The sequence below is a fragment of the Kitasatospora sp. NPDC047058 genome, from assembly GCF_040643935.1.
GTDB lineage: Bacteria > Actinomycetota > Actinomycetes > Streptomycetales > Streptomycetaceae > Kitasatospora.
The window spans coordinates 1-49,851 of record NZ_JBEYVJ010000020.1; the positions used below are offsets into that span (position 1 = coordinate 1).

The window sequence follows — 49,851 nt, forward strand, 5'->3', positions numbered from 1 at the left end:
CTCGGCCGCGCCTTCGCCGACGCGGCGCTGGCCGCGGGCGACCGGGTCGCGGTCCTGGCCCGCACGGCCGGCCCGCTGGAGGAGCTGGCCGCCGCCCACCCCGGCCGGGTCCTGCCCCTGACCGCGGACGTGACCGACCGGGACGCCGTGTTCGCCGCCGTCACCCGGGCCGCCGGGCACTACGGCCGGCTCGACATCGTCGTCAACAACGCGGGCGCACTGTCGATGGGCATGGTCGAGGAGTTCACCGAGGCCGAGGCCCGGGCCCAACTGGACGTCAACTTCTTCGGCGCCCTCTGGGTCAGCCAGGCGGTCATGCCCGTCCTGCGCGCACAGGGCGGCGGCCACCTCCTCCAGGTCTCCAGCATCGCCGCCCTCGCCGGCTTCCCCGGCACCGGCCTCTACAGCGCCAGCAAGTTCGCCCTGGAGGGCCTCAGCGAAGCCCTCGCCGCCGAGGCCGCCGCCTTCGGCGCGAAGGTCAGCATCATCCAGCCCGGCGGCTACTGGACCGACCTCTACACCGCCATGCACGCCACCACCCCCCTGGACGCCTACGCCCCACTGCGCGAGGAACTCGCCGCACAGTGGGCCGAAGGCTCCGTCGACAGCAGCCCCGAACTCGCCGCCCAGGCCCTCCTCCAGCTCGTCGACAGCGACGAACCCCCGCTGCGCCTGCTCCTCGGCAGCATGGTCTACGACCTCGCCTTCGACCTGGCCCGCAAGCGGATGGACACCTGGGCCGGCTGGGAGCAGGTCAGCCGCGCCGCCGAGAAGGCCGTCCCGGCACCCGCGGCCACGGCCACGGAGACGACCGCGGAGACGAGCACGGAGACCACCGGCTGACGCCGGCGCCGCCCGTTCGACCCTGTGCGGGCCTGTGCGGTCCTGTGCGGGCTTGTGCCCGCGCGGGGCCGCCGACAGACTTGACGATCGTCCGACAAAAAGCTTGATCGCCTTGAGGGGTACGGGATGTCGTCGCTGTTCCGCATGCTCGACTTGCACGAGGCCGTGGAAAAGGCCCGGCAGCGGCCGGACGGACGCCTCTTCGTCTCCGACTACAACGGCTCCCACCCCTACGTCGCCGACTACCTCGGCGACCTCGCCCACACCCCGCCCTACCGCCTCGGCGACGTCAGCCGGTATTCCGCGATCGACGAGGACCACGCGCTGCGCACCAAACTCGCGCGGCTGCACGAGAGTTACGACGGCGAGGAACGCTCCCCCGGGCAGATCGTCCCGGCCGGCGGCTCCAGCAGCCTGATCGGCACCTTCTGCACCTGGCTGCGGCTCACCGGCCACACCCGGGTCCACTACGTCCCGCCGGTGTACTACAAATTCGCCTACTTCTTCCGGAAGTTCGGCATCGAACCCGTCGCCGCCGCCGAAACCCACGCCCACCGGGGCGAGTTCACCTGGGACCTGCCCGACGAACGGACCGTCCTGCTGCTCACCGACCCCGTCTGGTACACCGGCCGGCGCGTCCCCGCCCAGGTGCTCAAGGAGCTCGCCGCATGGCAACTCGCCACCGGCTCCCTGGTGTTCGTCGACGGAACGTTCCAGTACCTGCGCTGGGACGGCAGCCGCCGCGAGGACTCCGCCACCCTGCCCGCCGACCTCACCCTGCGGATGGTCTGCCCCACCAAGTACCTGTCCATCCACGGCTACCGCTGTGCCCACCTGCTGGTGCCCGAGCGCCTCCGCGAGCCGCTCGCCGAACTGCACCTCAACCTGCACGGCGACGTCACCCTGGCCGACCGGCAGTTCGCCCACCGGGCCGCCGACCTGATGCGGGTCGAGGGCAACCACCGGCTGATCGACCATATCCGGGCCAACCACCAACGCCTCTCGGCCGGTTGCGCGCTGACCGCGCAGGCGGCGATCGAGACCGGCTACTTCCTGTTCGCCCGGCCCACCGCCCCGGCCGACCGCCTGCTCGCCCTGGACGGCCGCCACTTCGAACTGCCCGACCACCCCGGGTTCGTCCGGATCAACCTGCTCAACGAGGCGGCGCTGGACGGGCTGGAGTCACTGGCGGCCGCGTAGCGGCGGCGGTGGCGGCCCCGGACGCCCCTGCGGCGGTGGCGGCCCCGGCGGCGATGGCGTGCCGGCGGCGCCAGACCGCCGCCGAGATCCGCGCCACCAGCCGGGCCGCCGGGTCGTCCTCGTGCGCGTCCTCCCCCGAGGCCAGCGGACCGGTGTAGCAGACCGCCAGCAGGTACGGCGGGCAGTCCTCCGGGCGGACCAGCCCGACGCTGTGCCGGACGCCCGGGAACCAGCCGTTCTTGAACGCGACCCGGGTGCCCGGCGGCAGCCCGGCAGCGAGGTCCACCCGGAAGGCGTTGCGCTCCAGCAGCGCCAACAACTCCGGTTCGCCGGCCAGCGATTGCAGCAGGCGGACCAGGTCGCATGCGCTCACCCGGTTGTGCACGCCGGCGTCGCGCGCCGGGTAGTCCTCGATCCCCCGCGGGCTGGCGCTGCGGGTCGCCCCCGCCCGCCGCCAGACCTCGGCCACCGCCTCGTGCCCCACCCGGGCCAGGCAGAGGTTGGTGGCGAGGTTGGAGGAATGCGTGATCATCCGCTCGGCGAGGGTGCGCAGCGGCGCCGCGCCGCCGAGCAGCGCCCAGGGCTCCGGATCGCTGTCCCAGTCCGGGTCGTTGCCGTACTCCCCGCCGGCCGCCGAGGCGAACCGGTTGACGACGGGGATCTCCGCGTCCAGGTCCGCCCCGCTGCGGTACAGCGCCGCGAGCACCGCCACCTTCATCGTGCTCGCCGCATCGTGCAGCTCGTCACCGCGCCGGACCACCACCGGATCGCCGCCCCAGGGGGCCACCACCACAGACAGCATGCGCCCAGGGTAGGACCGGCTCCCGGGATAGCGGCTCAAGCCGGGCCGTGGGGACGGCCCCGGCGCCGCGGAACAGCTCGCTCGCGCCCCAGGCGCGACACCGGCAGGGCCTGCCCCGCCAGCGGCCGGACCTCCGCGGGGGTGGCGAGCTCCGCCAGGTAGCGCTCGCGCGGCAGGAGGGTGGCGCCGAGGGCGCGGACGTGCGGGGTGTCCCACTGGGCGTCGAGGAGGCGGCCGCCGGCGGCGGCGAAGCGGGCGGCGAGGTCGGCGACGGCGACGCGGGCCGCGTCGGGGCGGCGGTGGAACATCGAGTCGAGGCTCAGGACCGCGCCCGCGCCGACCCCGAAGACGCCCCCGATCAGCTCCTCGCCCTCCCAGACCTCGGCGCTGTGGGCCGCGCCGCTCTCGTTCAGGCTGCGCAACGCAGCGCGCAGCTCCTCGGTGAGCCACGGCGGCCGGCGGCCGTCGGCGCAGGCGTCGAGGACCCGGTCGAAGGCCAGGTCGGCGCTGGTCCACCAGGGCAGGGTGTTGCGCAGCCGCCGGGCGAGCCGGCTGCCGAGGCGGACGCCGTCGGGGGTGATCACCGGGCGCGGGTCGGGGGACCACCAGGCGAGCGCGTAGGGGTCGTCCTCGGGCGTGCCCGGGAGCAGGGCCACCTCTCCGGCGGCCACCGCCTCCTCGAACCGGGCCTCGTTGAAGGCGCTCGCGTAGTCGTCGCCGGCGGGCATCGGGAACAGCCCGCGCCGGTACGCGGCCAGCAGGACGTCCGCCGCGAGCCCGCCGCCGAACGCGGCCGGCCCGTCCCCGGGCGCCCGCGCCAGGTCGACCCGCTCGAACATCCGCCCGGCAGCGTCGCTCATCGCCGCACCACCCCCACCGGCGGCGTCAGGAAGCCCTCCACCGCCAACTGCTCCAGATAGCGGTCCAGCAGCCCGTCGTCCACCGCCGGGAGGCCGATCCCGCTGCCCATCAGCGCGTGTTCGGTGTTGGACCGGTCGAAGAGGGGGAACGTCGGCCGGAAGTACATCTCGCTGATGGAGAGGTCGGTGCCCGGGCTGCGGTCGACGAAGAGCGGGACGAAGGGGGTCATCGGGTGGGTGGGGTGGCCGGCGGCGAAGCGGACGAGGTCCTGGACCCAGGCGTCGTACGGGACTTCGTCCACCGGGTAGCCGCGGGCGCGCAGCCGGGCGGCGAGGTCGGCGAGGACGGCGGGCCGGGGCGAGGTCACGTGGTAGACCTCGCCGTTGGCCGGGGCGTGGGCGGTGATGTGGGCGACGGCCAGGCTGAACCGGTCGGCCGGGACGAAGTCGAGCAGCAGCCGGACGTCCGGGCAACTCCCGCTGTCTGCCATGTACTTGATCAGCGCGCAGATCTCGGTGCCGGTGTTCATCACGCCGGTGGAGAGGTCCCCGGTGACGTCGTTGGTACGCAGCACGGTGACCGGCAGTCCGGCGGCGGCCGCGTTGTGCAGGAGCTGTTCGGCGACCCACTTGCTCTCCACGTAGCCGACCGCGAGCTTGTCGGGGTGGGCGAGCGGCATCCGTTCGGTGACCTCGGCGACGCCGGCCGGGCCGAAGCCGGCCAGGACGGCGAGGGTGGAGAGGTAGTGCACGGGGATGCCGCGGGAGTGGCCGGCCAGCCGGACGATCTCGCGGGTGCCGTCCACGTTGGCGGCGCGCAGCTGGTGGTACGGGTAGATGAAGTTGACCTGTCCGCCGAGGTGGTGGATGGCGTCCAGGCTGCCGGCGAGCTGCTCGAACCGGTGCTGCGTGAGGCCGAGCAGCGGTTCGGTGAGGTCGCCGACCAGCGGGACGACGCGGGCGTCGGCCAGGTCGTGGCGGAGGAAGCGCTGTTGCGCGGCGCGGATGCGTTCGAGGGCGTGTTCCTCGTCGGGGGCGCGGACCAGGCAGTGGATGCGGGCGCCGGTGGTGCGCAGCAGCGTGTTCAGCAGGTGGGCGCCGCAGAAGCCGGTGGCGCCGGTGAGCAGGATGTCGGCGGGTTCGGCGCGGGAGGGGGCGGGTTGCCAGGACTGCCGGACGGGGGTGCCGAGTTCGGCTTCGGCGACCCAGTCGACCGCGGCCTCGCCGAGGCCGTTCCGGGTGGAGCGGGCGGTGCGGGTGGCGGCGGCGAAGGCGCGCAGGGTGGAGTCGCCGAGCAGGGAGCGGGTGAGGAAACGGATCCGGGTGACGTCGATGCCGAACATGATCCGGACCCGGGCCAGCATCTCCATGGCGAGCAGGGAGTTGCCGCCGAGCTCGAAGAAGTCGTCGGCCGGTCCGACCCGGTCGACGGTGAGAAGTTCGGACCAGAGGTGGGCGATGCCGGCCTCGATCGTGCTGCCGTTGCCGTCGCCGTCGCGGCGCTCGGCGCCGTCGGGGCTGTCGGGGCTGTCGGCGTCGCCTGGGCGGCCGGCACCGTCGGCAGGGTCGGCGTCGCCGGGGCGCGGCAGCTGGTCGGCGCGCGGGTGCCGGTGGCTGTCCCGGCGTTGCAGCTGCGGGGTCGTGTGCGGCAGCCGGCGCCGGTCGATCTTGCCGTGGGCGGTGAGCGGCATGCTGTCGAGCAGGACGAAGTCGGCCGGGACCATGAAGTCCGGCAGCCGGTCGGCCAGGTAGGCGCGGATCTGGGCGCGCCGGGCGTGGGCGCCGGAGCCGGCCCGGTCGGTGAGCGTGTAGTAGGCGGTGAGCACACGGTTGCCGTCGTCGCTGCCGTCGGCGGCGACGCGGGCCTGCCGGACGTCGGGGTGGGCGGCGAGCACCGATTCGACCTCGGCCGGGTCGACGCGGTAGCCGCGGACCTTCACCTGGTCGTCGAACCGTCCGAGGATCTCCAGGTGGCCGTCCGCCCGCCAGCGGCCGGCGTCACCGGTGCGGTACATGCGTTCGCCGGGCACGGGCGCGTACGGGTCGGGCAGAAACGTTTCCGCGGTGAGTCCGGGCTGCCGCCAGTAGCCCCGGGCGAGGCCGGGGCCGCCGAGGTAGATCTCGCCCTTCTCGCCGGGCCTGACCGGGGAGAGCCGCGCGTCCAGCACGTGCACCCGCACGCCCGGCAGCGGCCGCCCGATCGGCACCGGCGCCGTGCTCACCCCGCCGTGCTCGGCACCGTCGTGGACGGCGGCAGCGTCCGGAGCGGCGGCGTCCGGACCGGCAGCGGCGCTCGGACCGGCGGCACTGCCGTGAGCGGCGGCCCCGCTGTGGGCCGCCGCGCCGTGCACCGGGCATCCGTGGACGCCGCCGGCCAGCACTGCGGGCGTGACCTCGCAGAGCGTCGAGGTGACGGCCGCCTCGGTCACGCCGTACGCGTTGACCAGCCGGACGCCGGGCAGCCGCTCCAGGCAGGTGCGGCAGTCGTCGGCGTGCACGGTGTCCCCGCCGACCACCACCAGCCGCAGGCCGCCGGGGGCCGGGCCGCCCTCGGGGAGCAGCGCGAGCACGTGGTGCCAGTAGGCGGGCGTGAGGTCGGTGACGGTGAGGCCCAGTTCCTGCATCCGGTGCACCAGCTCGGTGGGCGCCCAGGTCCGCGCGCCGCCGAGGACCAGGGTGGCGCCGGCGACCAGGGTGGCGAGCACCTGTTCCAGCGCGGTGTCGAAGCCGAGCGCGGCGAGCTGCAGCACCCGGTCACGCGGAGTGAGGCCGTAGGCGTGGATGACCCGGTCGAGGGTGAACACCAGGGAGCGGTGGGTGACCGGGACGCCCTTGGGCGTGCCGGTGGTGCCGGAGGTGTAGATCAGATAGGCGAGGTCGTCCGGAGCGGCGGTGTCGGGCACGGCACCGGCGTCGCCCGCCTCCGCCTGCCCACTGCCTCCGCCTGCGTCTGCGTCTGCTTCTGCGTCTGCTTCTGCTTCTGCTTCTGCGGCCGTGTCCCTGTCCCTGTCCGCGTCCGCGGCCGTGTCCGCTTCCACGTCCAGCACGGTGACCCCCGGGAAGCGCCGGCCCGGCGCCGCCACCGCGACCTCCGCCCGGCAGTCCTCGATGAGCTGCGCCAGCCGCCGCTCCGGGTGGGACGGGTCCAGCGGAAGGAGCGCCCCGCCGGCCTTGAGCACGCCGAGCCAGGCCGTCACCAGGCCGGTCCCGCGTTCCAGGCAGACCGGCACCACCCGCTCCGGCCCGACGCCCCGGTCGCGCAGTGCGGCAGCCAGCCGGTCACTGCGCCGGTCCAGCTCGCGGTAGCTCAGCCCGCCGTCCTCGGCGAGCACCGCAGTCGCGTCCGGATCGTGCGCGGCGCGGGCCCGGAACAGCCCGTGCACGGTGTCGGCGAACCCGGCCCGGGCGCCCCCGCGCCCGGCCGCGCCGCCCTGGCCCGACGGTAAGGGCCCGAGCCCCAGCCCGCCCCAGCGCCACTCGCGCTCCACGTAGGCCCGGCAGGCCGAGCGGCCGTCCGGCCCGAAAACCGTCCGCCAACCGCTCGGAACGGTGAAGTCACCGGGCCAGATCGCATACAGACCGTCTTCGTTGCACAACACGGCGTGACGTCCGGAGTCCATTTCCGTTCGCGCGCCCTGTGCGCCCTCTGGTGCCTCGTCCACCGGCTTGACCTCGTGCTGTGGCGGCAGAATGCTGGGAGATGCGACATTTCCGACTATACGCACTCACGGCCCATTTCGAACGTCCGGCCGCAATCATCCGGACGGACGCGGCCCCTGCCCGAAGGGCGATTCCCCGCAAAGACCCGTCCTCACCCGAACTCCCCCGCCCGACCGGCGGGGTGATGTCACGGAGGAGGTAGCTTCGTTGACACGCCGGCGCCAGCGCCTGATGGTCTGTTACCTGCTGTGGATGGTGCTGTTCACCTGCATCTACTACATCAACCCCACCCAGCGGATCATCTGGTGGACGGGCATGGGCCTCGGTGGCGTCGCCGCCATCGTGGTCGGAGTCCGCCTTAACCGCCCGTCCCATGCGCTCTTCTGGTACCTGCTCGCGCTCGCCAACCTCAGTTTCACGGCCGGCGAGGTGGTCCAGGTCATCCAGCTGCAGTTCCTGCACCTGAGCAACCCCTTCCCGTCGGTCGCCGACGGCTTCTACCTCGCCGAGTACCTGCTGTACGCGGCGGGCGTGTTGGGCTTCATCCGCTGGCGGACGGCCCATCAGGACCGGGCCAGCCTGCTGGACGCGCTCATCCTCACCATGGGCCTGGCGTTGCTCGTGTGGATCTACCTGGTCCTCCCGTACGCCCGGAACCCGGACCTCACCTGGGTCCAGAAGGCCGTCTCCATCGCCTACCCCCTCGGCGACGTCGTCGTCCTCGCCCTGCTGCTGCGCCTGCTGGCGCCACGCGGCGGCGGCAGCCGCGCCCTGCAACTGCTCACCGTCGGCACGGTCGGCCTGCTGATCTCCGACATCCTGTACGGACTGATCCAGCTGCACGGCAACTGGCACATCGGCACCCCGGTCGACCTCGGCTGGGCCGCCTTCTACACCGCCTGGGGCGCGGCCGCACTGCACCCCTCGATGGTCGAGCTGACCAAACCCGTGCCCAGCCAGCAGGTCGACCTCGGCCCCGGCCGGCTGGCCCTGCTCACCCTCGCCTCCCTGGTCGCGCCGACCATCCTGATCATCGAGTCGCTGACCGGGAACACCAGCAACGCCGGCGTCATCGGCGCCTTCTCCGCCCTGATCTACCTGCTGGTCCTGGCCCGCCTGGCCGTCGTGGTCAACGCCCGGCGGCAGGCCGTCGCCCGGGAACGCGCACTGCGCGAGGCCGGCGCCTCACTGACCGCCGCGGTCACCGTCGAGGAGGTCGCCGACGCCGTCCAGGCCGCCGCCTCCACCCTGATGCCCGCCGAACCCGGTCACGTCGCCCTGCTCGCGGTCACCGAGGGCGGCGTCCTGCACGTCCGGCACGCCGAACGGGGCCCCGCCCAGCACACCCTCGGCGACGGCTCCGACTCGGACGAGGTGCTCGCCCTCGCCGCCGTCCGCGAGACCCGTTTACTCCCCGTCGAGGAGATCGGCAACGACCTCGCGGTCCGGCTCGACGGCATGCCCTCCGCGCTGCTCTGCCCGCTCACCCTGGCCGAGCGCCCCTCCGGCGACCCGCTGATCGGCGCGCTCATCGTCACCGGCACCGAGCAGGAGCTCACCAGCCTCTGGAGCTCGCTGGAGATCCTCGCCGCCCAGGCCGCGCTGGCCGTCGAACGCGTCATGCTGAGCCAGGAGGTCAACCGCCGCAACAGCGAGGCGTACTTCCGCACCCTCGTGCAGAGCGCCAGCGACGTCATCCTGATCCTCAACGCCGACGACGGCGTCCGCTACGCCTCCTCCTCCGCCGAGCGCGTCCTCGGCTACCCCGACCTGGACGGCACCCTCATCACCGACCTCGTCCCGCCCGAGGACAGCCGCGCCGTCGGCAGCGCACTCGCCCGGATGCGCGGCCTCGACGGCGGCGCCCGGCCCGGCGACGGCGGCACCCGCGACACACAACGCGAGCACTGGCGGCTGCTGCGGCACGACCGCACCCCGATCGAGGCCGAGGTCCGCTGCAACGACCTGCGCGGCGACCCCACCGTGGGCGGCCTCGTGCTCACCCTGCGCGACGTCACCGAACAGCGCCAGATGGAGCGCGAACTCACCCACCGGGCCTTCCACGACTCGCTCACCGGCCTGGCCAACCGTGTCCTCTTCCAGGACCGCGTCGGCCACGCGCTCTCCCGCGGCGAGCGCAGCGGCGCGATCACCGGGGTGCTCTTCATCGACCTGGACGACTTCAAGGTGGTCAACGACACCCAGGGCCACGCCGTCGGCGACGAGCTGCTGGTCGCCGTCTCGCTCCGGGTCTCCACCGCGCTGCGCACCTCCGACACGGCGGCCCGGCTCGGCGGCGACGAGTTCGCCGTCCTGGTCGAGGACGCGACCCGCCCGGCCGACGTCGGTGCCACCGCGGACGCCGTGCTGGCCGCGTTCACCGAACCGTTCAAGCTGAGCGCGGGCGCGGTCCGGGTCTCGGCGAGCATCGGCGTCGCGACGACCGAGGACAGCGTCGACGCGACCGAACTGCTCAGCCACGCCGACCTGGCGCTGTACTCGGCGAAGTCGGCCGGCAAGCGGCAGTGGTGCCACTACCAGCCCGCCCTGCAGGCCGGCCTGGTGGAGCGGCACGAGCTGAACGAGAACCTCGACACGGCGATCGCCGAATCCCGGTTCAAGCTGTACTACCAGCCGATCGTCGACCTGGCCACCGGCGACCTGGTCGCCTTCGAGGCCCTGGTCCGCTGGCCGCACGACCGGCGCGGCATGGTCCTCCCCGACGAGTTCATCGCCCTCGCCGAGGAGAGCGGCCAGATCGTCCCGCTCGGCGCCTGGGTGCTGGAACGCGCCGCCCAGGAGGCCGCCTCCTGGCACACCCTGACCAGCGAGGAGCGCCGGTCCGCCGGACGCCCGCCGCTGCGCGTCAACGTGAACGTCTCGGCCCGGCAGTTCCGCGACGCCGGCTTCGTCGACGTGGTCCGCGGCGCCGTGCGGTCCTCCGGCATCGACCCGGGCGCGCTCGTCCTGGAACTCACCGAATCCGTGCTGATGCGGCGCGACGAACGCGTCCACACCGACATGCGCACGCTCAGCCGGCTGGGCGTCGGCATCGCGATCGACGACTTCGGCACCGGGTACTCGTCGCTCTCGTACCTGCGGGAGTTCCCGATCTCCATCCTGAAGATCGACAAGTCCTTCATCGACGGGCTCGGGCTGTCGCAGCAGCAGTACGCCCTGGTCGAGGGCATCACGCGGATCGCCGACACCCTCGGCGTCCAGGTCATCGCCGAGGGCATCGAGAACGTCGAGCAGCGCGACCTGCTCGCCGCCATGGGCTGCCCCCTCGGCCAGGGCTACCTCTTCGCCCACCCCCTCGCCCCCGACCAGGCCCGCGCCCTCATCCGCGAAAGCGCCGGCCTCACCGACGTCCAGCACCTCGACTGACCCCCGCCCGGGGCCCGCTCGGGGCGGGGGCCCTCCGTCGATGCCGGACGGCCCCGTGAGCCGGGTGGTGCTACTTCACCGGGTGGGGGTGGCCGAGGTGGGGGAAGAACGGGAGCAGGTCGGTGTGCGGGGGGATGTGGTCGCTGGTGACCTTGCCGCCGGAGACCATGGTGAGGCGGGCGGAGGTCACGTCGTCCACCAGGGTCCGGCCGTTGGGGTAGCCGGCCGGGCGGGAACGGTCGTAGCGGAGGACGTCGGGCAGGACGAGCTTGAGGGTCTCGGTCGCCGCCTCGGTGGTGTAGTCCCCGGTGTGCTGGAGGACGGCCGTCCACGGCTCGCGGTACGTCGCCCAGTCGTCGGCGGGCTCGCCCGCGTTGTAGGACCTCCTCGGCGTTGAAGTACGCGGTGAGGGAGGGGTGGGCGCCCCGGTCGACGGAGACCAGCCGGCCGTCCTCGCGGAGGCTGACCCGGGCCCAGACCCCGATCGTCGGGTCCGGGCCGAGTTCGGCGTCCGGCACCTCCAGGGCGATGCCGAAGACGTTGGCGTCCGCCATCGCGTCCTTGCCGGTCCAGGTGAAGTCGTTGACGATCCCTTCGAGATCGGCGAAGAAGGGATCGCTGCGCAGCCCGACCGAAAGCCGGTGGCCGTTCGCCTCCACCACGTCCGGCGCGTCGCCGAACGCCACCGGGACGGCGGAGAACAGCACGTCGCCGGCGGCCTCGTGGCTACGGGCGGCCTCGCCGGTCGCACGGTGCACGGTGACGGTCTGGCCGCCGGTGTCGGCGCCGGAGAAGGTGAACGAGTAGGCGACGTCGGCCCGGTCGTCGCCGTCGCTGTCGATGTTGATCCGGTAGACCGCGTCCGGGTGGAACTCGGCGGCCTGGGTGGGGGCGTACGGGTTCACGTTCATGATGAGGACGGTCCGGCCGGGCGCGGCGGCCGCCGGGAACGCGAACAGGTCGGTGAGGTCCAGCCGGGCGTCACCGCGGGGCGAGCGGAGGTCGGGGCCGCTGAGGTGGTGGGACATGGCACTGTGGTAGCAGCACCGCCCCGACCGGCACGGGAGGACACCCGTACAGCGGGCGGCCGTCCGCCGATTGGCAGACGGCCGCCGGGAACCGTCGGACAGTAGGCTCGCGCGGACCTCGCTCAGACCTCGGCGGTCGCGGCGAAGCCGACGAACGCCTTCCACGCGGCCGGCTCGAACGCCAGCTGCGGGCCGCTCTTGTCCTTGGAGTCACGCACGTGGACGACGCCGGGTGAACTGGCGACCTCGACGCAGGCGGCGCCCTCGTTCGTGCTGTAGCTGCTCTTGAACCACGCAAGCTCGGCCGTACTCATCGTTCCACCAGCCTCTTCTCGATCAGGGCGAGTGACGCCTCAGAGCTGAGCGCCTGCGCCCTGAGACTGCCGTAACGCGTGGCCATTCTACGGACGTCCTCTGGGATCGTGATCAACCTATTGACGTGCTGCACCTCCACGTAGGCGATCTGGGAACGCCCGTTCGGCGTGAGGAGGATGAAGGAGCCTCCCATGCCCGCATGGCCGGTGCGGTCCAGCGGCAGAATCTGGAGTTCGAGGCCCCGCATCTGACCGATCTCCAGCAGGTGGCGCAACTGCTCCTCATGCACGTCACGGCCACCGACCGGCCGCAGGAGCACCCCTTCGTCAATCACCCAGCTCAGTGTCGGCAGCGGCCAGCGCTTCAAGATCTCCTGCCGGGTCATCCGAGCTGCCACCCACTGCTCGACCTGCTCCACCGACAGCCAGGGCCGTCGCATGTTATACAGCGCCCGGGCATGCGCCTCTGTCTGCAGGAGGCCAGGAATAGCGATCATGCTGTACTCGTGGATCTCGATCGCCTGGGCCTCTTCTTTCGTGAAGGCCTTCGAGAACGCCGGGTGCCGGGCACTGACGCGGACCTTTGCCTTCATCACGTCGTCAGCCACAGTCTGCAGCACGCCGGCCGCACCGAGCAGTTCGTCCGCGGCCGTCAGCAGCTCCACCCGCGGAGTCCGCTTACCGCGCTCTACGGCCCCGATCAAGTCCTCGCCGTAGCCGAGTCGGTGAGCCAAGTCACGCTGCGTGAAGCCCGCCCGCTCTCGGAAGAGCTTGATCAGCTTCCCCACCGCTGCGTAGAACTCCGCCACGCCCTCGGAGCCCTCCGCCAGCTCGCCATCCTCGAAGACGGTTCCGTCGGCACTCATCGCAGCCACCCCATCCGTACTCGCCGCGCTTTCGATCGGTTAATCCGCGCCCCGCCGACAAGAGCACCCTAGGCACCCGAACAGGCACTCTCCGTGGCCGCCGAATCCATGGTCAGGGTACTTCCGACCCTCCACGCTTTGTCCCGTGAAGACCGAAATTCCCCTCACCGATCCCCGCCGCCTCGCCATCGTGCTCGCGGCGACCCCCAGGGGCGCAGCCACCTGCCGGCGCCTCGCGAGACGCCAACTCATCGCGTGGGGGCTGGACTCCACCGCGGACGAGCCGTACCACTCCGCGCTGCTGATCGTCGCGGAGCTGGCCGCCAACGCCGTCACCCACGGCCGGGTCGCCGGGCGCCGGTTCGAACTGGGCCTCGCGCTCACCGGACCGGTCCTCCGCATCGAGGTCTCGGACTGCCGGGGCGACCGCCTCCCCGCCCTGCCCGCCGTGCCCTGCGCCGACTCCCAGTCCGGGCGCGGTCTCGTCCTCATCGACGCGCTCGCCGACCGCTGGGGTGCGCTCCCCCGTCATCCCGGCGCCAAGACCGTCTGGGCCGAACTCGACCTTCCCCTGCCCGATGCCTGCTGAGGCTCCCGACTCGGCCGCCACCGCGACCGCCTGCACCGTGCTGCCGTTCGCCCTCCTGCTCGCCCTCCTGACCTGGGCGCTCCCCCTGGCCCATCGGCCGGTGGTCTCTCCCGCTCCTGCCAGTCCGGGCGCGACCGTCAGCAGTGGGTCAGCGCCTCCGTGATGTACGGCTCGGCAGCCCGGTTACTGGACATGTAGCTGGGCGCGATCCGCGCCTTGTGCACGGCGTCCGACAGCCCCTGGTGCTTGCTGTCGGCCAGCGCGGCGGCAGCGGCCAGTTCCTCGGCCGCGGAGAGCCTGTAGAGCACCGAGTCGGCCGCGTTCCGGCCCGCCGTGTCGGAGGCGTCCGCCGGGTGCTCGGGCAGCGGGGCCCGCAGGCCGCGCATCAGGGCGCACGCGGTCCGCGCGTCGTCCGAGCCGGCCGCCTCCTTCCCCGCACTGCACGCCGAGCACGCCAGGACCAGGAGCAGTGCGACGGCGGCGATGGTGTTCCTCACGAGTCCCCCCTCGGATGCGCGGTCGCGCCCCAGGAACTCTAGGCAGCGCGGGCGAGGGCGGACAAGTGACTCCGTGAACCGGGCGCTTGACGCTCTTGGTTACCAGGCACCGACTCCCTACGATGAGTTGACGTGACGACTCATCGGGGGAACGGAGCCGGCGTGCCGGTGAAACGGTCGGGCAGTGGCCGACGCCTGGCGCCCGCACTCGCGGCCCTGGCCGCCGCGCTGGTGGCCTGCACCTCCAGCCCCTCGCCACAGCCCCCCACGGCCGGCGGCGCCGAGACGGCCTGTTCCGTCCTCGGGCGGATTCCCGACCCGTTCCCCGCCGCTCCGACGGGCAAAGGGACCAGCCCCGCGTACGACATCAACGTCCACCGCCTCAACGCCGCCCGCATGACGGCCCGCGACGGCGCGCGCACCGACCCCGGCGGCCAGCCACTCGCCGACGCCCTCGACGCCGCGTACCGGGGCCTGGTCGAGGACGCCGACCTGCCCGAGGGCCAGAAGCACCTGACCGAGGCCCGCCGGTCCTGTTGACCCCCGGGGAGCCTTGCCGACGTAGGGTGAACGACGGGATTACAGGTCACCCGGCCGGCTGCTTGCGCAGCAACTGTGCTTCGCCGCAGGTCTGGTCGGGATCCTCGACCAGACACAGGTTCATCCCGTCGTCGTCCTTCTGGACACTCGCCAGCACGGTGCAGGTGACGTTCCGGGCGTCCCCACCGGGCTTCAGCTTGATGGTCGACCCCTTGGGGTCACTGGTCCCGCGCCACCTGCGTCCGCTCACCCATCAGCAGCCACGTCCCGGCGGAAAGGGACTGGGCACATCCGTCCCGCAGCGAGACCGTCTTCGCGATGGCTTCCGAGGAGAAGGTCCCCCCTTCCGCGATGACGAGGCGAACCCCCTTCTGGTTGGCCCAGGTCCCGACGATGTCGCCTTGGGAGGCTTCAACGGACGAGCCGCCGGCCGCGCAGCCACTCGCCAACAGCCCCGCGAGCCCCAGTACGAACGCCACGCGGGAGGGCCTCAGGGACGTCCTGCCCTGCGCGCACCGTGTACGACGTACTCCCGCTTCACGTAACACCCGGCCAGCCTACGCTCGGCCGCCGGATCCCCAGATGTCGGGTCGGGAGCCGGCGGGGCCGGCAGCCGCAGCCGTCTAGGTAGGGCGCGATCATCGGGGCGGTGAAGTTCCCGGCGAGCCCGCCCTGCGTGATCTTCACCGAGCCGGCCCGGAACCGGCTCGCCTGCAACTCCTCGCTTCGCGAGAGGAGTTCGGGGATCTGCTCGGCCCCGCGCTCGCGGTCCCACCAGAGCGCCCCGACGATGCGGGCGGTCAGCGAACCGTCCCGGGCGGCGGCAAGGTAGGCTCGGACAGGTCCGGCTGACCGTTGAAGACGCCGAGGATGGCGCCCACTCGCCAGTTCCGTCCCCCGTACACGGTGTGCGCGCATCCCGGAACCCGGGGATCAGCAGCCTTCCGGTGACGTCCATCACCTCGGCCCCCGGCCACAGCCGGACTGCACGCCCGCGTCAGCGCCGGATCGCCAGTGTGGACGGGACGGTTGATGAAGACGAGGTCGGCGCAGGGCATGACGAATGCTCCCTGGAATATCAGTGATCTTGCTCCGCCCAGGTAAACACCGCCACCACCGGTCAATGAGATTGTCATAAGCGTCGACGCCGCCCGCCGCTCACCCCCTCCGCAGCGGCAAGCCGGACGCCGCCGGTAACCAGAGCTCCTGGTCGCTACCGGATCGCCCGAGCCAGATCGAACAGCTGCGGCCGTTGTCGGAGCGGGTCGCGTAGATGACGACCAGGTAGCCCGCGTCGGCTTCGTACTCGGCCTTCCACGTGCCCTGCAGTTCCAGCGTCTTCGACGTGTCCCACGTCGAACTGTCACAGGCCGCCACCGGTACCGTCGTAGGCCCGAGGTCCCCGCCTGCACGCAGTTCCACAGCCACCGCCCCGCCGACCCAGCGTCCGGCCGGGTCCGACAGTTCGCGCGCCGTGAACCAGTGCACGCAGATCACCGCCGCCACACCCCCACCCACCAGAGCCACGCCCCCGGCCGCCACACCCGCCCGGATTGACCAACGCACTGCCATCTCCCCGACCTCTCCTTCCCCCAAAGGCCACCAGCCGATCTGGCGGCTGCTCGGCACGATGCGGCGGCCCCCTGCTCCAACGCTCTCCACCGGTGCGGCCGCCTCCAGAAGCCCCGCCCCAGCGCAACCCCTCAAGCAGCCCCAGCCCGCCAGGCTCGCCACCAGGTCCATCGCCTTGTCCCCCGCCGCCTCATACCTGGCAGCCGCAACCCAGCAATGCAGCAACGGCCACCCGGCCGTCACCGCCCTGACCGGACGATGCCCTCCACAGGAAGCTCCCCACTTCATTGTTCTCTCACCAACTGAGCTCAATCACCCATCCTCATGCCCCATCCCGGCGGACTCACTGCGGCAAACATCGCATCCACCGGACGTAACCGCCGACCCCCACCGATGCGAGCCGCCCCATCCGAATCTCGGATGGGGCGGCTCCTGACACAGACCCACGGGTTCTTCGCTGCCACTGAACTACTGCCGGACGAACGGCTCGTTGGCAGCGCTGGCGCCGGTCATCTGCAGCCGCACCTCACCGTTGCGCGTGAAGTACTGGAAGTACCTTTCGCATTTCAGATCGCCGGTGACAGACGTCAGCTGCACGACCGCGCCGTGCCCGGCATCGTCCATCTTCCCGTGCCGCCAGGTACCAGTGAACTTGACCACCGTGGGCGACGACGGTCCGTTGCACGTGGCGGGGAGCAAGCTCACCTCCCCGAGAGCACCCCCGTCCAGGAATTGGATCGTTCCGGAACTCGCCCTCCAGGACCCGACGACAGGAGCGTCACCTTCCTCCTCCGCCGCTATGCACGAAGCCGCCAGCGGCAGAGCGGAGAGCAGCAGGACGCTCAGCGCATGCAGCCCTCTACGAGCCCGCACCCGACCTGACCTCACGAACTCCCTCATGTGGTAATGCCGTTCCGAAACCGCACTACTCGAAGTCACCAGGGAGGTTTCCCCGGTGAGTCCCCGCGCGGTCGGCCGGCCCTGGTGAGACCTCGAGTTGGGGGAACGTTGAGGTGGATGGCCTGTGGGGTCTCCCGACCGATCGCCGGGAGACCCCTATGACTGCGACCGATGCCTGAGCTCCTTGCCACACGCGCCCGCCTGAGTCGCCCCGAGATGGCCGACCACGACGATGTGCCAGGTAACAGCGGAACGCAGGACCGCGCCCCACCTCAGTCGACCGTGCGTGCACTGGATCCCCTGTTCCACCGCCTCACGTTACCGAGCCGTCCCATCCGAGATCTCGGATGGGACGGCTCCCGACACAGGCCCACCGGTTCCTCGCTGCAACCGGACTACTGCCGCACGAATGGTGCGCCGTCGATATCGGTCAGCTGAAGCCGCTCCTCATCGTTGTACTTGAAGTACTGGAAATACGTGTCGCACTTCAGACCATCAGTAACAGAGGCCAACTCGACGAAGGCCCCCCGTCCGGCATCCTCCACCTTCCCGGGGCGCCAGGTTCCGGTGAACTTCAACTCCGTTGGCGACGACGACCCGCGGCACGTGGCAGGGAGCAGACTCACCTCTCCCAGAGTGCCACCGTCCAAGAACTGGATCGTGCCGACACTCGACTTCCACTTCCCGACAAGCGGCGCGTCGCCCTCCTTCTGCACCGCCGCGCACGAAGCCACCAGCAGCAAAGCAGACGCCAAACAAACCGCCAGCGCACCTAGTCCTCCTCGGGCACGCACCCGACCGGTCCTCAGTGTTCCGATCACTCCACACCTCCGTTCAACGGTGTCCTACATGAAATCCTTGGGGCGGGCGAAGTCATTCGTGGCAATGTACTTTCTAGCTTCGTCGAGTACGACACTCTCGAGTGCTGGCCATGAGGCCCCTGGGTGATCACCGGCGATCTTCTCCCCCATCTTCCGACCGTACTCATTGTTCACCAGGTCGGATAGATGATCAGCGTAGTTACGGCCCTCCCTTGGGCCGTACGCCTCGTGAGCATCAGCGACCATCGCGGCGTCCTGACGTCCGGTGGCGATTGTGAGCATGGCTTGCCAGATGAAGTGCCGGAACGCGTTCACCCTTTCCGAGTCTCCCTCGCCGGGGTATTCCCGCTTCTGGACCGTATCCTCAGCCCAGTTGAAGATGTTGTACGCGTCGTAGCAGTAAACACCCAGCTCCATGACGCAAACCTCCAGCTCGGACGCCTTGGGCCTGCCGATCCACTTCTCGTTATACGGCTCCGATCCTGGGATCGGGTCCTCTCCCGGCTTCGGGTCGTACTTGAAATTGGTGTTCTTCCGGTATTCCTTCTCCAGCTCAAGGCCGTAGGCCCTGCGCGCAGCCTTCTTCTCGTCCTCGACGTTGGACGGGAGGCTGCCAGCCCATCCCGCCCCAGGCTGCAGCCCTGTGGCCAGCAGGAACTTGACGTATCGGGCCGTCCGCGCGGGGGCATCCGCCTGGACCTGTTGGACGATCTTCTGGTAGTTCGGGCCGTCACCCTCGATCTTGGTGCCCATGTGCGAGCACTTGGCCATCCCGCTCGCGCACTCCTCAAGCGCCATCCCTGTGGGGTCCGTCTTGTTGACGGGGTTGTTGTTGCTGTACCCGTATGCGTTCCACTGCTGCGGATCCTCGGGAAGGATCAGTGGATCCGGGCTCAGGAAGCGGCCGGTGGTGGGCTGGTACTGCCGGGCACCGAGGTTGGTGAAGCCGGTGGCGTCGTCCTTCAATCCGCCGACGTAGCCCTTGTCGCCGGACCAGGGGGTGGCAAGGGAGCCGGGGCCGCGGGTGGCGCCGAAGGGGTCGAACGTGCGGCGGGACTCGTTGAGGGTCTCGGAGTCGATGGACAGGGAATTCGTGCCGTGGTGGTCGGAGAACTGGTACGTCAGCTTGGTCGGGCCCTGGCGGACCAGGGTGATACCGCCGGGGATGGCGTAGTACCGGGCTCCGGTGCTGGTCCTGTTGTAGGTGTCGTAGGTGAGTTCGTCACCGCCGCCGAGGTTCACCGTGACCTTACCGGGGTTGCGGCGCACCAGCTGGTTGCCGTCGGCGTCGTAGACGTAGGTCGTGGTGGCGGTGCCCTGGGTGAGTGAGGCGAGCTTGCCCTCGACGTCCCAGGTCAGGGTGGAGCTGTTGGCGGCGTCGACGGCGTTCCAGGTGGGCGTGCCCCACTTGTACTGCCAGCCGGCCGTGTAGACGATGAACTTTCCGTCGTCCTGGACCACCGCGAAGTAGCCGCTGTTGTTGCCGACCCAGGTCTTGGAGGACCAGAGCGGCACCCGCTGCGGGTCGTAGACCACGAAGTTGCCGTCGTCCTGCATGGTCGCCCAGGCGCCCGGGTGGTCCTGGGTGTTGGTCGACCAGATGGCCTGGCCGGTGCGCAGCGAGCTGAGCACCAGGTTGCCGTCGGCCTGCATGGCGAGCTGGACGCTATTGGACCGCACCAACTCACCGGACTTGAGGACGTACCCGGCGCCGAGAATCTTCAGCCCGTTGGGGTTGTTGATCTTCGTAGTATTGCCCGACGCGTCGTACTGGTCGGTGCCCTGCGCAGCACTGGCGCTGCCGTAGGTGTACCTCCCGGTGGCCAGCGCGTGCGGGCCGCCGGTACCGCCGCCCGTGCCGGATGCGGTGGTCGGAGCGTTGCGGGCGCCTGCGGCCGGGAAGGTCTGATCGACAATCAGGTCCTTGGCCGGGTCGCCGGCCGGGTCGCGGTTCACCAGCTTGGTGCGGTTGCCGGTCAGGTCGTAGGTGTACTCCTGCCAGTAGGCTGCGCTGCCGCCGACTGTGGTCTTCGCCGGGGCGGCCACACCGCTGGTCGGCGTGGCGTTCGCGCACGTGCCCTGGCCCGCCAGCGAGGGGGTGGGCTGGCTGAGCTGCCCGGTGTCGCTCCACGCCGTGGTGAGGCGGCCGAGGTGGTCGTAGGTGAAGCACTGCAGGTCGGTCGCGGCCGGGGTGTTGTCCGGGATCGCGCGGATCGCGGTGATCTGCCCGGCCTGGTTGTAGGCGTAGGTGGTGTTCTGGACGGTTCCGGTGGTGGCGGTCTGCTTGTCGATGTATTGGGTCAGCAGGCGGGAGGTCGACTCGTCGTAGGTGTTGGTCGCGACGATCTGGGTGCCCCAGGAGTTCATCGTGGAGCGGATGTTGCGCCCGTAGGCGTCCGAGTCGGCCTGCCGGAGGTAGGTGATGCCGGCCCCCGACATGTCGTTGAGGGTGCCGTACTTCTCGTAGTTGTAGGTGATGTACTCGTCCGCCAGGTCACCGGCGGCTGCCCGGCCCTCGGTCCGGATCGCGCCGCTGATCGGGTTGTAGGAGGCGTAGTAGTTGAAGGTCGCCTGGCCGGTCTGGCCGATGTCGCCGCCGGGGATCGAGACTGTGCTCCTCGTCGGCCGGTAGGCGACATCGAGCTCGGTGACCGCCTTGGTGTAGGCGGCACCGTTCGCTCCTCCCACGTAGCGGGTCGAGGAGGTCGTCTGACCCTTGGCAACGGTGTCGTAGACGTAGCCGGTCAGCTGGTTCTCCGGACTGACCGTGCCGTTGTAGGTGCCGGTCTTCCGGCCCAGCAGGTCGTACGTGATGGCGATCGTCTGGCTGCGTGCGTCCGTGGTGGACGCCAGCCGTCCCGCGGCGTCGTAGCTACGGGTCGATACACCTGTGTCCGGGTCGTCGGCACGGACCTGGCGGCCGCGCTGGTCGTAGCCGTAGCTCCAGGCGTTGCCCGCGGCGTCCACGCGCGTCGCGGCCTGACCACTGGGTGTGTAGGTGTAGTTGGTGATGTCGGCGTCGGCCGGGTTACCGGTCGCCGTGGGCGTCTTGTACTGCCACAGCTGCGTGGTGCGGCCGCGGGCGTCGGTGACGGTGCTGGTGGCGGTGGCACCGCTCGGCGGGGTCACGTCGGTCCGGTCCGCGCCGGGGTAGGCCGTCGTCGTCGCGTTCTGGAACACACCCAGGGCGATGAACTGTGTGCTGGTAGGCCTGCCTCGGCCGTCGAAGACGGTGTAGGTCTGATTCGGAACCATGGCGGGTTCCGGCTTCCATCGTGCCGTGGTCGGGCCGGTCGTGTCCTCGTAGTAGGCGTTGTGGACCCGGTTGGCCCGCCCTAGCGAGTCATAGAACGTGTCCGTGACCAGCCGGCCGTGGTAACTGGAGACGGCCGGCTCGCCCTGCGTCTGGACCACTCGGCCGAGACCGTCCGTGATCTGCGTCGAGACCGCGTACTCCTCGTTGGGCCGGAGGGTCTTGCTGGTGATCGCCGACGGCGCAGTGGTGCCGTTGACCGCGTACTCGTACGTGAAGTTCGCCGTGGCACCGGTGTCGCGGCCCGGCGTCCAAACGGCCTTGAGCCGGCCCAGCGCGTCGTAGGACTGCGTGACCGTACGGCCGTTGGGGTCGGTCGTGGTGACCGGCAGGCCGCGGGCCGGGCTGAGTGCGACCGTGGTGATCCGGCCTGTGCCGCCGTCGGGGGCTCCGACCGGTGCAGGGGTCACCGTCACCTTCTTGTTCGGCAGCTCGCCCGGGTTCGCCGAGCTGTACGTGGTGGTCACGACAGCACCATTGGGGTTGGCGGTGTCGGTGACCTTCGGGTCCGTGACTGTGGCCGTCCGCCCGTAGACGTCGAAGGTCGCGGCGCCGGTGGTCGTGTACTGAGGCGCGCCCGCCGCGTCGTACCGGTCGAGCACCTGCGTACCGGTGGGCTCGCCCTTGTCCCCCGCGTTGCCGTACCCCTGGCCGTCGTAGAGCGTCCGCGCACCGGAGATGGTGTTCGCCGCGGTCGCGGTGGCGTCGCAGGCGTTGGCGCCCGAAACGGTCAATACCTCGGAGACCAGCCCCGTCATCTGTGGGTTGCCACCCGCTGCGTACTTGGTACGCGTGCAAACGTCGGGAGTCCCGTCCGCGGTGCTGAGGGAGGTCTTTACCCGGTTGTTGTGGTCCCGGTCCGTTGTGGTCACGGTCGAGGTGGTGCGGGTGCCGGACGTCGTCTTCGCCGTGCTCACACTGGTCGACGTGGTCGCCGCGTAGCGGGCCACCAGGTCCGGCAGGCCCGTGCGCTTGTGCGTGGCGGTCGGGACGTCATCGGCGGTGGTGTTCACGGTGTAGGCGTCGGGTTCCGCGGCGCCCGCCTCCGGGTAGGTGTCCGACTCCAACACCCGGCCGGACAACCACTCCCGGTCGGGTTGGGCACCGCTCTTCGGGCCCGCGACGCTGGCCGGCCTCGGGAGGTTGTTCGCCTTGTAGTCGCCGTCCATGCCCTGGTAGTAGCTGGTGGACGTCTTGACCTGTTCGCCGTCCTTGCCCGAACCCGCCACGACGGTGACCGACGCATAGCCACGGAACTGGTCCCAGGTGCGGCTGTCGGCCTCGGTGAGGGCGCCGTCGTTGCGGTGCCAGGCGGCCTTGCCGTACGTGTAGCCGGTGGTCTGCGCCAGCGCACCCGTGATCAGGTTCGCGTTCGGGTTCACCGTCACCTCGGCCACCGGGTACCGGAGGAACCAGTCGTCCACCGTGGCCTTGACACCGGTGTCGTACCACTTGACGCTGTAGCAGCTCATGCCGTTGTCGTCGGCCGAGGCCGGCATCAACCCCGTCGTCCGCTTGCAGGCGTCCTCGACGTACTTGACCGCGATGGTGCCACCCGTCTCGGTTGTGATCATGTCCATCCGGGGCCGGGTGTACGCCGGACGGGCCGGCACCAGGCCGTCGACCCGGTTGGCCAGCATGTGGTCGGCGAAGGTGACGGCCGGAAGGTCCGCCGCGGCCTGGTTGTCGACCGTGTCCTGGCCGAAGCGCCTGATGCTCTGCAGCCACGGGATCTTCGTGTTCTCCGCCACCACCGAGTTCGCCGGCGTCTTGAACACGTGCGTCAGTTCGTAGCGGTCCACCGGGCGGTATCCGCCACCGGAGCGGATCGATGTGGTGATGGTGCTCAGCCACTTCGTCGACCAGAAGCTCGGTGCGGTGTTGGAGCATGTCCCCTGGGCCGCGCACTGCTTGTCGAGCGGCACATCCGGCCAGTTCGTCGCATTCGCGCTCGTCCGCTGCGATTCGACGCAGATGTCGCCGGACACGCACCTCTCGTCCGACTTGAAATCGATCTTCGCGGCCGACCGGTAGCTGCCGTTCGCACCCAATTGGTCCGACAGCAGCTGGCCGTAGGAGATCGAGGCGAGCACACCTCCCCGCGTGTAGGCCTCGTTGGTCCCCGATCCCGGATTCTGGCCGCCACCGCGCGCGTAGTAATTGATCTCGGGCGCGTAGGTGTAGGCCGTCAGGTTCTTGTGCGAGTCCAGGATGTAGTCGAGGTTCCACCGCCACGCCATCGGGCACCACGAGCCCTTCCCCTTGGCGCCGTCGTAGCAGGGGTCGCCGGGATTCGGCGAGTACACCGGCACCGTCCAGGCCGACTTGCTGTCCGAACCGGTGGTCGTCGGAGTGCCGTCGGCGGACGGCAGGTGATTGAGGCCGAAGTAGTAGACGGTGCCGGAAGTGTCGGTGACCTTGATGTAGGACTTGTTCCAGGTTCCGTTCGTGGCACCGGTCAGGAACTCGATCTTCGTCCCGTCGTCGTTCTTCAACCGCCACGTGCACCTGGACTGCTCGTCGGCCGCGGTTCCGCCCACGCACGACGAGTCGTGCGGCACCAGCTCACCGGAGTGGCCGCCGAGCGACAGCGTCAGGTTGGCCCCGCCCCAGCACTGGTCGCCGGAGCCGGCGATCCCCGCCTTACTGCAGGGCTTGAACGAACGCTCCACGAAGCCCGCGCTCAGGTCCCAGCCGTCACCGATCCAGGACGCCTGGGAATTGGTGGACGAGGTCTTGCCGTCCACCGAGGCCGAGTCGTAGCCCAGCGCCACCTGCGGTGCCACGCCACCCAGTGCGGGCGGCGACTGAACGGGATAGTTGTACGTGAACGAGCCCGAGGAACTGCCGGCCGTCCATGCCTGGCTGGGCGACAGCGACGTCGCACTGTACGTCCCGAGCGCACTGCCGTTCGAGGTGTCGGCCGTCAGCACCAGCGCAGCCGGCGCCGTTGGTGCCTCGGCCGACTTCGACTGGGCCTCGACCGCCGGCGTCCGCCCCGGGAGGTCAACGTCGGCGACCAGCTTCTTCGACTGCACGTCGTAGTGCGAGAGCAGGGGCGTCCGGGTCAGGCAGCCCGGAGCCTCCGGCGTGGTCAAGGAGCATGCCGGCATCGACACGAGCGTCGCCCGCTGGGCGAAGTCCCCACCGAAGCCGACGCCGTCGAGATCGAGTACGACCCGCACCTTCCCCGGACCACCCTGGTCGGCCCGCGACAGCGAGACCACCGGCCCCTGCGCACCGGCAGCGGCGGCCCTGTTCGGGTCCGTCACCTCCACCCGCACCTGCGGGGCCGCCGTCTCCCCCGGGCCGGTCTCCGCTGCCACCGGGGCCAGCCAGACCGGTAGTTCACCGGCTCGCTTCGATGCTCCGGCCACCGGCTCCTGCACACCTTGAGCGTCCGTCTGCGCCGACTTGGCCCCGGCCGCCGGTGGCGCCTCCAGCACCACCACCGTCGAGCCCGCCGCCGCCCTGACCGCCGTCTTCGGTGGCACCCAGGTGGGCGAACCCGTCCTCGGGGCCTCCGGCTTGGGCACGTCCTTCTGCCCCGGTACCGACTTCGTCTTCTGCAGTGGCGTGCCCGGCGGCGACCAAATCCTGTCGTCCTTGTCCTTGCCCGCCGCAGGGACCGCCAACGCCGGCGCCACCGGCACCACCAGCGCTCCGAGCAGGACCAGCGAACTCACAAGAGCGACCCGGGATCCCCGCCGTAAGCCTGGTGGCGGCTCCCCCTGCCGGGCGACCCAGGACACACGCGCACGACGAGCGGACACCATTACCCCCCACAGGTCACCGCACCTCGATTCGGATGCGGACGGATGACTCCGCGCCGGACACTACGGCCCGGGAAGCCTTCCGGGAGAGAGGTTTTTCGAACCGTGATCAATGTGCTCCACATCACGACCACGGCAAAGTGGTTCGCCTACCGCCAAATCAGGACGGCCTGTGAATTAATTGAATTGACGATCCGTCATGTCGTGCGGGAGTTTTCTGCGGACCTCTGCGCGCACCCTGCCCACCAGGCTTGCGCGCGGCCTATCGGTACACCCGTGGGGGGATTCATCATGTCTGCTGCTCCACCCGGAGCCCGGCCGGCGGCCCGGCTCGGACCGCCACACCCGTCTCGACGGACCGCCGTCGCCGCCGCTGTCCCTCTTGTCCTCGCGCTGTCCTCCATCGCGCCGGCCGCCTTCGCCGACACCGCGCCCACCGCACCCCCGCTCCCGCCCGTCCTGGCCGCGACCATGGCCAAGGCCGACGCAGCACGCGCCGGCGACAAGCCGCCGGCCACCGCCGTCGACAAGGCCATCGCCCAAGCGAAGAGCACCGGAAGGCCTGTTCCCGTACCGGAGTTGACGGACGAGTTCAGCGAGACCGCCGCAACCCCACAGGGCCATCTCGCGCACAGTCAGCACCCCGAGCAGCAGCGCGTCAAGCAGAACGGCACCTGGTCCGCACTCGACGCCACCCTCGTCGCGGATCCGGCCGGCGGCTACCGCCCCAAGGCCTCCGCTGCAGGCGTGCACCTCTCGGCCGGCGGTCCCGGCCCGCTCGCCACTCTCACCAGCGAGGATGGCAAGGCTCTTACCGTCGACTCTCCGTTCCCGCTCACCACCGCAATCACGGGCCCCGGTGGCAACAGCCTGCTCTACCCCGAGGTCGCTCCCGGGATCGACCTCAAGGTCACCGCCACCAAGTACGGCGGTCTCAGCACCGTCCTGGTGGTCAAGACGGCCGAGGCGGCCGGCAATCCGAAGCTCAAGTCCGTTCACTTCGGCACGACCACCAGGGGCGTCACCCTCAGGACCGACGCAGAGCACAACCTCGCCGCCACCGCCGAGGACGGCACCCTCCGCTGGCATGCCCCCGCCCCCCGGATGTGGGACAGCTCCAAGGACACTCCGGCCGCAGCGGAATCCACGGCAGCCGCCGGCAAGTCGGCCCCGGTCGAAGCCCCCCGGGACAGCCCAGCCCAGCAAACCGGCACCCCTGCCCCGCAAAAGAGCGGGGACAACCCCGACAGCACCGTAGACGGCCCGGGCAAGGGCGCGAAGGTCGCCGTCATGCCCACCAAGGCAACCGCCGACGGAATCGACCTGACCACCGACCAGAACATCCTCGGCAAGGGCCAGGGGCCCTGGTTCATCGACCCTGGCTGGATCTACGACACCCGCAGCGGTAACACCTGGACCTGGACCCAGTCCGCCTACCCGGGCAAGGCCAACATCGGCCTGACCGTCGACAACGGCGGCGGCAAGTACGCCCGGCCCGGTGTCGGCTATCAGGGGTACCTGCCGACCAAGGGTGTTGAACGCTCCTACTTCCAGCTGGACACGCGGGGGTTCGCCGGCACGATCGTGCACAAGGCCACCCTGTCCCTCTGGGAGTACGAGTCCTCGGACTGGTCCTGCACCACCAAGTACTGGCTGGACGCCTACCTCACGAGCCCCATCGACAACCGCACCACCTGGAGCAACCCGCCCGGCGTCGTGGGTGGGCGGCTCGGCGAGGCACAGGTGGCCGGCTCGGGGCAGGACGGCTGCCACGACAACGTCCAGTTCGACTACGACGTCACCTCCGCCTATCAAACTTACTCCGGCGACCACGACACGCTCACGTTCGGTGTCTTCGCCCGCGACGAGAGCAGCAGCTCCCTGGGCTTCAAGCGGCTCACCTACAACCCGGTCGTCGTGGTCGAGTACGACCGGCCACCGACACCGCCCACCGACCCCTACGTCTCCCCCAGCCCCGGCACCACGTTTCCGTGGGCCGACAACCAGGGCTGCGACGGCTCCTCGATCGGCTGGCTGAGCGCCGGGAGCAACTTCAACGGTGCCGTCACACTCAACGCGACCGTCCACAGCCCGGTCCAGAACGACCTGTACATGTGGACCCACATCTGGGACTACAGCCTTCCGGACTGGCCGGTTGTCGACGAGGGCTACTCCGCAGCGGTCCCCAACGGCAAGGTCGCGTCATTCAACGTCAGGTCAGACGTGATCAAGGACGGTCACGTCTACGGCTGGGGCGCACACGCCGCCGACAAGCTCATCGGCATGTCCGACGCAGCGCCGAACTGCCGCTTCGGTGTCGACCTGACCCCGCCGAGCCTGACCGTCCCGGACGTCTCCCGGGTCTTCTCCGACGCCGAACTCTCCGAGCAGTACCCGCCGTCCGGCAACGGACAGATCACCAAGAAGCGCACCGGCGAGTGGGGCATCGTCCCGTTCAGCGCGGTCGACACCCCCGCGGACAACGGCACCGCCTCGGGCATCGCCTGCGCCCGCTGGTCCTGGGACCCGAACTTCGCGGACGCCCAGGGTCAGGACTGGATCTGCGGTGGGCGGCTGCCCGTCAACGGCGTCGCCGTCCTGCCCAACCGGTGGGGCACCAACATCGTCTACCTCCAGGTCATGGACCAGGCCCGCAACTTCTCACCGAAGGCCCAGTACGCCTTCTACGTGCCATGGAACTCGGACGGCCCGCCACCGGTCTTCGGCGACATGACCGGGGACTCCGCCCCTGACATCCTCACCGCCGACCAGGCCGGCAACCTGCGCACCTACACCGTGCCCGGCAACCCGCTCGCCAAGAGTCCGCCGATCACTCTCGCCGCCGGTGCCAAGGACGCCCCGGACGGTGTGAGCTGGGCCAATGCCCAGATCACCCACCGCGGCACACTGACCGGCGGCAACCACATCGACGACGTCATCGCCCACGCCCCCGGCGGTCCCAAGCTCTACGTCTACGGCAACCCGGGCAACGACGGCTTCTACGGCCACGTCGGCAGGGGGGTGGAGATCGAGAAGCCCGGTTGCACGGCACGGGCGGCCGATCCGGTGACCGGAATCCCGGCCGAGGACTGCGCCTGGTTCCACGCGCCCGGCTACAACGCGGCCGACTGGTCGAACGCTCTGCGGATCGCCGCCATCGGCGACCCGGTCAACACCAACCTGAACACCGCTCTCAAGTTCAAGAACAAGACCGGTCTGCTCACCGTCGAGAGCACCAACAACGGGACCGATGCAGCGCTCTGGTACTACCCGGCGACTGCCGGCAACATCCTCGGCAAGCCTGTCCAACTGGCCGCGTCGGGCTGGAAGGACAAGGAGCTGCTCAGTCCCGGCGACTGGGCCAAGCAGGGTCACCCCGGTCTCTGGGCCCGGAACCTGCTGGCAGGCCCCGACGGAGCGCAGGGCGATCTGCGTGCCTACACCTTCGCCACCGGCACGGTGGTCTCCACCACCCACGAGGGCCTCCCCGAGAAGGACGCCTCCAACAAGCCGCTCTACGTGCCGACACTCACCAAGATGTCGAGCGGTGTCAAGGTCGGCCAGGTCTCCGTAGACGGCTGGCCGGTCCTCGGCTCCGACGGTGACCTCACCGGCAACGGCTCGGCCACCCTGTGGGGCAAGCGGGCCAACGGCCAGATCGACATCTGGTGGGGCCAGACCACTGACCCCGGCACCGCCAACCCCGGCTTCGCCTGGCAGGTCGGCCCCGAGCGGGTCGCCGACACCGCAGTGAACCCGCTCTGGTGGAGCCTGGACGGCAAGCCCACCAAGGACGGAAGGCCGATCGACAGCACCGTCGTCGACCCGCTCTACCCGACCGCCTTCACCCGGACCACCGACCACAACGGCGAGGCCGACCGGGCTACGGCCTTCAGTGGATCGACCGTGTACCGGAGCTCGAACCGGGCCCCGGTCGACACCACCAAGAGCTACAGCGTGGCCGCCTGGGTGAAGATCGACAACACCGACGCCTACCAGACCGCCGTCTCCCTGGCCGGTACCGAGCGCAGCCCGTTCTACCTCCAGTTCTCGAAGGCGTTCGGCTCCACCGGCCGCTGGTCCTTCACCATGGCGGCGACCGACCAGTACAACACCGGCGCCTACTACGCCGCCGTCGACGACAACGAACCGCAGGTCGGCGGTTGGACCCACCTGGTCGGTACCTACAACGCGGAGACACGGACCGCCACCCTCTACGTCAACGGCCGCGCGGCTGGCACCACCATCGTGCCCCAGGTCTGGAACACCAACGGGTCCGTCGTCATCGGCGGCGAGAGCACGACCAACCACCCCGGCCCGGACAGCCGGCTGACCGGTGCGATCGGTGACGTACGGATCTACCCCTACGTGTTCACCGACCAGCAGGCCAACACCATGGCCACCAGCAACTCCCGCGTGCAGATCCGCAGTACCCAGAACACCGGCAAGTGCGTGGACGACTGGGGCGGCGCGGTGGGTGCCATGGTCGCGGTCCACGACTGCTGGAACGGCGACTCGCAGCACCTCACGCTGACCTCCGACAACCGCATCAAGGTCCGCGGCAGCGCCGACCGGTGCCTCGGTCTCAGTGACAAGCCCGGCAAGCCGGGTTCGAGGATCCAGATCCAGACCTGCGGCAGCGACCTCGGGCAGGTCTGGGAACGCCGCAGCGACGGCACGCTCTACAACCCGGAGAGCGCCGGCTGCCTGGAGATCCCCGCTTGGAACACGGCCAACGGGTCCTCTCTCGGCATCTGGAACTGCAACGGGACCGACAACGCCAACCAGCGCTGGTTCTTCCGGGCCCAGACGACCTCCTGAGCCGCCAGGGCGCACGGTGGCCCCTTCACTCCCGGGCAACAGCTCGGGAGTGAAGGGGCTTCGGGCATTCCTGGGCCCCGGCCGCCGGGCTGGGTCAGACGGTGGAGGCCGGGGCGGTGGTGGTGCCGGCCGGGGTGCCGAGGGTGTGCTCGGCCTTGGAGACGGCGGCGCGGTAGTAGAGGGAGGCGAGTTGGGAGTCGCCGGAGCCGCTCTGGAAGAAGCCGTAGGACATCGCGGTGGGGCCGAAGCGCTCGATGGCGAGGTAGCCGTTGAGCGGGGTGCCGGCGAGGTCGCCGTCGAGGCGGACGGCGGGGGCTTCGGGGCGGTCGCCGAGGGTCATGGGGGTGACGGTGAAGGTGACGGTGGTGCCGACGCCGTCGGTGAAGGTGAGCTGGTGGCAGGTGGCGAAGGCGTCGGTGACGACGGCGAAGTCGCTGGTGAGCTTGGCGGAGTCCTCGGCGGTGAGTGACTCGGTGACCATCGGGTTGCCGTCCGGGCCGTCGAACTCGACTTCCTGGTGGGGCTGTTGCGGGCTGGGCCCACCCTCGCGCCGGTTCAGCAGGGCGCGCAGCGCGTCGCAGCCGGCGACCGGGGAGGCGCCGTCCTGCGGGGAGCGGGTCGCGCCGGCCGGGATCTCGGTGAAGTCGGGGCCGAGTTCCTCGGCGGTGAGCAGGGCCGCTGTGAGCTGTTCCGCGGTGGGGAGCTGGTCGGAGGGGGCCTGCCGGACCGTGACGGCCGGTGGCGGGGCCGCGACCGAGCCGGTGGCGACGCCGGTCGTGCCGAGGGTGACCACGGTGGCCACGGCTGCGGCGGTGAGGGCGAGGAGAGGCCGCGAGTGGGACATGCGGGCCCCCGATCAGGAGTCGGGCAGGGATGGACGTCCAGTGTCCCACCGGGCCCCGGCAGCCGCCCGACGGGAGGGCGAAGCAGCAGGTCAGCGCGGGTCCGGCAGGGTGGCCAGGGTCTCGGCGAGCCACTCCACCCAGAAGGTCTCCAGCCCGATCCCGGCGCGCAGCACGGCATGCTGGAGGCGGTTCTCCCCGGCTGCGTTCTCGGGCGGGAAGTCCCGCCGTTCGATCTCCTCGTAGTCGGCCAACTGCGCGCGGTGGAGGGCGAGGTGGCGGGTCAGTTCGGCGTCGAGGCCGGCCGTGCCGACCACGGCGGCCGCGCGCAGGCGCAGCAGCAGTGGTTCGCGCACGGCCTTGGGGTCCTCCCCGCCGGCCGTCCACCGTTCGAGTTCGGTGCGGCCGGCGGGCAGGACTTCGTACTCCTTCTTCTGGCCGCGGACCGGGCCGGACTGCGGGAGGGCCCGGATCAGGCCGGAGGTCTCCAGGCGGCCCAGTTCGCGGTAGATCTGCTGGTGGGTGGCGGACCAGAAGAAGCCGATCGACTTGTCGAACCGCCGGGTCAGCTCCAGCCCCGAGGACGGCTTCTCCAGCAGGGCGGTGAGGATGGCGTGCGGCAGTGACATGGGTCGATCCTAGAGCGGCCCGGGTAGGCTCGGGCCGCCCGCGGAGGTCAGATCGCCGCCGCCAGTTCGGTGCCCTGCTTGATGGCGCGCTTGGCGTCGAGTTCGGCGGCCACGTCGGCGCCGCCGATCAGGTGCGGGGTGAGGCCGAGCCCGCGCAGGGCGGTGTCGAGGTCGCGGCGCGGCTCCTGGCCGGTGCACAGGACGACGGTGTCGACGGGGATGAGCTGCCGTTCGCCGTCGACGGTGATGTGCAGGCCGGCGTCGTCGATCAGGTCGTAGCTGACACCGGGGACCATCACCACGCCGCGGTGCTTGAGTTCGGTGCGGTGGATCCAGCCGGTGGTCTTGCCGAGGCCGGCGCCGACCTTGGTGGTCTTGCGCTGCAGCAGGTGGACGCTGCGCGGGGGCTTGGGCGGCTCGGGGCGGGTGAGGCCCCCGCGCTCGCGGTACTCCGGGTCGATGCCCCACTTGCGGTGGAAGACGGGCGGGTTGAGGCTGGCGGCGTCGCCCTGGTCGGTGAGGTACTCGGCGACGTCGAAGCCGATGCCGCCGGCGCCGAGGATGGCGACCCGTTCGCCGACGGGTGCGCCGTCGCGCAGCACGTCCAGGTAGCCGAGCACGCTGGGGTGGTCGACGCCGGGCAGGTCGGCCGGGGTCCGCGGGGTGACGCCGGTGGCGAGGACGAGCTCGTCGAAGCCCTCGGCGGCGAGCTGCTCGGCCGTCACGACCGCGCCGAGCCGCAGTTCGACGGACAGTTCGGCGAGCCGGGTGCGGTAGTAGCGCAGGGTCTCGTCGAACTCCTCCTTGCCGGGGATCCGCCGGGCGATGTTCAGCTGGCCGCCGACGGTGTCGGCGGCGTCGAACAGGGTGACGGTGTGGCCGCGTTCGGCGGCGGAGACGGCGAAGGCGAGGCCGGCCGGGCCGGCGCCGACGACGCCGATCCGCTTGCGCACCCTGGTGGGGGCGAGGACGAGTTCGGTCTCGTGGCAGGCGCGCGGGTTGACCAGGCAGGAGGTGATCTGGAGGCTGAAGGTGTGGTCCAGGCAGGCCTGGTTGCAGCCGATGCAGGTGTTGATGGACGCGGCGCGGCCGTCCTGCGCCTTGGCCACGAAGTCGGGGTCGGCGAGCAGCGGGCGGGCCATCGAGACCAGGTCGGCGTAGCCGTCGGCGAGCAGCTGTTCGCCGATCTCGGGGGTGTTGATCCGGTTGGTGGTGACCAGCGGGATGCCGACCGAGCCCATCAGCTTCCTGGTGACCCAGGCGTACGCGCCGCGCGGCACGGAGGTGGCGATGGTGGGGATGCGGGCCTCGTGCCAGCCGATGCCGGTGTTGATGATGGTGGCGCCGGCGGCCTCGACGGCCTGGGCGAGCTGCACGACCTCGGCGAGGGTGGAGCCGCCGGGGACGAGGTCGAGCATGGAGAGGCGGTAGACGAGGATGAAGTCGGGGCCGACGCGCTCGCGGACCCGGCGGACGATCTCGACCGGGAAGCGCATCCGGTTCTCGTAGGCGCCGCCCCACTCGTCCTCGCGCTGGTTGGTGGCCGCGGCGATGAACTCGTTGACCAGGTAGCCCTCGGAGCCCATGATCTCGACGCCGTCGTAGCCGGCCCGCCGGGCGAGCTCGGCGCAGCGGGCGAAGTCCTCGATGGTCTGCTCGACCTGCTCGGCGGTGAGCGCGTTCGGCACGAACGGGCTGATCGGGGCCTGGAGGGCGCTGGGGGCGACCAGCGCGGGGTGGTAGGCGTAGCGGCCGAAGTGCAGGATCTGCAGGGCGATCCGGCCGCCGGCGGCGTGCACGGCGTCGGTGACCACGCGGTGCCGGTCGGCCTCCTCCTCGGTGGTGAGCATGGCGCCGCCGTCCCAGGGGCGGCCGGCCTCGTTGGGGGCGATGCCGCCGGTGACGATGAGGCCGACGCCGCCGCGGGCGCGCTCGGCGTAGAACGCGGCCATCCGGTCGAAGCCGCCGGGAGCCTCCTCCAGGCCGACGTGCATGGAGCCCATGATCACGCGGTTGGGGAGGGTGGTGAAGCCCAGGTCGAGCGGGCTCAGCAGGTGGGGGTAGGGCGACTGGGGCTCGGTGCTCATGGGGGCGTCTCCTGGGCGGACGGCGGGGCGGCGGCGTTGTTACCACACGGTAGGGGAGGCGACGACCCTTATGCAACCAGTTGCATAAGAGCTCCGGCGGGCCGCGCGGAGGGCCGCCCGGACCACCGGGACGGCGGCCGCGGTCATGACGAGGCAGCGGCGGTGCTGACGGGGTGTCAGCCCACCGCGTATGGTCGTTCCCGGACGGGGCCGGGGCGGCCCCCGGGGAGGGGACGGCCGTGCGGGGTGGATCGATCGCCGTGGTCGGCGGCAGCATCGCGGGGTGTGCCTTCGCCCGCGCCGCGGCCCGGGGCGGGGCGGAGCGGGTCGTGGTGCTGGAGCGCAGCCCCGGCCGGCTGGAGGACCGGGGTGTGGGGCTCTGCGTGGTCGTGGACCGCTACGCCGAGCTGGTCCGGGCCGGCCACCTCGACGACGGCATCCGGCACCACCCGCTCACCGAACGGCACTGGCTGGCCCGCGACCCCCGCGGCACCGGCGGCTCGCGCGGGCGGCCGCTGTGGACGCAGCCGCTGCGGATGCACTCGTTCCACTGGGGCGTGCTCTGGCAGGCCCTGCGCGAGCGCGCGCCGGACACCGTCGGGTTCCGGACGGGCACGACCGTCACGGCGGTCGGCGGGGGCGACGACGCGGCGTGGCTGGAGACCGCCGGCGGCGGCCGGGAGGCGTACGACCTGGTGGTCGGCGCGGACGGCTACCGGTCCGTGGTCCGCGGCGCCGTCTGCCCCGAGGCCCGGCCCGAGTACGCCGGGTACGTCTGCTGGCGCGGGAGCTTCGACGCCGGCCTGCTGGACGGGCTGCCCGGCGGCGCGGCGCTCTGGCCCGAGCACGAGGTGATCACCGTCTGCTACCCGGGCGGACAGGTGGTGCTCTACCGGATCCCCGGGCTGACGCCCGGCTCCACGCAGGTCAACTGGGTCTTCTACGCGCCCGCACCCCCCTGGCTCCGGCCGGCCGGATCAGGCCCGGGCGGCGCCACGGGCGGCGCCGGAGGGCCCGGGGACGGACACCCCGGGCCCGGACACCTCACGTCCGACCCCGGCGGCTTCCCGGCCGGCTCGCTCGACCCGGCCCGCTTCGGCGAGCTGGCCGAGCTCGCCGAACGCCACCTGCCCCCGTACTGGGCCGGCGTGGTCGGCCTCACCCCGGTCGAGCGGACCTTCCTGCAGCCCATCCACGACCTGGCGACCCGGCGCCGCAGCGCCGGCCGCCTGCTGCTCGCCGGGGACGCGGCCACCCTCGTCCGCCCGCACAACACCAGCGGCGCCGCCAAGGCCCTCCAGGACGCCTGCGCCTTCGAGGAGGCGTGGCACGCCTCGAACGGCTTCGCCGACCTGCTGCCCGCGTACGACCGCGAGCGGGGCGAGGCCGGGCGCGCGCTGGTGGACCTGGGCCGCCGGCTCGGGCGGTTCCAGGTCACCGAGGCGCCGGACTGGTCGGTCATGGACGAGCCTGCGATGACCGCCTGGTGGCGCGAACAGCTCGCCGGCACCGGCGGGTTCGGCGGCCTGGCCCTCCGGCGGCCGCCGACGACCCGTCAGAACCCTTGAACCAAGCAGAGATCGGGCGGCCGGAGCCGCAGGCCGGAAGGCCCGGTCAGACGTTCACGCCGTAGTCGGTGGCGATGCCGCGCAGGCCGGAGGCGTAACCCTGGCCGATGGCACGGAACTTCCACTCGGCGCCGTTGCGGTACAGCTCGCCGAAGACCATCGCGGTCTCGGTCGAGGCGTCCTCGGTCAGGTCGTACCGGGCGATCTCCTGGCCGTTGGCCTGGTTGACGACCCGGATGAACGCGTTGCGGACCTGGCCGAAGCTCTGCAGTCGGGCGTCGGCGTCGTAGATCGACACCGGGAACACCACCTTGGCCACGTCGGTCGGCACGGCGGCCAGGTCGACCTTGATCTGCTCGTCGTCGCCGTCGCCGCCACCGGTCAGGTTGTCGCCGCTGTGCTCGACCGAACCCTCGGGGCTGCGCAGGTTGTTGAAGAAGACGAAGTGCTGGTCCGAGACCACCTTGCCGAACGCGTTGCAGAGCAGCGCGCTGGCGTCCAGGTCGTAGTCGGCCCCGGTGGTGGTGCGCACGTCCCAGCCGAGCCCGACGATGACGGCGGTCAGCCCCGGCGCCTCCTTGGTCAGCGAGACGTTGCCACCCTTGGCCAGCGAAACACCCACGATGCCCTCCTCGGTCGCTCTCCCTGCCGGAGAATCTACAGCACTGTAGAGATCACGCGAATCCACCCGGATTGGTTCCCGGCCACTGCGGGCGCAATCCCGCGCGGTCGCCACCACGTCGCTATCGCGCCATCACGACACCACCGCCAGCAGCTCCCTGACGTGCGGCGGGAGCAGGCAGGCCTGCCGGGCCAGCAGCTCGACGAAGGCCGCCGTCAGCGGGTCCGGCCTGGTCCGGGTGTACGCGGCCAGCGGGCGCCGGACCGGCGGTTCGGGCCGGCGGACCAGCCCGTCGAAGCCCGGCGGGACGAGGTTGGCCGGCACCAGGGCGGGCCCCAGCCCGGCAGCGGCGAGCAGCGGCGCGGCCGCCGTCTGTTCCGTCCGCACGGCGGCGCGCGGCCGGAAGCCGGCCTCCGCGCAGGCCCGGTCGAGCAGGTCGGCGAGGCCGTTGCCGGGCGCGTAGTGCACCCAGTCGTGCCCGGACAGGTCGGTGAGGGACACTGCTTGACGGTCCGCCAGATCGATGTCGGCGGGCAGCGCGAGGACGAACTCCTCGACGCCCAGCTCCCGGATCGGCCCCTCCCAGTCGGCCGGCGGCGTGCCGACCGCGACGTCCGCCTGCCCGGCCGCCATCGCGGCGCGCAGTTCGTCGTTGTGCGCGTACTCGCGCAGCCGGATCCGCACCTGCGGGTGGAGCCGGCGCCAGGCGCGCAGCACGGGCGGCAGGATGCCGAGGCTGACCGAGTAGACGGTGGCCAGCTCCAGCTCGCCGCCGTCCAGCCCGGCGGCGAGTCGCGCCGCGGTGCGCAGCCGTTCGGCGTCGGCGAGCGCCGCGCGGGCGTGCGGGAGGACGACCCGCCCCATCGGCGTCGGCCGGACGGCGCGCGGCAGCCGCTCCAGCAGGGTGCCGCCGACGGCCTTCTCCAGCGCGCGGACCTGGTGCGAGAGCGCGGGCTGGGTGACGTGCAGGAGCTCGGCGGCGCGGGTGAAGGAGCCGGTGTCGACGACGGTCACCAGGTACTCGAGCTGTCGGAGCGTGGTCATGCAGGGAGTTTATGGGTCGGGGAGAAAACAAGCCTTGGACTCATCGTCGCTGGTGGGCGGAGGGTGGTTCCGACGACATCCCTCCCCTCTTCTTCCGGAGCCCTTCATGACCACCTTCTCCGCCTCCCCCGTCTCCTCCCCCGTCTCCTCCCCCGTCTCCTTCCCCGGCACCGAGCTGGCCGGCCGCCGCGTCGTCGTGGTCGGCGCCGGTTCGCACACCGGCCGCGCGCTCGCGCGTGCCGCCTCCGCCGCGGGCGCCGAGCTGGTCCTGGCCGGGCCCGATCCGCGCAAGCTGGAGTGGACGGCCGGCGAGCTGGCCGGCCGGGCCGAGGTCGTCCCGGTGGACCTCGCCGACGAGGCGTCGATCGCCGCCCTGGCCGCCGCCACCGGCCGCTTCGACCACCTGGTCTCGACCGCCGCGATGCCCGCCAACGGCCCGCTCGCCGACCTCGAACTCGCCGACGTCCAGCGGGCGTTCGCCGCCAAGGTGTACGGGCCGCTGCTGCTCGCCAAGCACCTGGCCGGCCAGGCCGCCACCGACGGGCCGCACGGCGCCTCGTTCACCTTCTTCTCCGGCGTCGCCGCCTGGCGCCCGGCCCCCGCCCGCACCGTGATGGCCACCGCCAACGGCGCGCTCGCCTTCCTGGTGCAGGCGCTCGCGGTGGAGATCGCGCCGGTCCGGGTGAACGCCGTCTCGCCGGGCATCGTGGACAGCGGCTCCTGGGACCGGATGGGCACCGACAAGGAGCCGTTCCTCCGCTCGGTCGCCGAGAAGAACCCGGCCCGCCGGGTGGGGACGACGGACGACCTGGTCCGGGCCGTCCTGTTCGCGATGGGCAGCCCGTTCGTCACCGGCACCGTGCTGCACGTGGACGGCGGCGGGCGGCTGGCCTGAACCGACGGGCGTGAGCCGGACGGCGCGCACCGGACGGCGTGAGCCGGCGGTCGGGGGTGCCGTGGCCGAGCACCTCCGGCCGTGCTGCCGGCCGGCCCGTCCGCGGGCTCACGCTACCGGGGCCGGCAACGGCCTGACCAGCGGCGGAGCGGTCCCCGACGTAGACTGACCGTGATTCCGCGGGGTTCCCGGGAGGTCCCATGCGCCGGCGGTACAGCTTCCGCCTCGACGAGGACGGCCACTCCGTCACCGTGAACGTCCGCTCGGGCTGGATCACCGAGACCGAGCTGCTGGTGGACGGCAAGGAGTGCGCGTTCCACCGCGTCCACGGCCACGGCGACTACCCGCTCACCCTGGCCGCCCAGCTCGCCGAGGAACCGCCGCGGCCGCTCTCGGTCCGCCTGGAACGCACCGGCGCGCCGGAACAGCCGCTCGTCTGTGTGCTGGAACTGGCCGGTGCGGTCCGCCCGATGCCGGAGCACGTCGACCGCTGACCCGCACCGGACCCTAGGCCTGCGGGCCGCCTTCCAGGGCCTCAGCGACGATCTTCTCCACCGCCGACCGGGCCCGGTCGGCGTCCTCCGCCACCAGGCCGATCCTGGTGCGGCGGTGGAGCACGTCCTCGGCGTCCAGGGCGCCCTCGTGCGTGACGGCGTAGGCGATCTCGGCCCGGGTGACGTCGATCCCCTCCGCCACCGGATCGGCCGGCCCCGCCGCCAGCACCTCGCGGGCCGCGCCGCCGTGCCGGGCGAGCAGGGAGGCGGGCGCCGCGCCGTCGGGGAGCGGCCGGCTGTCGCGGTGGGCGGGGGCGCCGACCAGCGGCAGACGGGCCGTCCAGCAGGCGCGGGCGGGCAGGCCGCGCAGCCGGACGGCGGTGTCCACCGCGTCCTCGGCCATCCGCCGGTAGGTGGTGAGCTTGCCGCCGACCACCGTGATCACGCCGGACGGGGACTCCAGCACCGCGTGCTGCCGGGAGATGTCGGCGGTGGCGCCGTCGCCGGTGTCGATCAGCGGCCGCAGGCCCGCGTACGCGCCGCGCACGTCGGCCCTGGTCAGCGCGGTCTGCAGGGCGGCGTTGACGGTGTCCAGGAGGAAGGACAGCTCGCCTTCGGTGGGCTGCGGCTCGTCCGGGATCGGACCGGGCGCGTCCTCGTCGGTCAGGCCGATCGCGACCCGGCCGAGCTGCTGCGGCAACGCGAAGACGAACCGGCTGGTGGAGCCGGGCACGGGCACGGTGAGCGCGGCGGCCGGCCGGCCGAGCGCGGCCGCGTCCACCACCAGGTGGGTGCCGCGGCTGGGCCGCAGCCGGATCGACGGGTCCACCTCGCCCGCCCAGACGCCGGTGGCGTTGACCACCGCGCGGGCGGTGAGCGTGAGGGACTCGCCGGTGCGGCTGTCGGTGAGCCGGGCCGAGGTGCCGGTGACCTGCCCGGCCCGGACGCTGGTCAGCACGGTCGCGCCGTACTGCGCCGCCGTCCGGGCCAGTGCGACCACCAGCCGTGCGTCGTCTACGAGTTGGCCGTCGTGCGCGACCAGTGCGCCGGCCAGGCCGGCCGTCCGGACCCCCGGCACCAGCCGCCTGGTCCGCTCGGCGTCCACCCGGCGGACCCGGGGCAGCAGGCTGCCCGGGGTGCCCGCGCTCAGCCGCAGCGCATCGCCCGCGAGGAAGCCGGCGCGCACCAGCGAGGCCTGTCCGGGGCGCAGCAACCCCGGGAGCAGCGGTACGAGTTGGGGCAGCGGGCGGACCAGGTGCGGGGCGGTGCGGGTCATCAGTACGCCGCGTTCGAGGGCGCTCTCCCGGGCCACGCCGATCCGCCCGGAGGCGAGGTAGCGCAGGCCGCCGTGGACCAGCTTGGAGCTCCAGCGGCTGGTGCCGAAGGCGAGATCGCGGGCCTCCACCAGCACGGTGGACAGGCCGCGGGCGGCCGCGTCCAGGGCGACGCCGGCGCCGGTCACGCCGCCGCCGATCACCAGCAGGTCGACGGCCGGGCCGGCGGCGAGCAGGTCGAGCTCCAACTGCCGCCGCCGGGCGGTGAGTCGGGTGGTTCCGGCGAAGGGCCCGGACTTGCTGGTCATCTGCTGCCTCCGTTGCTGGTTCCGCCGTCCGCCGCGCCGGGAGGCGCCGGTGCCGCCCCGCCCCCGGCCGGGCTCACGGTGCGAGGTATCCGTTCAGCGCCCGGGCCAGTTCGCGCCGCCACGCCGCCTCGGGCAGGAGCGCGGCGACCATCCGGTGCGACTGCACGGTGGACTGGGCGATCAGGAGCACCATCGCCGCCAGTTCGACCGGCTCGCCGGCCCGGATGGAGCCGTGGGCCTGCCCCTGTTCGATGCCGGCGCGCAGCGCCTCGAGCAGGCCGCGCTGGCTGGCGCCGAGCCGCTCCACCACGTACTCGAAGAGCGTGTCGGAATCCGCCGAGCGCAGCAGCGCGCCGAGCACCGGGTGGTCGCGTAGCCGCACGGCGACCTCGACGACCCCCTCCACGAAGGCCGCCCGGTCCTCGCCGGTGAGGGTGACGGTGTCCTGGGTGGCGCGGATCTCGCGGGTGAGCAGCGCCCCGATCACCGCCCGCACGTCCGGCCAGCGCCGGTAGACCGTCGGCCGGCTGACCCCGGCGCGGCGGGCGATCTCGGACAGCTGGGTCCGGCGCACGCCGAGGTGGACGATCAGCGCGGCGGCGGCGTCGAGGATCGCGTCGTCGGTGCTGCGGGGCTCCGGGGCGCCCTCGGGGCCGTCTGGGCTCGCGTTACTACTTGACATGATGTGTGAAACTGTAACGCATGGCACCTGAGACGCAAGCGGGACCGGCCGGAGCCGCGTTGCCGCTCCCCCCGATGAAGTGGGACGCCTGGGGCGACCCGGCCCTCGCCAAGGAGCTGTCCGCCGAGATCAAGGGGCTGCTGGCCGCCGCCCTCGGCGTCACCGGCGACGCGGCCCCCGGCCCGGCCGCCGACGAGGTCGTCCTGCGGCCGTCGGCCCTCACCGAGGCCGACCTCAAGGCCCTCGCCGCCGTCGTCGGCGAGGCCCACGTGAGCGCCGCCGACGCCGACCGCCTCCCCCGGGCCGGCGGCAAGTCCACCCCCGACCTGCTGCGCCGCCGCAGCCGCGAGCCGCAGGACGCGCCGGACGCCGTCGTGCTGCCCGGCACCGAGGACGAGATCGCCGCCCTGCTCGCGCTCTGCACCGAACGCCGGATCGCCGTCGTCCCGTTCGGCGGCGGCACCAGCGTGGTCGGCGGCCTGGACCCGGAGCGCGGCACGTTCGCCGCCGTGGTCTCGCTCGACCTGCGCCGCTTCGACCGGCTGCTCGGCCTGGACGAGACCTCCGGCGAGGCCGTCCTCGGCGCCGGCCTGACCGGGCCCGCGGCCGAGGCCCTGCTCGCCGGGCACGGCTTCGAACTCGGCCACTACCCGCAGAGCTTCCGCTTCGCCACCATCGGCGGCTTCGCGGCCACCCGCTCCTCCGGCCAGGACTCGGCCGGCCACGGACGCTTCGACGAGATGGTGCGCGGCCTGCGCGTCGTCACCCCCGCCGGCGTGCTGGACCTCGGCCGCGCCCCCGCCTCCGCCGCCGGCCCCGACCTGCGCGAGCTGTTCCTCGGCTCGGAGGGCACGCTCGGCGTGATCACCGCCGTCCGGGTGCGCGTGCACCCGGTGCCCGCCGCCAAGGCCTACGAGGCGTGGTCCTTCCCGGACTTCACCACCGGCGCGGCCGCCCTGCGCGCGGTCGAGCAGCAGGGCACCGGCCCGACCGTCATCCGGCTCTCCGACGAGGCCGAGACGATGGTCAACCTGGCGATGACGGAGAAGATCGGCGGCGAGCCGGCCGTCACCGGCTGCCTGGCGGTCACCGTCTTCGAGGGCAGCGCCGAACAGACCGCCGCCCGGCACCAGGCCACCCGCGCCGTCCTGCTGGCCGCCGGCGGCACCTCGCTCGGCGAGGCGCCCGCCCGGGCCTGGGAGCACGGCCGGTTCAACGCCCCCTACCTGCGGGACTCGCTGCTCGCCGCGGGCGCGCTCTGCGAGACCCTCGAAACCGCCACCGACTGGCGCCGGCTCGCCGACCTGCGCCTCGCCGTCGCCACCGCGCTGACCGGGGCACTGCCCGGCGCGCTCGTGCTCTGCCACATCTCGCACGTCTACCCGACCGGCGCCTCGCTCTACTTCACCGTGGTCGCCGCCCTCGGCGAGGACCCGCTCAGCCAGTGGGGCGCCGCCAAGCGCGCCGCCGGGGACGCCATCCTCGCCAACGGCGGCACGATCACCCACCACCACGCCGTCGGCGCCGACCACCGGCCGTGGATGACCGACGAGATCGGCGAGTTGGGCGTGCGCATCCTGCGCGCGGTCAAGGCCGAGCTCGACCCGGCGGGCATCCTCAACCCGGGCAAGCTGATCCCGTGACCAGCGCCAGACGCGTGCGCCGGGTCGTCCTCCTCACCAACCCGGCCGCGGCCGCCGGCCACGCCGAGCCGGCGGCCCGCCGCGCCGCCGAGCGGCTGCGCGCGCTGGGCGTCGAGGTCGACGAGCAGGCCGGCTCCTCCGAGCAGGACTCCCGCCGGCTCGCCGCCTCCGCCGTGACCGGCGGCGGATGCGACGCGCTGGTGGTGGTCGGCGGGGACGGCATGATCAACCTCGGCCTCCAGGCGGTGGCCGGCACCGACGTGCCGCTCGGCGTCGTCCCCGCCGGCACCGGCAACGACCACGCCCGCGCGTACGGCCTGCCGCGCACCGCCCCCGAGGCCGCGGCCGAGGTGATCGCCGCCGGGCACACCCGGGCCGTGGACCTCGGGCGGGTGACGGCGGCCGACGGGACGTCGCGCTGGTTCGGCTCGGTGCTCGCCAGCGGCTTCGACTCTCTGGTCAGCGACCGCACCAACCGGCTCCGCTGGCCGCGCGGCCGGATGCGCTACAACCTCGCCATCCTGGTCGAGTTCGCCAACCTCCGCCCGCTCCCGTTCCGGATCACCCTCGCCGACGGGACGGTGATCGAACGCGACCTCACGCTCGCCGCCGTCGGCAACACCAGCAGCTACGGCGGCGGGATGCTCATCTGCCCCGCCGCGGACCCCGCCGACGGCCTGCTCGACGTCACCCTCGTCGACGCCATGCCCCGGCTGCGGATCGCCCGCTTCTTCCCCACCCTGTTCCAGGGGACGCACGTGCGGCGGCCGGAGGTCACCACCCACCGCACCACCTCGCTGCGGATCGAGTCGACGGGCATCACGGCGTACGCGGACGGCGAGTTCATGGCCGCCCTGCCGGTCGAGGTGTCGGTGGTGCCGGGGGCACTGCGGCTGCTGGTCCCGGCCTGAGCCGTCACCGCCCGGGGTGGGCACGGTCCCGCGCCGGCCCACCCCGGGTGGTGGGGCCCGCCCGCCCCGGTGCAACGGATGCGCCCTCCTTCCGTGTCGTGGCACCCGAACGGTCCAGCTGTCAGTAGACTCCGGCCTCGACTTCGTTCAGCTGCAGGCCAATTGGGGGGCGCTGTGGACGTGCACATTGCGGTGACCGGCGAAAAGACCGCGGCGGAGGCCGAGTCGCTCGCGGACTGGCTCCGGGGAGAACCGGGCCTCGCCGGCATCACCCTCACCGGCGCGAAGCCCGCACCGGGCGAACTCGGTTCGGTGGCCGACCTGGTGACGGTGGCCGTCGGGGCCGGTGGTGCCCTCCCGGTGCTGGCCGCCTCGCTCCGCGCCTGGTTCGCCCAGCCCCGGCGCAGCGACGTCCGGCTGAAGATCCGCCGGCCGGGCGGCGACACCGTCGAACTGGACGCCAAGCGGGTGCGCGGCAAGGACCTCGAAGCCCTGCTGCGCCAGGTGCTCGACACCGAGGGCCGCGACGCCCCCGAGCAGGAGTGACGTGCGCCTTCCGGATCCCCGGCGGTCCCGGATCGTCCTGATCGGCACCGGCACGTACAGCGATCCGGAGCTGCCCGACCTCGACGCGGTGCGGCCGACGATCACCGACCTGGCCGCCGTGTTCACCGACCCGTCCCACGGACTCGTCCCCGGCCACCACTGCACGGTGGTGCTGGACGACGGCGACCTGCGCACCATCGGCCAACGGCTGCGCACCGCCGCCAGGGAGGCCGAGGACCTGCTGCTCGTCTACTACGCCGGGCACGGCCTGGTCGCCGGCCGCCGCCACGACCTCCACCTGGCCCTGCCGGACAGCGAGTTCGAGGCGCCGGAGTTCAGCTCGCTGGAGTACGACAAGGTTCGCAGCGCGGTGCTCGACAGCCGCGCCGCCGCCAAGCTCATCGTCCTGGACTGCTGCTTCTCCGGCCGGGTCGTCACCGACTCGATGGCCGGCGGGACGGAGGACCGGATCAACCAGCTGGCGGTGGAGGGGACGTACGTCCTCACCTCGGCCAGCCGCGACCAGGTCGCCCTGTCGCTGCCCGGGGAGGAGCACACCGCGTTCTCCGGCCGGCTGATCCGCCTGCTCCGCGACGGCGTGGCCGGCGGGCCCGAACTGCTCACCGTGGACGACCTGTACCGGCGGCTCGCCGCGACGATGACCGCCGAGGGCCTGCCCGTGCCGCTCAACCGCGGTACCAGGACGGCCAGCCTGATCGCCCTCGGCGTGAACCGCGCCTACGCGGCGGCCGCCGGGCCGGAGCTGTTGAAACGGCTGTCGGACGCGGTGCGGCAAGGCGTGGAGGGCGACTGGCGTGAGGCCGCCGACGCGCTCCAGCAGATCCTGACCGAGCAGACCCGGGTCCTCGGCGCCGAGCACCCGGACACGCTTCGCGGCCGCCAGTTCCACGCGCACAGCCTCGGCGGAGCCGGCGATCCGGCGGAGGCCGCACGCCTCCTCGGGCCGGTCCTCGCCGACCAGCTCCGCCTGCTCGGCCCCGACCACAAGGACACCCTGCGCAGCCGGCAGTTCCTCGCCGTCAACCTCGGCGAGTCCGGCCGCCGGGAGGAGGCGATCACCATGCTGCGCATCCTGCTCGCCGACCGCAGCCGCGTCCTCGGCTCGGAGCACTCGCGCACCCTGCGCACCCGGCACCTCCTGGCCCGCAACCTCGCGCTCACCGGGGCGGTGGACGAAGCGGCGGCGCTGCTGCGGCAGTTGGTGGCGGAGCGGGAGCGGGTCCTGGGAGAAGCACACGAGCACACCCTGCGGGCACGGACGGACCTGGCGGAGCTCGAAGGAGGAGAGTGACCGATGACGACCCCGCAGATCTACACCGACCGTGCACGGCAGGCCCTTGTCCTGGCCGAGCAGGAGGCACGGTTGCTCCAGCACAACTACCTGGGCACCGAACACCTCCTGCTCGGGATGCTGCACGAGGGCGAGGGCGGCGCCGCGGTGACCCTCACCCGCCTGGGCCTCACCCTCGGCGCCGTCCGGGCACAGGTCGAGAGCATCATCGGCCGAGGCAGCGAAGCCTCGTCGGACCTGATCCCCCGCACCCCCCGGGCGAAGAGGGTCCTGGACCTGGCACTTGAGGAGGCCCGGGAGACCGGCCACCCGCTCGTCGGGACCGAGCACCTGCTACTGGGCCTGGTCCGCGAGGGTACGGGTGAGGCCGCCCAGATCCTCAGGGGCCAGGGTGTCGCGCTGCTCCCGCTCCACCATGAAGTCCTCCGTCTGCTCATCGCTCCGGTGCCCGCGCCGGACATCCCACCGCCCGCACCGGACACCTCGCTGCTCGGCCGGCTCGCCCGCAACCTCTGCCGGGAGGCCGCTGCCGGGGAGCTCTTCCCCGTCATCGGCCGGACGGTGGAGATCGAGCGGATCGCCCAGGTCCTCTCCCGGCAGAAGCACAACGTCCCCCTGCTGGTCGGCGAGCCCGGCGTGGGGAAGTCGAGCGTGGTGGCCGGGCTGGCCCACGCCATCGTCGCGGGCACCGCGCCGGCCGGCACCGTGGGCCGCCGGGTCCATGCCCTCGACGTCGGCGCCGTGTTCACCGATCCCGAGCACCGCGGCCGCTTCGCCGAGGTGATGTCCGCCCTGCTCACCGAACTGCAGGGCGCCGAGGACGTGATCCTCTTCCTCGACAACGCGCTCACCGTCCTGCACACACCGGACGGCCGGGCGGAGGCCCTGGCCTTCTTCCGTCCGGTCTTCCGCAGCCCCGGGGTCGCCGTCGTCGCGGCCTGCACGCCCTCCGCGTACCGTCGCCGCGAGCCGGACCCCGGACTCGACGAATGGGTCAAGCCGATGCCGATCGGCCGGCTCTCCGAGGAGGAGGTGCTGGAGATCCTCACGCAGACCCGCCCCCACCTGGAGCGGCACCACAGCGTGGTGATCACGGACGAGGCGCTCCGGGCGGCGGTCGAGCAGGCGTGGGAAGGCCTGCCCGGCCAGGCCCTGCCGGGATCGGCGATCGACCTGCTCGACCAGGCGAGCGCGGTGGCCGGTTCGCGCAGGGCTGCCGCTCCGCAGGCCGATCCCGTCGCCGCCGAGTACGAGGAGCAGATCGCCCGGAGCCGGCGCCATGCGGACTCCGCCCGGGCGGCACAGGACAGCCGGCTGGAACGCCACTACGACGAACAGGTCGAGCGCTGGTCCGCCGCTCTGGCCCTGCACCGCCAGACCGCCACCGAGCAGCCACCGGGCCGCCGCGTCACCACCGCCGAGGTGGCCGAGGCGCTCGCCTTCTACACCGGCCTCCCGGACGCCCCGGCTCCCCGCCCGCCACGCCTCGCCCGTCCCGTCCCGCACGACCCCTCCGTCTGGGCGATGAGCTGACGCCTCTCCCCCCGCACGAAAAGTCGGACCGGCCGACTTCCCGTGCAGCTACAGTCCCCCGATGGACACTCCCCCGCGCCACTGCCGCGCCCACGGGCCCGGCCTCGACCCGGCCGCCCTCGTCGGCCGGCGGCTGACCGCCCTGGTCGCGGCCTGGCACCTGTACGAGGGACGGCGCGACCCCGTGCCGGCCGACCTGTGGCTCGTCGACGACTCCGGCGGCTCGACCCGTGTGTCGAGCGGCACGGACTGGTGCCTCGTCGTGGAGTCGTCCACGCCCTACGAGGGCTACGACATGGGCGAGTGGGGCCTGATCGAGGTCGGACCTGCCGACGACCTGCCGCCGTTCGCCCGCCACCTCGGCGAGCCCGTCCGCGGTGCGCGCGAGGAGTTCGAACCGCTGACCGGCCGGATGGCGCTCGAACTGGACTTCCCCTCGGACACCGTCCGCTGCGAGAGCTACGCCGGCGACCTCCTCATCCGGGCCCTCGGTCGTCCGGGGCAGGGGGTCGCGCTGCGGGACGGTGTCCCGGGGAGCGGCTCCTAGGGCGGGCCGGGTACGACCGGTCCCGCGCCCCCGCGCTCGGCACGGCCCACCCCGCACCGCCGCCGTCCGGCCGATGTCACAACCGGGCGGGCTGTGTCGTCCCAGGTGTCGGAGAAGGAGACAGGACTCCGGCCCGGGAAGGTGATGATCATGAGGGTGTTCGTGGCAGGCGGCTCCGGAGTGCTGGGGCGGCGGCTGGTGCCGCAGCTGGTGGCGCGGGGGCACCGGGTGACGGCGACGACGACGAGCGCGGCCAAGCTGGGCCTGGTGCAGCGGCTCGGCGCCGACGGGGTCGTGATGAACGGGCTGGACGCGCAGGCGGTCGGCGAGGCGGTGGCCGCGGCCAGGCCGGACGCGATCGTTCACCAAATGACCGCGATCTCCGTGGCGCACGCCGGCAAGCCCGACATCAAGCACCCGGACCGCTGGTTCGCCCTGACCAACCGGCTGCGCAGGGAGGGCACGGACCACCTGCTCGCCGCGGCCGCGGCGGCCGGCGTGCCGCACGTCGTCTCGCAGGGCTACGCCAGCTGGAACGGCATCCGCGAGGGCGGCTGGGTGAAGACGGAGGAGGACCCGCTGGACCTCCTCGCCGGGACGGCCGCGCAGGCCGGGCTGGAAACGCTGCGCTACGCCGAGGAGGCCGTCCTCGCGAACGGCGGCGCCGTCCTGCGCTACGGCGCGTTCTACGGGCCGGGCGCCACCGACGACCAGGTCGAGCTGATCCGCAAGCGGCAGTACCCGCTCGTGGGGCGCGGCACCGGCTACAGCTCGTGGGTGCACCTCGACGACGCGGCGGGCGCCACCGTCCTGGCCGTGGAGCAGCAGGTGCACGGGGTGTACAACATCGTCGACGACGAGCCGGCCCCGGCGAGCGAGTGGCTGCCGCACCTCGCCGCGTGCGCGGGGGCGAAGCCGCCGCTGCGGGTGCCGGTCTGGCTGGCCCGGCTGCTGGCCGGCGACCAGGCGGTGGTGATGATGACGGAGGGGCGCGGCTTCTCCAACGCCAAGGCCAAGCGGGAGCTCGGCTGGGAACTGCGCCACCCGTCGTGGCGGCAGGGCTTCCGGGAGGCCCTGGTATGACCGTCACCGGGACCGAGACGTTCGAGGGGCTCCGGCCGCTGCTGTTCTCGATCGCGTACCGGATCCTCGGCAGCGTGGGCGAGGCCGAGGACGCCGTCCAGGAGACCTGGCTGCGCTACGAGCTCTCCGAGACGGTGCCCGCCTCGCCGAAGGCGTTCCTGTCGGCGGTGGTCACCCGGATCTCGATCGACGTGCTGCGCTCGGCCCGCGTCCGGCGGGAGGAGTACGTCGGGCCGTGGTTCCCCGAGCCGCTGCTGGCCGACCCGTACGAGGACCCGGAGCGCTCGGCGGAGCTGGCCGATTCGCTGTCGGTGGCGGCGTTGCTGCTGCTGGAGCGGCTGTCCCCGCTGGAGCGGGCGGTGTTCGTGCTGCGGGAGGTGTTCGGGTTCGGGTTCCCGGAGGTCGCGTCGGCGGTGGGGCGCTCGGAGGCGGCGTGCCGGCAGCTCGCCGTGCGGGCGCGCCGGCACATGGACGACGGCCGGCCCCGGTTCGAGGCGGACCGGAAGGAACGGGAGGAGCTCGCGGAGCGGTTCTTCGCGGCGTTCCGGGAGGGGGACGTCCACGGGCTGCAGGAGCTCCTCGCGGCCGACGTCCAGATGGTCGGCGACGGCGGCGGCAAGGCCCCGCAGTGGGGCAAGGGCGTCAGCGGCGCCGGGAACGTGGCCCGGCTGCTCACCGCGCTCGTCGGGCCGTTCACCCGGATCGGCGGCGTCGTGGAGCCGCACGAGGTGAACGGACAGCCGGGCGCGATCTTCCGCGACCGGGACGGCAAGGTGATCAACACCTGGGCGTTCGAGATCCTCGACGGGCGGATCCGGACGATCCGCACGGTGCTCAACCCCGACAAGCTCGGCCACGTCGGCCCGGTGGCGGACGCCTGGGCGGTCGTCCGCGCGGCCAGCCTGGCCCGCCGATCGGGGAACTGACCGCGGAACGCGTCCTGCCCCGGTCCGCGGGACCGGGGCAGGACGTACGACGGAGCAGCCGTCAGCTCTTCGGGCTCGCCGAGGGCAGCGCGCCGGACAGCAGCGGCCACTCGCGGTGGAACGCCGGCAGCGGCAGCTTGCCCTCGATGATCGGGGTGCCGAAGACCTTCAGGTGCGCGGTGAGCGCGCCGTTCAGGTCGACGCCGCCCAGCAGCGCCCAACTGCCCTGCAGCTGCGGCGAACCGCCCGGCACGTCGACCGCCAGCGAGCCGTCCGCCTGGGCCTTCAGGTACGGGGCGACGGTGGCCTCGACGCCGACCGTGTCGTAGAGGCCGACGCTGACCTCGGCGGCGAGGGCCGCGCGGGCGGCGGCCTTGCCGGAGAGGCGCACGTGCACCGGGGAGACCTTGGTGTCGGCCGCGTCGGTGGACGAGGTCCAGCCGCGGCCGCCGGTGTAGTCGGCGTGGACGGCCCAGGTGCCGGTGACCTCCTGCTCGGCCTCGACGTGGATCTTGCCGTCGGCGCCGATCTCCAGGTAGCAGGTCAGGCCGAGGTTGACCACGATCGGCAGGCCGGCCACCGTGATGACCGGGCTGGCCTGGAGCTTGGCGAAGGGCAGCCGGATCGGCGCGGAGCCGGTGCTGCGCGCGAGGTCGCCGCTGACCTTCCACTGGGCGTGCGCGCCCAGGTCGAAGCCGATCGACGCGGTGCGCGGGCTGCCGACGCCGGCGCCGTGGTAGGCGAAGTGCAGGGCGGGGTGCAGCTGGAGCGAGGCGGAGGCGTCGGCGCTCAGGCCCTCGGGGAGCGGGATCGGCGCCTTGACGTCGACCTCCAGGGTGCCGGAGGCGTCGGCCTTCGTGGTGCCGTTGTCCCGGGAGACGGTCGCCTTGAGGTCCTTGACCAGCGGCGTGACCTTGATCCCCTGCGGGTCGACCGGGACCTGGCCGTCCGCCTCGCTGTTGCCGAGGAGTTCGGAGAGGGTCGCCGGACGGGTCGCCACGGTGACGGCGCCGCCGCCCGCGGACTTGACGCCCGTCACCGCGACCAGCGCGCCCTGCGGCGCGGCCGCGGTGGGCGGGCTGGCGAGGAGCTGGCCGGGCTTGACGGCCTCGGCGGGGG

The 49,851-nt window shown here is 72.2% G+C and carries 38 protein-coding genes and 1 pseudogene; 17 read left to right on the forward strand and 22 right to left on the reverse strand.

Features of this window, described 5'->3' with window-relative positions:
• Positions 1-843: SDR family NAD(P)-dependent oxidoreductase (locus tag ABZ885_RS05025; protein ID WP_360183472.1), on the forward strand; the 843-nt coding region annotated here is incomplete at its 5' end.
• Positions 844-969: 126 nt separating this feature from the next.
• Positions 970-2,043: an aminotransferase class I/II-fold pyridoxal phosphate-dependent enzyme gene (locus tag ABZ885_RS05030; protein WP_360183474.1), complete on the forward strand. Its 1,074-nt coding sequence runs from the start codon at positions 970-972 to the stop codon at positions 2,041-2,043.
• Here ABZ885_RS05030 and ABZ885_RS05035 read toward each other — a convergent pair.
• The 3 genes from ABZ885_RS05035 to ABZ885_RS05045 are packed head-to-tail and all read right to left on the reverse strand — an operon-like array spanning position 1,997 to position 7,325.
• Entirely contained in the window at positions 1,997-2,845 is an 849-nt protein-coding gene (locus ABZ885_RS05035; protein WP_360183476.1) for a serine hydrolase, read from the reverse strand. The two genes, ABZ885_RS05030 and ABZ885_RS05035, sit on opposite strands and share 47 nt — an antisense overlap.
• A 35-nt stretch (positions 2,846-2,880) precedes the next feature.
• On the reverse strand, positions 2,881-3,705 hold the full coding sequence (locus ABZ885_RS05040) for a leucyl/phenylalanyl-tRNA--protein transferase (protein WP_360183478.1): 825 nt from the start codon (positions 3,703-3,705) through the stop codon (positions 2,881-2,883).
• On the reverse strand, positions 3,702-7,325 hold the full coding sequence (locus ABZ885_RS05045; protein ID WP_360183480.1) for a thioester reductase domain-containing protein: 3,624 nt from the start codon (positions 7,323-7,325) through the stop codon (positions 3,702-3,704). Before ABZ885_RS05045 ends, ABZ885_RS05040 begins: the two co-directional genes overlap by 4 nt.
• 247 nt (positions 7,326-7,572) lie before the next feature.
• Between ABZ885_RS05045 and ABZ885_RS05050 the strand changes: the two genes are divergently transcribed.
• On the forward strand, positions 7,573-10,752 hold the full coding sequence (locus tag ABZ885_RS05050) for an EAL domain-containing protein (RefSeq protein WP_360183482.1): 3,180 nt from the start codon (positions 7,573-7,575) through the stop codon (positions 10,750-10,752).
• Here ABZ885_RS05050 and ABZ885_RS05055 read toward each other — a convergent pair.
• The 3 genes from ABZ885_RS05055 to ABZ885_RS05065 all read right to left on the reverse strand — a co-directional run bounded on the left by ABZ885_RS05055 (position 10,662) and on the right by ABZ885_RS05065 (position 12,960).
• Positions 10,662-11,780, reverse strand: a complete 1,119-nt coding sequence (locus tag ABZ885_RS05055) for a DUF4331 family protein (protein WP_360183484.1) — start codon at positions 11,778-11,780, stop codon at positions 10,662-10,664. The genes ABZ885_RS05050 and ABZ885_RS05055 overlap by 91 nt on opposite strands.
• Positions 11,781-11,902: 122 nt before the next feature.
• Complete coding sequence (locus tag ABZ885_RS05060) at positions 11,903-12,094, reverse strand: DUF397 domain-containing protein (RefSeq protein WP_360183486.1); 192 nt, start codon at positions 12,092-12,094, stop codon at positions 11,903-11,905.
• Complete coding sequence (locus tag ABZ885_RS05065; RefSeq protein WP_360183488.1) at positions 12,091-12,960, reverse strand: helix-turn-helix transcriptional regulator; 870 nt, start codon at positions 12,958-12,960, stop codon at positions 12,091-12,093. The genes ABZ885_RS05060 and ABZ885_RS05065 overlap by 4 nt, the downstream gene beginning before the upstream one ends.
• A 145-nt stretch (positions 12,961-13,105) precedes the next feature.
• Between ABZ885_RS05065 and ABZ885_RS05070 the strand changes: the two genes are divergently transcribed.
• The gene (locus tag ABZ885_RS05070) at positions 13,106-13,549 is read left to right on the forward strand and encodes an ATP-binding protein (protein WP_360183490.1); all 444 of its coding nucleotides are present in this window, start codon (positions 13,106-13,108) and stop codon (positions 13,547-13,549) included.
• Positions 13,550-13,686: 137 nt separating this feature from the next.
• Here the strand turns inward: ABZ885_RS05070 and ABZ885_RS05075 are convergent, their stop codons facing one another.
• Entirely contained in the window at positions 13,687-14,046 is a 360-nt protein-coding gene (locus ABZ885_RS05075) for a hypothetical protein (protein WP_360183492.1), read from the reverse strand.
• 162 nt (positions 14,047-14,208) lie between these two features.
• On the opposite strand from ABZ885_RS05075, the gene ABZ885_RS05080 reads away from it, so the two are divergent.
• On the forward strand, positions 14,209-14,586 hold the full coding sequence (locus ABZ885_RS05080) for a hypothetical protein (protein WP_360183494.1): 378 nt from the start codon (positions 14,209-14,211) through the stop codon (positions 14,584-14,586).
• Positions 14,587-14,632: 46 nt separating this feature from the next.
• Here the strand turns inward: ABZ885_RS05080 and ABZ885_RS05085 are convergent, their stop codons facing one another.
• From ABZ885_RS05085 to ABZ885_RS05115, 7 genes and pseudogenes are all read right to left on the reverse strand, one after another.
• On the reverse strand, positions 14,633-14,836 hold the full coding sequence (locus tag ABZ885_RS05085) for a hypothetical protein (protein WP_360183496.1): 204 nt from the start codon (positions 14,834-14,836) through the stop codon (positions 14,633-14,635).
• On the reverse strand, positions 14,805-15,065 hold the full coding sequence (locus tag ABZ885_RS05090) for a hypothetical protein (RefSeq protein WP_360183498.1): 261 nt from the start codon (positions 15,063-15,065) through the stop codon (positions 14,805-14,807). The genes ABZ885_RS05085 and ABZ885_RS05090 overlap by 32 nt, the downstream gene beginning before the upstream one ends.
• Before the next feature lie 130 nt (positions 15,066-15,195).
• Positions 15,196-15,473 (reverse strand): annotated as a pseudogene (locus ABZ885_RS05095) (amidohydrolase); the annotation flags it as partial.
• Positions 15,474-15,744: 271 nt separating this feature from the next.
• Positions 15,745-16,158: a hypothetical protein gene (locus tag ABZ885_RS05100; RefSeq protein ID WP_360183500.1), complete on the reverse strand. Its 414-nt coding sequence runs from the start codon at positions 16,156-16,158 to the stop codon at positions 15,745-15,747.
• A 468-nt stretch (positions 16,159-16,626) separates the two neighbouring features.
• The gene (locus ABZ885_RS05105; RefSeq protein ID WP_360183502.1) at positions 16,627-16,857 is read right to left on the reverse strand and encodes a hypothetical protein; all 231 of its coding nucleotides are present in this window, start codon (positions 16,855-16,857) and stop codon (positions 16,627-16,629) included.
• Positions 16,858-17,453: 596 nt separating this feature from the next.
• A complete protein-coding gene (locus tag ABZ885_RS05110) occupies positions 17,454-17,774 on the reverse strand; it encodes a hypothetical protein (RefSeq protein ID WP_360183504.1) in 321 nt (106 codons plus the stop codon).
• Positions 17,775-17,903: 129 nt separating this feature from the next.
• Complete coding sequence (locus ABZ885_RS05115) at positions 17,904-24,878, reverse strand: RHS repeat-associated core domain-containing protein (protein ID WP_360183506.1); 6,975 nt, start codon at positions 24,876-24,878, stop codon at positions 17,904-17,906.
• Between the two features lie 378 nt (positions 24,879-25,256).
• Between ABZ885_RS05115 and ABZ885_RS05120 the strand changes: the two genes are divergently transcribed.
• A complete protein-coding gene (locus ABZ885_RS05120) occupies positions 25,257-29,786 on the forward strand; it encodes a LamG-like jellyroll fold domain-containing protein (protein ID WP_360183508.1) in 4,530 nt (1,509 codons plus the stop codon).
• Positions 29,787-29,880: 94 nt separating this feature from the next.
• On the opposite strand, the gene ABZ885_RS05125 is transcribed toward ABZ885_RS05120, so the two are convergent.
• From ABZ885_RS05125 to ABZ885_RS05135, 3 genes are all read right to left on the reverse strand, one after another.
• A complete protein-coding gene (locus tag ABZ885_RS05125; RefSeq protein WP_360183510.1) occupies positions 29,881-30,630 on the reverse strand; it encodes a hypothetical protein in 750 nt (249 codons plus the stop codon).
• A gap of 90 nt (positions 30,631-30,720) precedes the next feature.
• Positions 30,721-31,257, reverse strand: a complete 537-nt coding sequence (locus ABZ885_RS05130; protein ID WP_360183512.1) for a PadR family transcriptional regulator — start codon at positions 31,255-31,257, stop codon at positions 30,721-30,723.
• Between the two features lie 47 nt (positions 31,258-31,304).
• Entirely contained in the window at positions 31,305-33,344 is a 2,040-nt protein-coding gene (locus ABZ885_RS05135; RefSeq protein ID WP_360183514.1) for an NADPH-dependent 2,4-dienoyl-CoA reductase, read from the reverse strand.
• 239 nt (positions 33,345-33,583) lie between these two features.
• On the opposite strand from ABZ885_RS05135, the gene ABZ885_RS05140 reads away from it, so the two are divergent.
• Complete coding sequence (locus tag ABZ885_RS05140) at positions 33,584-34,912, forward strand: FAD-dependent monooxygenase (protein WP_360183516.1); 1,329 nt, start codon at positions 33,584-33,586, stop codon at positions 34,910-34,912.
• A gap of 46 nt (positions 34,913-34,958) precedes the next feature.
• Here the strand turns inward: ABZ885_RS05140 and ABZ885_RS05145 are convergent, their stop codons facing one another.
• Positions 34,959-35,534: a TerD family protein gene (locus tag ABZ885_RS05145; RefSeq protein ID WP_360183518.1), complete on the reverse strand. Its 576-nt coding sequence runs from the start codon at positions 35,532-35,534 to the stop codon at positions 34,959-34,961.
• A 132-nt stretch (positions 35,535-35,666) separates the two neighbouring features.
• Positions 35,667-36,578 (reverse strand): LysR family transcriptional regulator, encoded by a 912-nt coding sequence (locus ABZ885_RS05150; RefSeq protein WP_360183520.1) that lies wholly within the window; start codon positions 36,576-36,578, stop codon positions 35,667-35,669.
• Between the two features lie 106 nt (positions 36,579-36,684).
• Here ABZ885_RS05150 and ABZ885_RS05155 point away from each other — a divergent pair, with 106 nt between their 5' ends.
• Together ABZ885_RS05155 and ABZ885_RS05160 are read left to right on the forward strand one after the other, a co-directional pair.
• A complete protein-coding gene (locus ABZ885_RS05155; protein WP_360183522.1) occupies positions 36,685-37,473 on the forward strand; it encodes an SDR family oxidoreductase in 789 nt (262 codons plus the stop codon).
• Positions 37,474-37,673: 200 nt separating this feature from the next.
• Entirely contained in the window at positions 37,674-37,967 is a 294-nt protein-coding gene (locus ABZ885_RS05160; RefSeq protein WP_360183524.1) for a hypothetical protein, read from the forward strand.
• A 13-nt stretch (positions 37,968-37,980) separates the two neighbouring features.
• On the opposite strand, the gene ABZ885_RS05165 is transcribed toward ABZ885_RS05160, so the two are convergent.
• Together ABZ885_RS05165 and ABZ885_RS05170 are read right to left on the reverse strand one after the other, a co-directional pair.
• Positions 37,981-39,549 (reverse strand): glycerol-3-phosphate dehydrogenase/oxidase, encoded by a 1,569-nt coding sequence (locus ABZ885_RS05165; protein ID WP_360183526.1) that lies wholly within the window; start codon positions 39,547-39,549, stop codon positions 37,981-37,983.
• Positions 39,550-39,622: 73 nt separating this feature from the next.
• Positions 39,623-40,231 (reverse strand): TetR/AcrR family transcriptional regulator, encoded by a 609-nt coding sequence (locus ABZ885_RS05170; RefSeq protein ID WP_360183528.1) that lies wholly within the window; start codon positions 40,229-40,231, stop codon positions 39,623-39,625.
• A gap of 74 nt (positions 40,232-40,305) precedes the next feature.
• On the opposite strand from ABZ885_RS05170, the gene ABZ885_RS05175 reads away from it, so the two are divergent.
• The 8 genes from ABZ885_RS05175 (at position 40,306) to ABZ885_RS05210 (ending at position 48,732) form a co-directional block, all read left to right on the forward strand.
• On the forward strand, positions 40,306-41,874 hold the full coding sequence (locus ABZ885_RS05175) for an FAD-binding oxidoreductase (protein WP_360183545.1): 1,569 nt from the start codon (positions 40,306-40,308) through the stop codon (positions 41,872-41,874).
• The gene (locus ABZ885_RS05180; protein WP_360183530.1) at positions 41,871-42,785 is read left to right on the forward strand and encodes a diacylglycerol kinase; all 915 of its coding nucleotides are present in this window, start codon (positions 41,871-41,873) and stop codon (positions 42,783-42,785) included. The genes ABZ885_RS05175 and ABZ885_RS05180 overlap by 4 nt, the downstream gene beginning before the upstream one ends.
• 192 nt (positions 42,786-42,977) lie before the next feature.
• Complete coding sequence (locus tag ABZ885_RS05185; RefSeq protein ID WP_360183532.1) at positions 42,978-43,331, forward strand: hypothetical protein; 354 nt, start codon at positions 42,978-42,980, stop codon at positions 43,329-43,331.
• Position 43,332: 1 nt separating this feature from the next.
• A complete protein-coding gene (locus ABZ885_RS05190; protein ID WP_360183534.1) occupies positions 43,333-44,643 on the forward strand; it encodes a tetratricopeptide repeat protein in 1,311 nt (436 codons plus the stop codon).
• A gap of 3 nt (positions 44,644-44,646) precedes the next feature.
• On the forward strand, positions 44,647-46,176 hold the full coding sequence (locus ABZ885_RS05195; protein WP_360183536.1) for a Clp protease N-terminal domain-containing protein: 1,530 nt from the start codon (positions 44,647-44,649) through the stop codon (positions 46,174-46,176).
• 61 nt (positions 46,177-46,237) lie between these two features.
• Positions 46,238-46,723: a hypothetical protein gene (locus ABZ885_RS05200; RefSeq protein ID WP_360183538.1), complete on the forward strand. Its 486-nt coding sequence runs from the start codon at positions 46,238-46,240 to the stop codon at positions 46,721-46,723.
• Between the two features lie 144 nt (positions 46,724-46,867).
• Complete coding sequence (locus ABZ885_RS05205; protein WP_360183540.1) at positions 46,868-47,806, forward strand: NAD(P)-dependent oxidoreductase; 939 nt, start codon at positions 46,868-46,870, stop codon at positions 47,804-47,806.
• Complete coding sequence (locus tag ABZ885_RS05210; protein WP_360183542.1) at positions 47,803-48,732, forward strand: RNA polymerase sigma-70 factor; 930 nt, start codon at positions 47,803-47,805, stop codon at positions 48,730-48,732. The genes ABZ885_RS05205 and ABZ885_RS05210 overlap by 4 nt, the downstream gene beginning before the upstream one ends.
• 61 nt (positions 48,733-48,793) lie before the next feature.
• On the opposite strand, the gene ABZ885_RS05215 is transcribed toward ABZ885_RS05210, so the two are convergent.
• On the reverse strand, positions 48,794-49,851 hold a 1,058-nt coding region (locus ABZ885_RS05215), incomplete at its 5' end, for a hypothetical protein (RefSeq protein WP_360183544.1).

What these genes read in the sequence shown, in the direction of transcription:
- ABZ885_RS05030 (WP_360183474.1), top strand. Translation starts at nt 970, where the DNA reads ATGTCGTCGCTGTTCCGCATGCTCGACTTGCACGAGGCCGTGGAAAAG.
- ABZ885_RS05035 (WP_360183476.1), bottom strand. Translation starts at nt 2,845, where the DNA reads ATGCTGTCTGTGGTGGTGGCCCCCTGGGGCGGCGATCCGGTGGTGGTC.
- ABZ885_RS05040 (WP_360183478.1), bottom strand. Translation starts at nt 3,705, where the DNA reads ATGAGCGACGCTGCCGGGCGGATGTTCGAGCGGGTCGACCTGGCGCGG.
- ABZ885_RS05045 (WP_360183480.1), bottom strand. Translation starts at nt 7,325, where the DNA reads ATGGACTCCGGACGTCACGCCGTGTTGTGCAACGAAGACGGTCTGTAT.
- ABZ885_RS05055 (WP_360183484.1), bottom strand. Translation starts at nt 11,780, where the DNA reads ATGTCCCACCACCTCAGCGGCCCCGACCTCCGCTCGCCCCGCGGTGAC.
- ABZ885_RS05060 (WP_360183486.1), bottom strand. Translation starts at nt 12,094, where the DNA reads ATGAGTACGGCCGAGCTTGCGTGGTTCAAGAGCAGCTACAGCACGAAC.
- ABZ885_RS05065 (WP_360183488.1), bottom strand. Translation starts at nt 12,960, where the DNA reads ATGAGTGCCGACGGAACCGTCTTCGAGGATGGCGAGCTGGCGGAGGGC.
- ABZ885_RS05100 (WP_360183500.1), bottom strand. Translation starts at nt 16,158, where the DNA reads ATGGCAGTGCGTTGGTCAATCCGGGCGGGTGTGGCGGCCGGGGGCGTG.
- ABZ885_RS05120 (WP_360183508.1), top strand. Translation starts at nt 25,257, where the DNA reads ATGTCTGCTGCTCCACCCGGAGCCCGGCCGGCGGCCCGGCTCGGACCG.
- ABZ885_RS05125 (WP_360183510.1), bottom strand. Translation starts at nt 30,630, where the DNA reads ATGTCCCACTCGCGGCCTCTCCTCGCCCTCACCGCCGCAGCCGTGGCC.
- ABZ885_RS05130 (WP_360183512.1), bottom strand. Translation starts at nt 31,257, where the DNA reads ATGTCACTGCCGCACGCCATCCTCACCGCCCTGCTGGAGAAGCCGTCC.
- ABZ885_RS05135 (WP_360183514.1), bottom strand. Translation starts at nt 33,344, where the DNA reads ATGAGCACCGAGCCCCAGTCGCCCTACCCCCACCTGCTGAGCCCGCTC.
- ABZ885_RS05150 (WP_360183520.1), bottom strand. Translation starts at nt 36,578, where the DNA reads ATGACCACGCTCCGACAGCTCGAGTACCTGGTGACCGTCGTCGACACC.
- ABZ885_RS05155 (WP_360183522.1), top strand. Translation starts at nt 36,685, where the DNA reads ATGACCACCTTCTCCGCCTCCCCCGTCTCCTCCCCCGTCTCCTCCCCC.
- ABZ885_RS05160 (WP_360183524.1), top strand. Translation starts at nt 37,674, where the DNA reads ATGCGCCGGCGGTACAGCTTCCGCCTCGACGAGGACGGCCACTCCGTC.
- ABZ885_RS05165 (WP_360183526.1), bottom strand. Translation starts at nt 39,549, where the DNA reads ATGACCAGCAAGTCCGGGCCCTTCGCCGGAACCACCCGACTCACCGCC.
- ABZ885_RS05170 (WP_360183528.1), bottom strand. Translation starts at nt 40,231, where the DNA reads ATGTCAAGTAGTAACGCGAGCCCAGACGGCCCCGAGGGCGCCCCGGAG.
- ABZ885_RS05175 (WP_360183545.1), top strand. Translation starts at nt 40,306, where the DNA reads ATGAAGTGGGACGCCTGGGGCGACCCGGCCCTCGCCAAGGAGCTGTCC.
- ABZ885_RS05195 (WP_360183536.1), top strand. Translation starts at nt 44,647, where the DNA reads ATGACGACCCCGCAGATCTACACCGACCGTGCACGGCAGGCCCTTGTC.
- ABZ885_RS05200 (WP_360183538.1), top strand. Translation starts at nt 46,238, where the DNA reads ATGGACACTCCCCCGCGCCACTGCCGCGCCCACGGGCCCGGCCTCGAC.
- ABZ885_RS05205 (WP_360183540.1), top strand. Translation starts at nt 46,868, where the DNA reads ATGATCATGAGGGTGTTCGTGGCAGGCGGCTCCGGAGTGCTGGGGCGG.
- ABZ885_RS05210 (WP_360183542.1), top strand. Translation starts at nt 47,803, where the DNA reads ATGACCGTCACCGGGACCGAGACGTTCGAGGGGCTCCGGCCGCTGCTG.